Source organism: Clostridium pacaense, assembly GCF_020709765.2.
GTDB lineage: Bacteria > Bacillota > Clostridia > Lachnospirales > Lachnospiraceae > Enterocloster > Enterocloster hominis.
In genome coordinates this window covers 1-57,671 of sequence record NZ_JAJFEB020000013.1, presented here as the reverse complement: position 1 = coordinate 57,671, position 57,671 = coordinate 1, and the positions used below count along the sequence as shown (strand labels likewise).

The window sequence follows — 57,671 nt, the reverse complement described above, 5'->3', positions numbered from 1 at the left end:
ATCCGTAATGATATTATCGGTTCTGGCCTTCCTGCATTTCTCCACGGAATACTGGTCATTAACCGTCCAGGCAATGACTTCCTTACCCAGTTCATGAATACGGTTCACGGTATCCGGCTCAATCAGCTCAATGCTGAGGACAAAATTATCCGCACTCGTATAAATCTCCGGCTGCGCAATGGGTTTGGAGCTGATAAGACCAGTCTTGATTTCTGGCTCAAATATTTTTACCATCTGCAGACAGCCATAATTAAAGGAGGTTATCATGCATTGGTCCATCATTTCCCGTTGACGTATTAAATCCACCAGGCGGGGAATGAATGCCAGGTCCTGGCCCTTCCTGTATTTTATCTCAATATTCAGCAGTATCCTGCCTTTGCAGTAATCCAGCACTTCCTCCAATGAGGGTATCCCTATACCGCTAAAGCTGGGTCCAAAGCGGCTGCCTACATCCAGACGGCGCACCTCCTCAAAAGTCAGTTCCCCTATTTTTCTGGAATCGCCTGCAACCCGCTTTAAATCCTCATCATGGAGTACCACCAGGACGCCATCCTTTGTAACGCCCACATCCAGTTCAATCCAGTCGGCCCCGCTTTCAATGGCCGCCTTAAATGCTGGTATTGTGTTCTCCGGTGCCTCTGATGAATCTCCTCTGTGGGCTGTGATTTCCACATTTTCATCCCAGCTTTCCATATTCCCATTCTGGATTTGCGCATCTTCGCTCCGAATTTGCGCATTTGTATTCCTTCCGTCTGAACTTATGTTACAGTTTTCCACATTCCCGTTCCAGGGTTCCGCTGCGCATGCGGCTATGGAAGTCTCACCCGCAATCATCAGTCCGCACACCACGGCAGCTGTTATCTGTCTGATATTCATCTTCATATAATGTCTTTCCAATCTATCTCTTTTTTATCACGGACTTCATAACCCGGGGCGTTATCTTCTCGTCCCCGCGAAGGCTGCCAATCAAAAAGGGCGAATCAGGATCATGCTGTCTCCTGTTCTCCTCCACCTGACGCGGGCTCAGGTTCGCATAGCAGTACCTGCAAAAATGTGCGCAGGTATGGTACGTTCCGATATCCACGCTCTTCACACAACCGCATGAAGCCCTTTGTGTATCATCCTTTTTTACATCCAGCTGATGCCCCGTAATCGATGTGATAAGGCGGTCATCAATGCACTTTCCGTTTTCTATTCCATATTCTTCCAGATTCATTTCCTCTGAACAGGTGCTGATTTTAATACCGTACCTGGCTGCAATCGGTCCTAAAACAGATGCCAGAAGGCGGATATCCTCCTGTCCCAGAAGTAAAACCCCCAAATATTCCATATTCTTTTTTATCCTGGAATACATGTCGAGAAAGCTGATTACGCAGGAGCCGGTATATCCACAGAGAGCCCTGCACATTTTCTCAAACCACTCCATATGGTACTGGATTGTATAGTTTCCGCCAAGCAAAACAGGGTCATAACGCCACACAACACGTTCCTGCCCTATACGCCGGGACAGCCGACGGAACACCTTTATCATCTCATCCTTATCCGGGACCCCCGGTTCCAAATCCGTTCCGTAAGCAGTAAGTGTAAACTGGAAATAATATGGATACCCCATATCATCCAGCATGGCTAGCCGGTCCATCATAGGCCCCGGATTCTTGGTCCAGAACACAAAACAGTCCACTGAATCCCGGTCCAGCCGCAGTTCGCTGACCTGCCTGGGATTCATGGGATTCCTCACATAAACAAACTTTTCCTCCAGACGCCGGAAAAACCAATCCGGGTAAAATGCCGGTATATCGGTTCTGCGGCTCACGCTGACAATCATTTTCCCCTCTCCTTGTGCATGGACAGCAGCCTGTCCAGGTAAATGGACTTAAACTGCTTACTTGCCATGGCCTGCTTAATAGGAGGCAGGTCCAGGATGGCTCCGAACACAGCCGCCATGGCCCTGTGGTTGGCAAATGCCTGGTTATCAAAAATCAGGTTCTGCAGGGTTCCCTTTTCGATTGCCTGGAGCACGAACCGGTGCGTACTGTTTACCGGGGTTATAATCTGTTCCGGCCGTTTTTTAAGTTCAATCGCCTTGACACTGCAATTCCTGGCACACACGCCGCAGCCCAGGCAGATGTCCCGGTCCAAAGCAGGAATCCTTTTCCCATTTCCATCCTCTTTCATGGAAATGGCCAGTACCGGGCAGACCCTGGCGCATTTCCCACATCCCACACATGTCCCCTCCGAAATGTCCGGTATATAGTTGGTTGTGGCAACGGGCTGCATGGGGCTGAAATGCCGGGCCGCCTGCAGGGCTTCACAGCAGCAGCCACAGCAGTTACAGATAAACGCCGGATGTTCCCTGACATTTTCCCCAATCTGCACCAGATTGCTGGCATAGGAGCGCTCCAGGGCGTCCAGGGCTTCTTCCTTGGAAATAAGCCGCGCATAATCTCCATGCTCTGCCAGGGAACGGGCCACATTGTCAAACGTCAGGCACACATCCCAGGGCGCGTCAATCTCACAGGGATGGCCTGCATGGGACATCTTATGGCGGCAATAACATAAACCAAGACCAATATACTCCGCCTCCTCCACAATATGGGTGGCCCGCTCATAATCCAGGATGTGATTCATTTTATCATTGGTGAGGACCGGCTCCTGGACAAATACACGCCCCAGCTTTGTCTCCGTGGCGTAAAACAGGTCCTTGATGAAATCCTCCTCCACATTCATGTATTGGTAGTACAACTCACTCAGGTATTTCTGGTCAATGTCTCCCCTGGTCCTCATCAGGGCGAATTCAATGAATCCAGCCATTGGCGGCGGTATCACGAACTGGCGGACCCCATTGTGCCAGGAGTCCACCAGCAGGGCCTTTTCACAGAGATGGTCCAGAAGGCGCTCTGCTTTATACTCAGATGTCTGCCATATCTTTGCAGCCTTTTTCACGGTAAACGGACGCACAGGAAGTAGCGCAACCCACTTGGCCTCCTTCTCCGAATACAGAACCTGTAAAATCTTATATAACGTCTCCGACGCCGGTGCGCCCTGGGTAAACCAGTTGATGCGGTCACTCAGGTTTTTGTAGGCGTCGCGGGTGGTCAGGTGTCCCATATGTTATCCTCCTTTTATTTGATTTCTGTGTAGTATGTTGGTTCGATAGGGCGGTGGTAGAGAAGGCAGGGCTGCCATTGCTATTGGTTTGTTTTTTCATTATGGAATAGGGAAATGTCCATATATTGGACTGTATTCCGGTATTGTTTTGTCTGTGCTTTCCACTAGATTATTGACTGGCTTTTGGTGGATATTCTTTTTGTTGGAAACTGGGTAGGGGTATGGATATGGCCAATCGGATATTGATGTATGTTTCTTTTTACTAGGGAGTGGAGTTTTTTGTGGGTGGAAGTGGATATATGGGAGAGGATTATTATATTAGAGCAGTTTTTTGGTGGTGAGGAGGGGAAAGGCACGGAAAATTTAGGAGACCGTTTCAATGTTTATGTAAACTCAAAAAGCTGAAATAAGATAAGTTGATAGTTACGAAGGGCAAAGCCATCTTTCTAGATTTTTTACTATATGGTTACTCCATATTGTAGATACAATTTCAAGTCTTAATTGCTATACGTTGTTCCTTTGTACTTTTATACTTTTGTATTTTTATGCTCTTGTATTTTTAAGTTCTTGTTCCCTGTCTATTTGTCTCTCCATGCTTTTTCGTCCCTATGTTTTTCGCCTCTATGCTTTTTCGCCTCTATACACACCCCACTCCCCCAAAAAAATCAATATGCTTTTACTCCCTATGCTTTTATCTCCGATTGTTTTTCTCACCCTGCGCATTTGTGTCTCTATGATTTCGTACTACTACATTTTTGTCTACCTATACATTTATCTGCCTATGTCTTTTATCTCTATGACTTTATATCTTTCTGTTCATACGCCTTTATCATCTTACGTCTCGTTTATTATGTATTCCGTTTATTATGTATTCCGTCCATTTGTTCTATATTCTATATTAAAACATCGCTTATATTCTTTTATTACATGCTAACACTGCGGTCATAGGCATACCTATCAATCTATTATATTATAAGTGGCTTATTATGTAATCTTAATTTTGAGCAGGAAATTAGACCGTTTTCTGTAATAATTTTTTAATATTTACATGTTGACTTTGTTTTCATTTACTTTTTATGTTAGATAACCCTATTTTCAGTGTTCCATTATTTCTGGTGATTCATCATTTCTAGTATTTCATTTTAGGTATTTCTTTCTGCAAACATTAGACATTTTCGTGGTTATACGTTACAATAAAAATGATAACTAAACTTTCATTCATTAGTTCAATTCCTATGGAAAGGAGTAATTCTATGTTAAAAAAAGTATTCGCAATTCCCATTTTAGTAGCATGTCTGACCGTTGGCGGTTTCATCAGCGCCTCTGCTCAAGAAAAATCCATTACTTCCGTGTCCCTATCCTTTTCCTGGGATAAGTCCCCCAAGGGCGGCGATATTGTAGGCAACATCTATGCCAATTCCAGCAGCAGCCAGTATAAGGTTGAGGGGACGGTATATCTCAAAGACGATGATACCTGGATTTTCGGCGAGCGCCCTGAGGCTGAGGTGGAATTATCTGCGCAGGACGGCTACCGCTTCTCTGACATTAAGAAAAATAGTTTTACCCTGTCCGGTCTGGGTATACAATATAAAGAATCCCACATTGAATCAGACGGAAGCTCACTAATCCTGCAGGTTTACCTTCCTGAAATATCCGGTAATCTGCCTGTGAGTACAGCTACAAGCTGGAGCGGCGATACTGCTGTGTGGGACGAAGTTGAGGGTTCAGAAAAGTATGAGGTGAAACTGTATAAAAATAACCGCCTGCTGGCCACAGCAACAGAGACAGCCTGTTCTCATGATTTCAGTTCTTATATCAATACAGAAGGCAGTTATACGTTTAATGTACGCGCACTCGGCACCTATACAACAGAATCCAGCGGTTGGTCCGCCGACTCCGATGCCAAGGTCCTGACCCGTGAAGATGCATGGTCCCGTGGAAATGGTACATGGGAAAAAGCTTACTCTGGCTGGAAGTTTAAGTATGGGGATGGAACTTATGCAACAGACTGCTGGAGAATCATTAATGATAAGTGGTATTATTTTAATTATAATGGATATATGGAATCTGACTGCTATGTGAAGTCCAATGCGATTGAGATGTATTATTGGGTTGGAAGCGATGGGGCTTGGATGCCGGAGTGGGATACGGCGGCGCCGGATAGAGGGAGTTATCGGGTTGTACAATAGATGTTAATTAATTGAAGAAGACACTGCTATGAGTTCAAATCCCCAATAGCGGTGTCTTTTACATCGAATTTCTATTCAATACTTATATATGTGCTTCTCGTCCTGCTACTATTCCAATAAAAGCCGGAAGCACAATCCTGAACTTCCAGCTTTACTGTTATCTTACAAAAACATGGTTTATAGAACAACACATCCCATAATATCCTTATCCAGACTTCTTATTACCTCAACCTGGCTCTGGATTTCCTCAAATTTAGCCCTTCCTCTCTCTTCCACCAGAATAATCTGACCGGCTTCCGGAAGAAGGCTTAATGTCTCGGCATAATGTTCCATATCCTGGCCTATCTGAATTTCAATTCCATCTACCCGTTTTTTTAGTTCCTCTGCAATCTCAGACATTTTATCATTGGATGCAGAGCCAAGAATCAATATTTTTTTCCCTGTCTGCATATAGTTCCTTACATTGACAGCCATGATTTCATACACTTCAGCCGGATGACGTAATCTCTTTCCCTCCATCCGGTTAAGCCATCTATCTATGCCTGCAAAGGCCCGTTTTCGGGGAACCTGTGAAAAAACGCCAAGAATCCTGAGTCCAAAACGTTTCTTAAGTTCCTTTTCAGAGTTCAGTCTGTCACTCATTAAAAATGCAACGCATATACAGAATATGGATAAAAAGGCTCCCAGTACGCCACCCAACACTCCGTACTTGATTCCACTCTTAAGGCTGGAGGCAGCTGATAAAGCTGACGGCTGGGATGGCTCCACCAGTTCCTCTAAGGCTTTTTCTTTATCCGCCAGATTCTTCTGCAAGGTTGCAAAAGTATTTGTGTTATTCTGCTGCATTCCAGCCAAACCTTGATCCGCAGTGACACCCACTACCTCATCCATTACAATCAAATCATGCTTTTCTAGTTTTTCCTGTATCTCAGCTTTCTTGCTCTCAAGATTATTCAAAAGAGCATCCAATATTTCCACAGCCCCTGCTTCATCTGAATATGCAACTGAGATAGTCAAAACATTTCCTTCATAGTCAATATTTGTTTCAATCAATTCACGTATATATTGATTATCAATGCTCTTCCCTGATATCCTATCTAATCCGTCCGCTCTCTTTACAATGCCCTCATAGGCCTTAATAATACCGTCCGCCGGGTCCGACTGCAATAAATAAACACCACCTGGATTGTCCGGTACATCGGTCTTTACAAACACTTCCGCAGAAGCAGTATATTTATTATACGGGCTAATCCGCATTAATATTGAATTAGTAAGATATGTTTCCTGGGCTTTAATCTTCTCCTTCAGGTCCTCTATCTCCAATTCATACAGAGCCTGGGTCCTCTCATATATATCCTGGTCCTCAGCATAGGTTACCTCTGTATCCTCAACGTTTTCACCAGACCCCTTATTAATTAAACCGGCCCCCAACTTATACCCGCCCAACAGGATGCCCAATATAACTGCAACTAAAATAATTCCACGCCATTTATGAAAAACAGCAAACATTAAATCTTTCAAGTCAATCTCCTGCTCATAATTATGATTATCCATAGCTTCTCTCCTTTATTGATTCACTGCGTTTTATCATAACATATCCGAAAAAAAGAATCAACCAATCCCCCACCTTAAATTACTTCCAACTGTCTGATACAATCAATATCGAAAGGGGGCTTATGCCATGTTAGAAGAATTTGAAGAGTATCTGAAAAATCACAATCTATCCACCAACACCATCACATCTTATTCCTTTGCCCTAAAGCAATATCTGAAAAATTATAACACTGTAACCCGAAAAAATCTCAAGCAGTATAAACTGTGGTTAATCGAAACGTACAAACCAGAAACTGTTAATCTACGTATAAGGGCCATTAACTGTTATCTGGAGAGCATCAATAAGGTTAATATGAAAATCCCACCAGTGAAAATACAACATAAGAATTTTTTAGAAAATGTCATAAGTGAAGCAGATTATATTTACTTTAAAAATTGTCTAAAAGGTGATGATGAAATGCTCTGGTATTTTGTTGTACGTTTCCTGGCAGCTACCGGGGCCAGAATAAGTGAATTGCTTCAGATTAAAGTTGAACATATTAACATCGGTTATCTGGATTTATATTCCAAAGGCGGGAAGCTACGGAGATTATATATTCCTGACTCCCTGCAACAAGAGGCACAGGAGTGGCTAAAAGGGCTTAATCGAAACAGTGGATTTATCTTTCTTAACCGTCAGGGGAATTTAATCACAACCCGAGGGATTGCAATCCAGTTAAAAAGCTTTGCCATCCGGTATAACATTAATCCTGTGGTTGTTTACCCCCATTCCTTTCGCCATCTGTTCGCCAAAACATTTCTTAACCGTTTTAATGATATCGCATTACTGGCAGACCTTATGGGGCATGAAAATATTGAAACCACAAGGATATATTTGAGGAAAAGCAGTACGGAGCAGAGATTGATTGTTAATAAGGTTGTGGATTGGTAAGGTAAAATTCTCATCGTTATTGTTAAGTGGGTCAGGCCGGAAGGGCCTGACTTTTTGTTGGTATAAGGGACATTATCGGAAGTGAAAAATATGGATACGAATGAGAGGAATCGCAACCTTGCAATTTCAAAGGGACCAAAAGTGAAGAGATATGAACGGTTTAAGGGCTTAATAAAGTTTATTTTTTCTTTCAATGCAGTCTTTTTTGTAGCTATGGTTTACTGGATTGTTTGGAATAATTATTACAATAAAATAATTCAAATGCCTTTTTGGAGAAAAGGAAACTGGTTGATGGTTGCTTTATATACCACTCTATTAATTTTTTTTAACAGAACATATGGTGGTTTTAAAATTTCATACTTAAAAAAAGGAAATCTTATTTGGTCTCAGATTCTATCAATTATTGCAACAAATTTGATTACATACATTCAAATTTCCCTTCTGGATAAAAGATTTCACTCAGTTTGCCCAATGTTTCTTATGAGCTTTGTTGAATTTGGGGTAGTTGCGATATGGGTAATCCTATTTCAATGGCTGTATCAAAAGCTATTTCCAGCAAGAAGGCTGTTGCTTGTCTATGGCAATTATCCGGTTTTTCATTTAGAAGAGAAAATCCATTTAAGAGAGGACAAGTATATTCTGGCTAACGCTGTATCTGTTGGGCTGGGGCAAAATCAAATTATGAATGAGGCAAAAAAGTATGATGCGGTAATTATCGGAGACATTCCATCAAATCAAAGGAATAGGTTGCTGAAGCAATGTTTCGAACAATCTATCAGAACCTATATAGTACCTAAAATATCAGATGTTTTATTGCGTTCTTCTGTAGAACTGGATGTGTTTGATTCCCCTCTGCTCCTGTCAAGAAATGAGGAACTGTCATTAGAACAGAGATTTCTCAAAAGATTATTCGATATCATAATCTCTACCGTGGGATTAGTACTGGCGCTTCCTTGTTTTGCCGTGATTGCGCTTTTGATAAAAATTACCGACAATGGTCCTGTCTTTTACTGCCAAGACCGATTAACCAAGAATGGAAAGATATTCCGGATTTATAAGTTCCGCACCATGGTGCAGAATGCTGAATGCCGGACAGGAGCTATGCGGGCATCGCAAAACGATGGCAGGATATTGCCTATTGGGGTCTTTCTGCGCCGTATGCGGCTGGACGAGTTACCACAATTTCTTAATATTTTAAAAGGAGAAATGTCCTTAGTCGGTCCCAGACCAGAACGACCGGAGCTTGCCAAGGAGATAGAAAAGGAAATTCCGGAATTTACTTATCGGTTGAAGTTTAAGGCGGGTCTTACTGGTTATGCACAGGTATATGGCAAATACAATACCACTTTTTATGACAAATTAAAGTTAGATTTAATGTATATCCGGAATTATTCGCTTTTTCTGGATTTGAAGCTGCTATTACTTACTCCTAAAATCCTATTTATGAAGGAAAGTACAGAAGGTGTGCGACAGGAGAATTCCCAAAGAGAAGAAGCAATGTGGCAGAAGGAAAAAAAAGAACGGGAAAATGAATCATGAAGAAAAAAGCGCTTTTAGTAACAACAGTAAGTGGCTTTGTACCTCAATTTGAGATGAATAATGTACATATCTTAGAAAGCATGGGGTATGAAATCCATTATGCGGCCAATTTTCATATGCCATCCTATGGAGTTGACAACAAAAGGCTGGAAGGGACTGGAATAGAGTGTCATCAGATTGACTTTTGCCGGAATCCATTCAATAAAAAAAATATCAAAGCTTATATTCAACTTACTAACCTGATGGAACAGGAGAATTTTTCCTTAATCCACTGCCACACCCCTATGGGAGGCGCATTGGGAAGACTGGCTGCCCGAAAGGCCGCAGTCAAGACTGTTATATATACAGCCCACGGATTTCACTTTTACAAAGGAGCTCCGTTAATCAATTGGCTGATATATTATCCGGCGGAAAGAATGCTGGCCAGGTACACCCATCAATTAATATGCATCAACCAGGAAGATTATTTAAGAGCAAGAAAATTTTCATGCCGCTCTGTTAACTATGTTTCCGGTGTGGGGATTGATATAGAACATATAAAGCGCTCAAAGCTTTCCAAAGATTATTTGACCCAAAAGCGAAGAAACCTTGGTATACCGGATGAAAAAACGATTCTTCTGTCGGTGGGTGAATTAATACCAAGAAAAAATCATGCCACAGTGATACAGGCGTTAAAACTGCTCGATAGCAGAAAATTATGCTATGTGATTTGCGGTCATGGAATCCTGGAGGATGAGTTAAAGGCTTTAGCAAAACGGTTGGATGTTATGGAACAGGTATATTTTCTAGGATATCGAAACGATATATTGGAACTATATCAGCTTGCAGATTTATTTCTTCTGCCATCCTTTCAAGAGGGACTTTCTGTTGCATTAATGGAGGCAATGGCTAGCGGAATACCCGTAATAGGTTCTGATATACGGGGAAACAGAGATCTATTGGGTGGTAGCAAAGAGGGGCTTGTCAAAAAAAATACTCCCTCCGAATATGCTGCCAAAATACATTATCTTCTAAATAACGGCGCGGCGCGGGAGGCATTGGTAAGACGTGGGCTGGAAGCAATTAAAAAGTACGATATCCAACAGGTAGAAGAAGAAATGCGGGATATATATAGCAAATTTAATTAATAGAGAAAAGGGAAACAAGGATGAAGAAGAACAAGTCTTATTTAAAGAATTATATACTCTTTCTGCTGGTTTTCATAGCGGTGACGGTACTTTTTCATTTTGCGGCAGGTCAACAGCTTTATTATAGACAGACGGCCGCAGGCATGGAAGAGGTTTGGACCGGAAAACATTATAACAGATTAGTAGTTGCCGCCTGGATGATGTTTACCTTGCTCTATGTTTATTCTGCCTGGCGCTTTGAGAATGGAAAATGGGATTTGATTTTTACTACCGCAGCCGCATTTAAAAAATATGGTTTTTTAATCAGCCAACTTGTGGAACGGGACTTTAAGGTTAGATACAAACGTTCTTTTTTAGGTGTATTATGGAGCCTTCTGAATCCGCTTCTAATGATGACGGTACAGTATATTGTGTTTTCGCAGTTGTTTCGGTCAGATATTGACAATTTCCCTATTTATATGCTGACTGGATTGGTGGTATTTAACTTTTTCACAGAGGCTGTAGGATTGTCTTTAGGCTCTATTGTTTGGAATGCCAGCCTCATTACAAAGGTTTATGTACCAAAGTATATGTATCCGGTCACAAAGGTCCTGTCCTCCACAATTAATTTTGTACTGTCAATGATTCTTATATTCGTCGGTATGGTTCTGACGGGAGAATCCTTTACGAAAGCGCTTATCCTGCTGCCATATTTATTTGTATGTGTCATTGGGTTCACAATGGGATTAAGCATGCTATTATCTGCCCTGATGGTATTTTTTAGGGACATCCAGTTTTTATGGGGCATTGTCAGCATGTTGTGGATGTATTTAACGGCCCTATTCTACCCTATAAGCATTATCCCGGAAAATTTCCGTTGGGTGTTTGAGTGGAATCCAATGTATTGTTATGTCGCATTCGCCCGGAAAATTTTTATGGACGGAATTGCCCCGGAACCGAGGACCTTTGCAGCAGCCGCAATGTACGCAGCCGGCTCACTGCTGCTTGGAGGCGTTGTATTCAAAAGGTTACAGGACCATTTTGTATTGAATTTATAGAAAGGCTGGTTATTGGAAGTGGAAAAAGAAATCGTAAAAGCACAACGGGTATCTATGGATTTCCGTCTGGAAAGTAACCGGCCCAAATCACTTAAGGAGTTTGCCGTTACTGCATTAACACGTAAATCAAAGCCAGTCTGTTTCCAGGCATTACAGGATGTTAGCTTTACAGTAGGCAAGGGAGAAGTAATAGGAATCATTGGGAGAAATGGTTCTGGAAAAAGTACGCTTTTAAAAATAATTGCAGGCATTATGAAACCAACAAAGGGAATAATTACATGCCGCGGAAATATTGTTCCTATGTTGGAACTGGGATCGGGGTTTGATACCGAATTGACCGGTCGGGAAAACTTGTTTTTAAATGGAGCGATTCTTGGCTATTCTAAAAAATATTTAATTGATCGTGAACACGACATCATTGCATTTTCAGAACTTGGTCAATTTATCGATGAACCGCTACGGACATACTCCTCCGGTATGATGATGCGTCTGGCTTTTTCGATTGCAACTATAGTAAATCCTGAAATCCTGATAGTAGATGAAATACTTGCAGTGGGTGATGCACCGTTTCAGGAAAAAAGCCGCGCTAGAATGCTGGAACTTATGAGTGGGGGGACGACTGTATTTTTTGTATCACATAGTCTGGAACAAATCCGGGAAATGTGTACCCGCGTAATTTGGCTGGAGCATGGGCGGATCCGTATGATTGGTCAGACAACGACCGTGTGTAATCAATATGAAAGGGAAGGCTGAAATCTAATATGTTGGATGTAAAAATTTTTATTTCCTGTCATAAAGAAAGCTTTGTGCCGGATTGTCCGATACTGATTCCGGTGCAGGCAGGTGCGGCTCTTTCAGGCCATAGATTTTGCGGAATGAGATACGATGATGAAGGTGAAAATATTTCGGCAAAGAATAAAACTTATTGCGAATTAACAGTCCAATATTGGGTCTGGAAAAACGTGGACGCCGAGTACTATGGCTTTTTTCACTATCGGCGATACCTTTCTTTTCAGAAAGAATATCCGGTAGATAAGGCAGGGAGGATTGAAGCCGGTTATCAACGGCCTTATCATGAATTCGCAGATATCATAAATTGGGCGTCTGGTCAAGACGATATGTCGGAAAATATTTCTGCTGTAGTAAAAAAGTATGATGTTGTATCACTGATACGTGAACAGTCGAATTTTACAGCTTATGAACAATACTGTCAATACCATTTCCAAAAAGATTTGGATTTGATGATTCAGATATTAAAAGAATTGCGTCCGGATTATAAAGAAGCAGCAGATTCTTATATGTACTCAAAAGAACTCTACTTTATGAATATGTACATCATGAAAAGAGATTACTTCAGGGCATATATGGAATGGCTATTCCCACTGCTTGAGGAATATGAACATCGGGTAGATTTTAATGAATATAGTGAGTCGGAGCAAAGGGCTACTGCTTATCTGGCTGAACGGCTTTTTGGGATATATTATACGGAGTTAAAAAGATGCGGAAATGGGAACTTTTGTGAACTTCCATATATTATCTTCGGAACTACGTCCCCCAAGAATGTATTAAAACCAGTATTTCATGAAAATCAGATTCCGGTAGTAATGGCAGCAGACAGGAAGTTCATTCCATATTTATCGGTTATGATACGTTCTTTGATTGACACTTTTTCGTTTGAAAACAATCTGGATATCATTATCCTGCACCGTAATGTGGATGGCGAGTTACAGAACATAGTAAAACAAATGAGTGGCAAAAAACGTAATATTTCAATCCGTTTTTGTGACTGTTCTAACCAGGTACATCAAATACCATTTCGTGTCCATCATCATTTTTCCGTTGAAACATTTTACCGGTATTTCATTCTGGATTTATTGGAAGGATATGATAAAGTCCTTTATTTGGACGCAGACATGGTGGTTTGTCATGATGTGGCGGAACTCTATAAAGAAAATGTGGATGAATATTATTTGGCTGCTGTAAAAGATATGGATGTAATAGGAACTTATAAGACAGATAGGGGGCAGAAAAAATATCTGGATTCTATATTAAAGCTAGAACATCCACTGGAGTATTTCCAGGCAGGTGTCCTGCTATTAAATTTGAAAAAAATGAAAAATGAGTTAAGCAGCTTGGAAATGGTGAAACTCACCTTGGCCCGTGACTGGCGGATGGTAGATCAGGATGTCCTTAATATTCTGTGTCAGGGAAAAGTGAAGTTCCTGCCACAAAAATGGAACGTATTGGTGAACTGGAAGCATTGCGGACACAGTCGGATGGAACAGATGAGAAACACGCCCTATGTATTGTGGCAGGAATATGGTACAGCACGGATGGCGCCAGCTATCATACATTATGCAGGAGGATGGAAACCCTGGAATACACCGCTTTGTGATTTCGGAGCAGAATTCTGGGAATATGCCAGGAGAACACCATTTTATGAAATGATTTTGTGTGATAATGCATCAAATCTGGCATACAGAAATGTTGTTCAGGCAGTGACTGGAAAGAGGATATTCCGTCTTAAACCAACCAGAATTGAAATTGCAGTGGATATGAAAAAAATAAATGCCATACTACCAGCCGGTTCACGCCGGCGGATAGCTGTAAGAACTATTTTCAAAAAATGGTTATAGGCATGAAGTAGGGTAACTATATATCAGGAGGAGACAAATATGATTTTAGTAATTGGTGGCGCTGGATATATCGGAAGTCACACTAATAAAGAAATGAGCCGCAGAGGGATCCCCACGGTGATATACGATAATCTGGTCTATGGGCACCGTGAAAGTGTAAAATGGGGAATATTTGAGGAAGGAGATGTAGCAGATGGGAACCGGTTGGATGAGATATTTGACAAGTATCCTATCGAGTCAGTTGTTCATTTTGCCGCATATGCCTATGTTGGTGAGTCCGTGAATAAGCCGTCAAAATACTATAATAACAATGTATGTAATACAATCAAACTTCTAGATAAGATGCGGAATCATGGGGTACACAACATCGTTTTTTCATCTACCTGCGCAACTTACGGAAAACCAAAACAAATGCCAATTACGGAGGATATGCCACAGAATCCGATTAATCCTTACGGGGCTTCTAAGCTTATGGTGGAACACATTATGGAGGATTACCATAAAGCTTATGGCCTGAATTACTGTTGTCTCCGTTACTTTAATGCAGCCGGAGCCGACCCGGAAGGGGAAATTGGTGAAAGCCACAGTCCGGAAACGCATCTGATTCCCTTAATCTTGGATGCAGCCAGCGGTTGCAGGGAATCTATCAGTATATTTGGAACGGATTATCCTACGGCAGATGGGACCTGTATTCGGGATTATATTCATGTTACTGATTTGGCGGATGCCCATATCAGGGCCCTGAAGTATCTGCAAAATGGAGGTGAAAGTGGCTGCTTTAACCTGGGTAACGGAAAAGGGGAATCAGTACGACATGTAATTGATGTGGTCAAAGAGGTAACAGGAAAAGATTTTATAGTAAAGGAAGAAAAACGAAGGGCGGGGGACCCTCCAATATTAATCGGAAGTGCAAAAAAAGCAAAAGCGGTATTGGGATGGAGCCCTGTATACGGAGATATAAAGACAATTGTGGAACATGCCTGGAAGTGGCATGAGGATAAAAAATACTAATATGAGGAATCGGAATGATGATTAAAGAAAATGTTAATGAGGATGAACCGAAAATAAAGATTTATGTATCATGTCATAAGGAATGTTATATACCTAAAATGGATTTTTTATATCCAATCCAAGTAGGAACTGCTTTAGCCAAGGAAGAGATACCAGGAATATTGCATGACAATACGGGGGAAAATATTTCAGCGAGTAATAAGCGTTATTGTGAATTGACCGCACAATATTGGGCATGGAAAAATGATTATGATTCTGACTATTATGGATTTATGCATTATAGAAGATATTTCTCCTTTAATTCGATTCATTTAGAAGAAGATTGCTATGGAAATATAGTAATGGATGGTATATCTCAGGTTAATTTAGAACGTCTTTGTTATAACAAGCAAGTGATAACAGATTTAGTAAAGCAGAATGACATAATCACGGTTACACCGACCAATTTAAAAGATATTGGAAAAACAGTATATGGACATTATAAAAATTTTTCGCATGATCATCGAATAGAAGATTATGAATTAGCTGTAAAAATCATAAACAGGGATTATCCCGAATTAAAAGATGCTGTTACTGAGTATTCTAATTCTTCGTGGGCATATTTCTGTAATATGTACATCATAAAACGGAATTTGTTCAATCAATATAATCAATGGTTATTTGAAGTTTTACGTAAACATGGCGAAGAAAGAAGCTATGATGATTATTCATATGAGGAAAATAGAATTAGTGCGTTTTTAGCAGAAAGACTATGGGGCATATATTATACCTATTTAAAGAAAAATCCGGCTATAAAGACGGTAGAATTGCAAAGGACTTTATTTGCTGATACCGAAGTAAATCATACGCTATCTCCAGCTTTTTCTATAGCTAATGTACCAGTGGTTTTTTCGGCGAATCAAGATTATTTACCCTATGTATCTGTCACTATATGCTCTCTCATAGTCAATTCTTCAAAAGATTATAACTATGATGTTGTAATCTTACATTCAAAAATAGAACAGATGGCTATTGATGCATTTATAGAACAGTTTGCTAACTATAAAAATTTAAAAATTCGTTTTTTTGATGTTACTAAAATAATTAAAGATATTGACTTTAAAGTAAATAGTCATTTTTCTAAGGAAAATTATTTCCGTTTGTTAATCCAATTTATAATGAAAGAGTATAAAACCGTTATATATTTGGACTCGGACTTGATTGTACTCCATGATTTATCTGAGTTATTTAATATAGAGATGGGGGAAAAACTTGTTTGCGCGGTAAAAGACGTTGATTGGATTGCTGCATATAATTCCTACGATCCAAATCGTCAAAAATATGCAAAAGATATCTTAAATTTAACATCTCCTTATGAATATTTTAATTCTGGAGTGCTTGTTTATAATGTTGAGCAATTTAAAAAAGAAATTTCATTTCACAAGCTCACTAATATGTTTAATGCAAATAATTGGATGTTCGTTGATCAGGATATTTTAAATATAATATGTGAAGGAAAAGTACAATTTCTGGATATGAAGTGGAATGTTTTAACTGATTATAGAGAAAAAGGATATTCAAGAATGCAGGCGGCTAAAGTAATTCCTTATAAATTATATGATGAGTATTTATTGGCGTATAAAAATCCCTTCATTATTCATTTTGCAGGATGTAAAAAACCTTGGGATTTTCCAGAAAGTGATAAGGCTAATTTGTTTTGGATTTATGCCAGACAGAATGAATACTACGAACAAATTTTAAAACGTTTATGTAAAAAAGTAGTTAATACTGAAACACTACACATCCACTTAAATAGTAATCCAGAGGCTTCACATACAGAGCAGATGGCTTATCATGATGTAAAAATCGAAACTTTAAATGAACCTATTTATACAGATGGAGTGATGGTTAAAGCTATAAACAAATTTAATAAAAAATATCCTATTGGATCAAAAAGGCGAGATTGGCTTCGACGGGTTATTAAAATTTTTTGTTAAAAATATATAAAGGGAAGCTAAGGAATGAAAAAATTGATAAAAGGAATTACACGCTATGAGTTAAAAGGTATTGAGTCTGTTATTTACATTGGAAACATTCCAATAAAATTTAAGAGAAAAAACGTAATTCTTCACGCACTTGATTCTTTGAAAATGAAATCCATTCATCTAGAAAAAGAAAACGAAATAAATCGAAAATTATTAGAAGAGAAAGAAAATCACAGCAAGATGCAAGAAGAAAAAGTACAAATACAGGAGAAGAAGATTGAGCATTTACAAAGAATTACTCTTTTACAGGAAAAGGAATTAAACAACAATAAAATAGAACTCGAACAATATCATACTGAGAGATTGCGTTATGAAGAAGCTCTTTGGTGTACCGGATGGATTGAACATTGGAAAAAGTATTTTATAGAGAACTATAGGAATATTGAAGAAAAAACCAAAGCCATAAAGGTTGGAATTGATGAGGAGAGCATTAAAATAATAGACTTATTTTTAGAAAGAAATTTTTATATGATGCCGATTCAGAAATATGCTGATTATTTTCTCTATGACAGAAATAAAATTTTTTATGATTGGGAATTATATGGAATGGCAGAAGGGATGGATGAAATAAACATTCGGCAGAAATATAGACTGGATTCAGAAATCTATTTGGAGACGCCGGTTTTTAAATTTCATTGTGGTGTTCTATTGCTTCCACCAGAGGTACAAAATCATATTAAAGACAAGGACATAATTGATGGCGGAGCTTTTTGGGGAGACAGCGCTTTGGTTTTACAGGAATACTCTCCCAAAAGTATCCATGCATTCGAACCAATGCCAACTAATTTTAAGCAGTTGTGTGAATTGAAAACTAGAAATGGATTAGACATATTGCATCCGGTACCGGCTGGTTTAGGAGACAGATGCAATGAAAAGCCCATTTATTATCATGAGATGTTAAGCGGGGCAAGTATAGTTAATTATAAGGCCATTATGAATGAGAGGCCTGAAACCTATTCGGATAATATAGATATAGTAACCATTGATTCTTATACATCGTCACATGATTTAAACGTAGGATTGATTAAGCTGGATATTGAAGGCAGTGAGCTTGAAGCCATAAAAGGTGCAATAGAAACAATATGCAAATATAAACCGATACTTTTAATATCTGTTTATCATCTTCCAAAAGATTTTTTTGAAATAAAACCACTGTTAGAAAGCCTAAATCTTGGATATCAGTTTATGTTTCGAAAACTTGTCTACCATGATCCAATGACGGAAGTTTCTTTAATTGCATACGTACCATAGTAAAGGTGAAAATGAAAGCAGGAGGTAATATGAAACAGGCACTCATCATCGGAGCTGGCATCAGCGGCGCCGTATCCGGCAGAATCCTGGCGGAAAGTGGATTTCACGTAACAATACTTGAAAAAAGGAACCACATTGGAGGAAACATTTACGATTATTATGAGGAGGATATTTTAGTACATAAATACGGCCCCCATCTGTTTCACACTAATCTTTCAGAGGTGGCTGACTTCCTTAAACGTTTCTCCGGCTTTTTTCCTTACCAACACCGGGTTCTTGGGGAAATCAATGAACGATTGGTTCCAATTCCTTTCAATTTTAGAAGTATTGATTTACTGTACCCTGATTCAGCAGCAGAACATCTGAAAGCGGTGTTGGAAAAAGCATATCCAGACGGCCAAAGTGTGCCTGTCATGGAACTTCGCCTCCACCCGGATTCGGAGGTACGGAATCTAGCAGAATTTGTTTTTCAGAATGTGTTTTACGGTTATACGAAAAAGCAGTGGGGAAAGCCCCCGGAGGAAATGTCTTCATCTGTTATGGGACGTGTTCCAGTAAGGATGTCCTATGATGACCGTTACTTTACAGATGAAATTCAGATGATGCCGGACAAAGGATATACAGTCATGATTCAGGAGATGCTTTCACATCGTGAAATTGCACTTCGCTTGAACTGTGACGCCTTGGAGCATATCCGCGTGAAAGCTGATGGGGTTTATTTGGATGGTGAGCAATACCCAGGAGAGGTAATTTATACAGGTTGTATAGATGAATTAATGAATCATAAATATGGAAGGCTTCCCTACCGCTCCCTTAAATTTTCGCTGGAAAAGCATAACCTTACACAATGTCAGCCGGTTGTTCAGGTTAACTATCCCAACCGCTTCTCCTATACACGAACCAGCGAATTTAAGCTAATCCAAGCTAATCCTGTATCGGATAAAACGATTCTTGCCTATGAATATCCGATTCCATGCGGGGAAGGGGATATACCATATTATCCGATTGATTCTGAAGAAAATGAAATGTTGTATCAGAAATATAAAAAGGAGCTCTCTGCCATCCCCAGGCTTCATTTATTAGGACGTCTGGCAGAATACCGCTATTATAACATGGACATTACGATTTCGCAGGCATTGAAACTGGCAGATAGAATACGAATGGAAGCAAAAAGACAAAATTAATTATAATTTACATAAAGCAGGAGGTTAAGATGAAAATAGCAATTGTAGGAACTGGATACGTAGGACTTGTTTCGGGCGCGTGTTTCTCAGATATGGGAAATGACGTAATCTGTGTGGATGTGGATAACACAAAAGTAAAACATCTTCAGGAAGGGAAAATACCAATTTATGAACCAGGACTGGATGAAATTGTCCTGCGTAACACAGAGGCAAAGCGGCTTCAATTTACAACCAGTATTGAAGATGCATTAAAAATCTCCGACATCTGCTTCATTGCAGTAGGGACGCCCATGGGTGAGGATGGCAGCGCGGACCTTCATTACGTACTTGGTGTGGCAATGGATATAGGCCGATATATGAATCATCATATGTATATCATAGACAAATCCACTGTACCAGTTGGCACAGCGGGGAAGGTAAGGGAAGCAATTCAGCGGGAACTGGACGCCCGGGGAAGCTCGCTTGAATTTGATGTGATATCAAATCCCGAATTTTTAAAAGAAGGTACTGCTGTACATGACTGCATGATGCCTGACCGGATAGTGGTCGGAACAGATACAAAACGGGCGGAAAAGAAAATGCGTGAACTTTATACCCCCTTTGTCAGGACAACAGAAGCCCTTATTTTTATGGATATTGCCTCAGCAGAAATGACAAAATACACAGCTAATTCCATGCTTGCAACTAAAATCAGTTTTATGAATGAGATTTCTAATATATGTGAGCTGGTGGGGGCTGATGTTAATAAGGTGCGTATCGGCATTGGCTCTGACCACCGCATTGGATATCAATTCATCTATCCCGGATGCGGATATGGCGGAAGCTGTTTCCCTAAGGATGTTCAGGCATTAATCAAGACCAGCGTCAACAATGGATACATACCTAAAATCCTGCAGGCGGTAGAGGATGTAAACCAGACACAGAAGTCAGTGATTCCAGCTAAAGTGGCCAGACGATATGGAGAGGATTTAAGCGGGCTTACCTTTGCAGCATGGGGACTGGCCTTTAAACCTGATACAGACGATATGCGTCAGAGTGCGGCTATTGTTATTATTGAAGAACTGACCAAAAGAGGCGCCAGAATCAATGCCTATGATCCCAAAGCAATCAATGAGGCCAAACACTGTTACCTTAAGGGCAATCAAAATGTAACCTACTTTGATGGAAAGTATGATGCCTTAACCGGATGCGATGCTATGATATTAATTACCGAATGGAAAGAATTCAGAAGTCCTAATTTTGAGCTGATGAAGGAATTAATGAAAGCTCCTGTGATTTTTGATGGAAGAAACCAATATGACGCCGATGAAATGCTTGAGAACGGATTTGAGTATTATCAGATTGGTGTTGGTCAAAATAGCGTGGAATGGCCAAGATAAGTAATAATAACTGAATGGAGAAAATAAATGAAGAAAATACTTGTGACAGGAGGAGCCGGCTTTCTCGGCTCCAACCTGTGTAAGAAACTGCTGGATGAAGGAAATGAAGTTATCGCGCTTGACAACTTGTATACAGGGCGTATGGAAAATATACAGCCATTTCTGAAAAATCCTGCATTTCAGTTCATAGAGCATGATATCATAAATCCTTTAAAAATTGATGTTCCAATAGATGAAATTTATAATGCAGCATGTCCGGCAAGCCCGCCTCATTATCAAAAGTCCCCGACATTTACAACAAAAACGTGTGTGCTGGGGATGCTGAATATGTTGGAACTCGCCACAAAGCTTCAGGCAAAAATACTTCAGTTTTCTACCAGTGAGGTATATGGTGACCCACAGATACACCCACAGCCCGAGTCCTATAGAGGAAGTGTTAACCCGATAGGAATCCGTTCCTGTTATGATGAAGGGAAGAGGTGCGCTGAAGCACTTTGCTTTGATTACAATCGGGAATTCGGGACCCGTATAAAGGTAATCCGTATATTTAATACATATGGACCTAATATGGATCCAGCGGATGGGCGGGTAGTATCTAATATGATAATACAAGCACTGCAAAATAAAGATATAACAATTTATGGAGATGGAACCCAGACACGTAGTTTCTGCTATGTAGATGATTTAATCAGTGGAATTATGCGGATGATGCAAAGCCGAGAGGATTTTAAAGGGCCGGTAAACTTGGGGAATCCCAATGAATTTACAATTTTAGAACTTGCTGAAAAAATCATTAAGCTTACGGGTTCCCATTCCAAATTACAATTTAATCCTCTTCCCTCGGATGACCCAATGCAGCGAAAGCCTGTCATTGAAACAGCGTCAAAGGAACTAGGATGGAAACCGGAAATTCTTTTGGACGAAGGCTTAATTCCAACAATACGATATTTTGACCAACAATTAGAAAAATGATATCACAAGTCCTATTTTTTTTCTTTCTTTTATTAAAACAGTTTTACTTTTTTCCCTCCGGATCAGTTGGTTTTGCTGATATCTGCCTGACTTTGTGCTTTTTAACTTTAATATATGAAGCACTGAAACATAAAGGCTGGCAGACAACACCAACTGTGTTTTCCGGTAAAGATAAGATTATTTATCAGGACGGTAATCTATACCTTTTTCTTTTTTGTGTTGTGATAATAAACGCTGCCTATACCCTGACTCAGAAAAATAATGATTTTATTAAATATTCTTTGTTCTGGCTGTATAATGGGATGGCAGTCTGGTGCTTTGCAAAATTGGGACAGAAAAAAGGATTTGAACAATGTCTAAGTAGAGGATGCAGACTTAACATACTTATCCAAACAGTTATTTTGATTTCCGGACGGGGAAGGTTATTCTATGAATCCTGGGGCGGAATCCGTTATATGGGAACCTTTAACGATCCAAACCAATTAGCATTTTATATATTTCTAATGATTTTATTATTATATCTTTGTAGAGAAACAAAGAGTAATGCAGACTGGATTTTTTACATATTAGCCTTTATTATAATCAGCGTTTCCAAATCAACAGGTGTCTTTCTGGGAACCATTATATTTATAGCAGGAATTGGAATAGAAACAACCTGCCAATTATACTCTGGCTGTAAATCACGAAAAATGCTGTATGGGTTATGCTGGTTTGGCCTTGCATTCATTTGTGCCGCTGCCTGCCTGATAGTGATGCCAAAAAATGGTTTCTCAGTACAGGCAGGGCAATTCACATTGCTGCAGAGAGTACAGGAAAAATTGTGGAAAATAAAGGAAAACGGAGCCATAGAACTGGTTTATGACAGGGGATGGGAAAAACTATTCCTCTATCCCAGATATGTGTTATATGGCGCGGGAGAAGGTGGATTTGAGCGTTTTGCCATGGCGAGGTACATTAATGAAATACATTCAAGCTTGCTGAGTGTATTATTCTGTTATGGTATTATTCCCACAGTTCTACTCCTCCTATGGGTAAAACGACAGATATTACAGACTGAACGCTGGATGCTGGCGGCGATACTGGCGCTTTTTGCAGAAAGCCTTTTCCTGGTCAATTATCGTCAGCCTTTGTTTTGGCTGGTGATAATGTTTGGGCGGATTTGTAGGGAGAAAGCGATATTTGCGGGGACAAAAACTAACTCCTTTTTCCCATAAAATCCCAGTAAAACCAGGTTCTACGCTGGGGAATTATGTATTTGTTACTCAGTACCTGTACATTAAGATAATCAATCCGTTTTTCCAGCTCCCACAATTGAATATCTCGCCCCTGTAATCCACCGCATTTTCCGTTCTTTGTAAGTACAAGTATAGCACAAAAGGATTTTTACAGCATTACCAATTCCAAAAGATACTGAAAGTTTGACGTTTCCAGACTGAAAATTTCGGTCCATCGGTCTGTTGGTTTCGCCTTGCTGGTCTAAACATGTATTTTGTGCTAAAATCTTTCTTGTACTGGAAATACAAGAAAGGAACATTTTATCATGCAAAACTGAACTACAATTCTTGGCATTATCGATATGCGCCAGCGGAGCATTTCGTATAATGACTGTTGCAATCGGTATCATGTCGGCCACAGCACGGTGAAACTTATTATCTCCCGCTTTAGTGAGATTGGAAAGAATCTTACCGCATTACGCCAAATAGCCCCTGAAGATGTGGAAACATCCTTCTATCCGCCAGAAAACATCCGTAGAAAAGAAGACTTCCGCCATATCGGACTATGTGGCTATTCACGATTTGTATTATGCGGGAGGGAAGTAAATCTAACCTATATTTCGTATAGCTGAAATACAAGCAGGAGCATCCATTCGGTTATCAGTTCACACAGTCTTGTTATTATTGCAACGTATATATTAATCACAGCTTTGATAAACTACGGATGGCTGTTGATGGGATTCACGGAGAAAAGGTCTATATCGACTGGGCAGGTAACCAACCAGAGCTTCTTATTGACAGCATTACAGGTGAAATCAAATAGGTCCACTTTTTTGTTACAGCGGTTAGTGTTAGTAACCTGGTCTATGCAGAGGCTTTTGCGGATGAAAAACCACTCCGTTTCTGTGAGGGCACTACTTTTTTGGTTCTGCTTCTGTTCTTTAGTAGAGGCTTCTCTTATTTCCAGCAAGTATTTAAATTCTGATATGATTGTACTTAATTATTCTTTCTCATACTACGCAACCATTTAATTATATATTCTAAAATAATAGCATAGAAAATAGTAAATACGATATATAATGCAAATTTATAACGATATTGACTCATATAATATCTAACCATATAACCAACAGTGTAATGGCAAATATACAGGGCATTAATCACCCCCCCCCCCCCCAAGCTCACAACATACAGCTCCAATCCTGCAAACAATCCCCACCAACAAATCCATCCCCGCGGTCCAACCACCTATAAGACCCTTACCAGAAATTTTTCTTAAAGTTTTACTCCCCAAATAAATCTCTTTTAAATTATTATCATTTTTTTGTTTTACTAAATGGGAGATTTGAAAATCACCTATTACAATAAATAAAAAACTTATAAATAGTATGCCAATAAGAATAAAATCCCAATAAGATGAAGCTTTGTAGCAGGTGACAATAGCACCTGCCAATACACCACATGTCCCTAAACAAAAAAATTTAGAGGAGTGTTTTATAACGAAATTTAAATGCTTCATTCTTTCACTTATTTTATAAACAAGTATACCTAATAGAATTCCTGCAACTGCCCGATAAATTCCTATGTTGCCATAAAGAGTCCAATTTCCCCATTCGTTCATATTACCACATGTGTTCAAAAAGTATCCATATATAAAAATTGGTAGATACCATATTACAAAATTAAACATAACATCTTTATATTTTAAAAAGAAATAAATTATAACTGGCAAAACAAAAAGAATTGCTGATACATACCAAAGCGGGGTTATGTGAAGGTATTCGTTTATACTAAGTCCACCCATTCTCAAAAGTAACATTTCAAAAGGCATAAAAACATACTCCTTTAAACTGCTTTGTTGAGATAAAATTAGCCATGTATCATGAACAAATACACAGATAATGATATAGGGCATTAGACGTCCTATTTTTTTAAATGTATAGTTTACTGCTGTGGAGGCTTCATGTCCTTGATAGTAGCCGACTTGTTCAAAATGTCTTATAGTGAAATAGCCAGTTATCATAAAAAACATTTCAACAAAGATATACCCACCAAAAAACAGATATCTTCCACTTGTACCCAGTAACCCTTGATGATAAATAATAATTATAAGTGTGCATAAAAATTTCAATATATCTATCTTATACAAATGTTTTTTTAGCATTACTGCTTACCTTTAATATTATACATTGATGGTGTTAAGAAATTGATTTTTACGCCTTGAGCCTTAATTGTACTTGCCATAACAAAGTTAAAATTATCATCGCGTTTTTTGTGGTTGCGCATTGCTACATCGTAGTAATTATCTTCTTCTGCTTTGTAACCATCCGCACCAGCTATATATGCTTCTTTTATGCCCATTCTATTAAGAAGTCTTAAAACTAAAATCAGATTATTACTCCCCTGTTCAAATGCACCTGCAATACAATTATAATCAATCCTATAATCTGCGGGTCCGCCGATAAGATTTGAGGTAACAATTAATCTACAATCATAGGTAACCAATTTATCATATCGCTTATTATTGGTAAAAAAAGCATAATCTGCATTAATCATTTTACTACTGGGTATAAAATTAAGGGCTATTGTCAAAGGATGATTTTGATTAATGAATTCAGCAATTTTATCTTCATAACTGTTAAGTGTACTACCTGGAGCAAGAATCAGGACATTTCTTCCTTTAAATATATTCTTTAGCTGATTGATATCATTAGTATCATCTATATGGCAATTTAGATAGTCTTTATATAATTCATCTGCATAGCTCGAATCAAAAGCAGTTTTTTTATCAGGCAGAATACGGCTTAATAGATGGTTGATATCTTTGTGGGTTAGATTTCCTTTTTCTAGAAAATACTCCGCATAATTGCGATGCAGATTATATTTAGCACTTAAAAAATAGGCCGGCGTATATCCCCATCCACACTTGTTTTTAATCATCATTATATGATCTTCAATTGCATCCAGCATATAGTCTATATCATAATTTTTATTGTAATACATATTCAAATGATGAGCCATCAATTCTATAGATAAATTTCCAGGAACTCTCCCCATTCCCATAAGACTTCCATCTATTATAATTTCTCTGTTGATATGCTTGGTTAAAAAGCTTTGTGCCATTGAGAAACTTTGTGCCATATTTTCATGCAAGTGAAGGCCTATCCGAATCTCTTTATTCAAATTGTGATTAACAATGCCTATGATTCGCTCTAAATCTTCAAAATTCATACTTCCAAATGTATCTACAATTGAGAAAGCCCATGGCTGTATTAGATTAACCTGTTCAATAATATTTAAAAGTTGAACGTCCGAATATCCCATAATATTAATCGGATTACAGCTAACTTTGTATCCTTTATTTTTAACTTTCTGGCAAAATAACATTCCTTCTTGAATATCGTAATCATGAAATGTTACCCGGATAATATCAATATTATTACCATCATAATCCTTTAGATTATCTAAATTATAAAAATTATGTAAGGCCATGGCTGAAAATAAAGTTTTGTTAGATTTTGCAGGAAGAACTTTTTTTAACTCTTCTACCGTTGACCATCTGGTAACATCTTTATCATAATCTACATTTCTAAGAAAACCTACTTCAACAATATCTACATTGGCTCGGACTAAACTGGAAATAATCTCCTTTATATTATTAAAACCAAATCTCCAGTCATTAATATATCCGCCATCTCTTAATGTGCAGTCTAACAATTTTATATTACAGTTTTCCATAACAACTCCTCCTTGTCGCTTATAATTGTCCGGACTTTTTCCAAATCCTTATACGTATCAACTGAAACCGTTTTATATGGAGATGAAATCATACGCACAGGTATACTATTTTCAATAAAACGTAACAAATCATTTTCCTCTGCCTTTTCTAAAACAGAACGTTCTGTATCATTATAAAACTTCAGAGCTTTTTTTGAAAAGATCTGTACACCTGTTACTTTTTCATAGTGATAATCTAAAAACCCCTTAGGATAGGGAATTGGGCTTCTTGATATCATTAATGCATTTCCCTCTGAATTACAAACTATTTTTTGATTACTAAAATCAATAACTTCGGTTGCTTCAGTAAGTTCATTGGTTAATGCCGCTACATAGTAATCTGGTGTTTTTGATTGGGGGAGTATGAGTGATAAACATTTTTCATTAAAAAGAGGTTCATCACCCATAATAAGTAAATATAGGTCAGCATCAATTAACGTGGATACTTCATAAAGTCTTGAAGTGGGCGTATCATGGTTTACCGAGGTCATAATAACCGATAAATTCAGTTTATTGCATACTTCTTCTATTCTCCGATCATCAGTAGCTATGATTATCTTATTTAAAAGTGTACTCTTTTTTGCGCTTTGATAAACCCACCAAATCATAGGTTTTCCACAAATATCTGCAAGTGGTTTTCCTGGCATTCTTCCTGAACCATAGCGGGCAGGAATAACGCCAATTATTTTCTGATTACTTTCTGATGAATTACTCATCTTTATGCCCCCCTTGCACGCATGTTGTTAATAGAATCCTATTCAGTTCTGACACGGTATGGCATAAACCAGCACACTCAATTCCGTCTAAATCATTAGCGCTTTTAAAACCAAAGCCATACAAAACTGCGATAAAATCGATTCCTGTGGCCCTAGCACCCACATAATCATACATACTATCCCCAATCAAAACCGTACCGCTTTTCTTCGCTCCGCAGGCGTTCATACATGACCTGACAATATCCTCTTTTTTAAATTTTCCCTGTAAATCGGCCCCCATTACATAATCAACTAAATTTGTAATACCAAAGTAGTGTAGTATTGAGACTGCATTCTCATGACTCTTATTTGTTGCTACGCATAGGTTAATATTTCTATTTTTAAGTTCTGTAAGTAATTCATAAATACCATCATACAGCTTAGCCTCAAAAAGACTATATCGTTTATAAAAATCCCGAAAAATATTGGTATTCTCAAGAGCTTCCTTATCGCTCATTTTGTAATACCTTTTTAAAGAGTCCTGCATGGGCGGCCCCACAAATTCCTTAAGAGTATCCATTGGCAATTCCTGCAAGTTCATTTGCTCTATCATTCTTTTGACCGCATTTATTACACCTTGAGTCGTGTCAAGCAGCGTGCCATCCAAATCAAATATAATAGTTGAGTACATATTTTTTTATTCCTCCTTAATCCCTAAAATAGAGATCCCTTGTATATACTTTTTCTTTTACTGGAAGAAGTTCATTGGACATTCTATTTGCCAAGATAATATCTGATTTCTTAGTAAATTCCTTAAAGTCCCTGATAATCTCCCCATTTAAAAACATTTGTTTTTTATAGAAAGGTTCATATATAAGGATTTTCCGTTGCGCCTGCTCTAACTTCTTTATAATATCCTGGATTGCAGATTGCCGGAAATTATCAGATGCGGCTTTCATGGTCAGTCGATATATACCAATTGTTTTTGCCCCTGATTTTAATACTTTAGATGCAATAAAAGTTTTTCGTGTGTCATTTGCCTCTACAATTGCCTTAATTAAAGTATTTGGTATATCTCCAAAATCCGCTAATAATTGTTTTGTATCTTTTGGCAGGCAATAACCACCATATCCAAATGAAGGGTTATTATAATAATCGCCAATTCTACTGTCGAGACAGATTCCCTTAATAATCTGTTGTGTATTAAGGCTTCGTTCTTCTGCATATATGTCTAACTCATTAAAAAAGGCAACTCTCATTGCTAGATATGTATTAGCGAACAGTTTAATAGTTTCTGCCTCAGTGGAACCAGTGTAGACAATATCAACTTCTTTTCTAATAGCTCCCTCAATTAACAATTCTACAAACTTCTGAGCCTTTTGAGAATTCGATCCGATAACAATTCTTGATGGATATAGGTTATCATATAGTGCTCTACCTTCCCTTAGGAACTCAGGTGCAAAAATTAGGTCTTCGATTCCTAATCTACTCTTCATTTTTTCGGTATATCCTATGGGCAATGTAGACTTTAAAATAATTACAGTATTTGTATTAATATGGATTATGTCCTTTACTACATTATCTACGGCCTGAGTATCAAAAAAATTGGTCCTTTCATCATAATTTGTAGGCGCTGCAACAACAATATATTCAGCTTCTTCATATGCCTCCTTTTTATCCAACGTCGCCTTTAGGTTAATATTTTTATTCAAATATTCTTTAATCTCACAATCATCAATTGGAGAAATTCCATTATTTATTTTGTATACTTTTTCCTTATCTACATCTAATAAAGTGACAATATTGTTCTGAGCTAATAAAATAGCATTGGCCAAACCTACGTAACCAATTCCTACAACAGTGATTTTCATTTTTCCCTCTATTCTCTTCAGATAATTTGTTTAAAATATTCTATTGTTTTTTCAAGTCCCGTTTGTAAATCAATACTAGGTTCCCAACCTAATTCTATTTTGGCTTTTGAAATATCTGGTCTTCTTTGGATTGGGTCATCCACTGGGAGTGGCTTATATACAATTTTAGATTTACTTCCTGTCATATCAAGAATTATTTCAGCTAGTTCTTTGATTGTAAATTCTCCTGGATTTCCAATATTTATGGGACCTGTAATGTGAGGTGATGAGTCCATTAAAGCCATCATCCCTTTAATTAAGTCATCCACGTAACAGAAACTCCGTGTCTGCAGCCCATCTCCATAAATAGTTATATCGTTTCCTTTCAATGCTTGCACGATAAAGTTAGAAACGACTCTTCCGTCATTAACATTCATTTTAGGTCCATATGTATTAAAAATACGCATAACTTTTATTTGAATTTTGTGCTGCCTGTAGTAGTCAAATAGGAGAGTCTCTGCGGCTCGTTTTCCCTCATCATAACAAGAACGTATTCCTATACAATTAACATTCCCATGATACGTTTCCACCTGTGGGTTTATCAGAGGATTACCATAAACCTCGCTTGTACTTGCTTGTAATATCTCCGCATGATTCTCTCTACAGAGTTCAAGCATATTCATTGTTCCGATAACGTTGGTTTTTAAGGTTTTTATTGGATCTGTCTGATAATGTACTGGACTTGCAGGACAAGCTAAGTTGTATATCTGATTTACCTCTAACTGAAGTGGCTCCACAATATCATGCTCTAATATAGTAAAATTAGAAAACCCTATTAAATGTTTAATATTACATTTACTACCCGTCAAAAAATTATCCAAGCATATCACGTGTCTGCCTTTCTTCAACAATGCCTCACATAAGTGTGCACCCAAAAAGCCGGCTCCCCCTGTTACCAAAACTTTATTGTCCATACGTGTTCTCCTTATCTAGCCAAGTCTTTTTTCTTGGAAATTAAAAATTTTTAGTTACATTTTTTAATGAATGAGCCACAGTTATAGTTATTTCTCTATATAAAGAATAAAATTTCTATATGGGTCCTAATTCCATTTGCTTCACCTACCGACAACCACGATATGTCAAATCAACTCTCTATCGTATTATTTTACAATATGACAACATTAGTCCGATTAAAGGTTTTATCGTAAACTTTTCCTTTAAAATATCTTTATAGCAATTAGCTGCTTCCTCAAAATTACCTGCAAAGTGATAATTACGTGCAATCATATAATTATTTATTCTTTTCTGGTTGTTAATTAATTGATTCACTTGTGCTTCTGTATATCGTTGTGGATCTAAACGTTTAAAATACTCAAGGTGCATATTACAGGTGGCCTTTGTATACTCTATAGTCCGAAGCGTCAAGCTCTGAGCCGTTCTTCTATACTCTCCTAAAAACATGTTCAAATGATAAAACACACATCCTTGCTCTGCCAATTTTATCCAGCACTCGATATCTTCACCCGCTCTTTTTCCATCTTTAAAGGTATTAGCTTTCACAAGCCTTTCTCTTTTTACAACAACGGTAGAGGTTGATAATGAATTGCCATTTATGACCAAATCATCCAAGTATGGCGATTTAAGTGTTCGATAAATGTTTTTAGTTTTCTTTCCCTTTAAATCAACTTCAATTTCATCGTGGTACACCACATCAATATTTCCATTAGTTTCAAAAACAGCGTTAACTTTTTCAAGTTTATCTGGATACCAGATATCGTCTGCATCCAAAAAGGCGATATAACTTCCGTTTGACTTTTCAATGCCTGTATTTCTGGCACTGGCTGCACCACCATTTTCCTGTATAGTATATATAAGAGGAAAATGTGGAAATTCTTTTTGAAAGGACGCAATACTTGAAGAAGTATTATCTGTTGAACCGTCATCAATAACAATCACTTCAAAATCTTGAAAGGTTTGTTTGCGTACGCTATCTAAACACTTTTCAATAAATGCTTCTGCATTATAAGCAGGAATAATAATGCTATACTTCATTTGAACTCCACCTTATTATTAAAATTTAACATCCGAGATATTGAATCTGGATTTATTGGTTCAAAATAATTTTGTATCCATTTTTTATCTCTTGAGACTTGAAACTGAGATATTTTTTTTTGTAATTCGATAGCAATATCTTCTTGTGAGTATACAATTTTATAAAAGTCCTTCGGTACTGAATTTGGTATGGCATGGTTTATTAAATCACCTTTCGGAATGTAAATCAAAAGATTAATACCTTGTATAATTAATTCCATCCCACTTGTTGTTGTAGAAATTATTGTTATATCAGAATCTAATGACCTATCTGTCAAATTCCCATTGACAAACTTGTAACTTAATCCTGTAACAACGTTATAATCAGATAGAACCTTATTCTGATTGACCGGATGATTTTTTATCCATACTTCAAAATTTTCCTTTCCTGATTTTTCAATTGCCAGGAACGTATTTCTTAACATCTGGTAAGAAACTTCTTTATAATAGGATAAGACAATTAAAATCCTTGTTTTCCCAGAATTATATTTTTGTTTATATTGTTTATTACAGCAATTATTATATCGCAAAGCTGGACAGACAATGACTTTTAAATCATTACAATAGATTTTGATTATATCTATATATGCGTTTCCAATAACTCCAAATATATCAGGCACTTTTTGCTTTATATATTGGAGGGTGGATGGGTAATAACCTAAATCATTTTCCAAAATAGGAAGTCCAATGTATCCTAAAATACTTTTTTCGTGATACCACTTTCGTACGCCTAATGTAAACCCGATAGAACTGGGTTGACCTTCATACCATAATATAAATTTATTAACGTTTACTTTTTTACTTTTAAGTCTTTTGATAAAATGATAAGCAATTAAACCATCAATACTATTTTGATACATAATCCCCGAAGAAATATCGCTTCTCATTAACATTGAAATATCTAAACCATTAAAATAGTATTTTTTTAAAACAAGCGGCAGACATAAAATCGGCCAAATAAGCATAGATAGGTAATCTTTGAATTTAAGAAATTGCTCTTTAACTAAAAATGGATATTCCTTTTCTGCTTTTAGTTTTTTTAAAAAGCTACTAAACGGGAGATTACAATTATTTACCAATATAGAAGAAAAATATAAATTAAATCTTATTTCTGCGTTCGGTAATAGATTATTAAAATATCGGTCCATATATCCATTTTCAGTAAAACAAGTATGTAACACAAACGTATCTATGATACAAATAGGAACATCAGACTCTAAAGTCGGCTGAGATAATAATTTTTTTATTTGAATAAACTCCGCCAATCTGAGACACCATAAATAAATATAGATACAGCTATTCCATAACCATCCTTTTTGCCTTTTAGATTTCGAGTATACTTTTATTTCTTTATTATATTTTTTAATATATCGCTTTGTAATAATTTGTATATTTTTATCATCCACTATTATTTTTGTAATATAATTTTCCTTCTCTATCACTTCAAGGATGAATTGTATCTTATACAGGCAGGTATACACATACATCGAGTTTCTGGTTGATGTTTTAGTAATCCACCATGCAAATTTATTATGTATATTCACAGAGTCAATAAATTTAACATATGCATCCCTTTGTTCTATCGCAATCTCATTAAGCCTTTTTGTATGTTCTACACTTAAATTATTTAAATCCAAGATTTCCATGCGTTAGTCCTTTAAATAATCTAATAAAATATTTCCTATTAGTTTTCCTTCAACTTTTCCATTGTAATCTTTACAAATATATTGAGTCATAAAATCAGTGTATTTATCATTGTCTATTGACAGAAACACTTCAATCATTTTTTTATTATACAAATTAGAAACATTTAATACTGGTTTTCCTAACGTTTTAGCCATGCGTCTAATAGTTAAAGCACCTTCAATAAACTTCATCTCAATTTCATTATTGGTTGAAAATATGATAGGTTTTCTAAACGCTACAATGGAACTTATACTATTACTTTTATGATAAATAACAAACTTAGCATCTCTGATTAACAAACAGGTTTTTCCTTTTATAATTCTGAAACCCTGAAAGTATTCTTTTTTTTCTATATAGGTAGATCTCGGGTGAGCTGCAATGATGACCTGTAGATTAAATTCGTTTTCTATAAATCTAAAAAAACGCTCCATATCAGTATAATACAACTGAGGATTAAGCTCTATGCCATTGCCGAGCAAGTCCGGATGAAATGGGAAACATTCATCTATGAATACGCAGTAGTCCTCAGCAATAAGCCTGGGTTCGTTTTGGATTCGTATGCATTCATCATAATCATTGGTATGCGCATACATTAGTTTGGTATTTCGGTTACACATCTGTGTTTTCCAAAAAAGCTTTTTATATGCTTCATCAAATCCACCCCCCATTACAAACTCCGCCGAACGATATCTGAAGATACCCTTTGGTATTCTCAAATTAAGGGAATACAAAATACGTTTTAAGGATAAGTCATGTAAATAAGCCTTACCTCTATCCGCAAATGAACGTTTTGCATCCACATTAATCATCATATAAAAAAATGCCAAATGATTTTTGGTTATTGCTTTATAAATAAACCTACTCTCAGGGCGATAGTTAACCACATTTAGAATCAATGTACTTTTGGGCATATGGTTAAAATAATATGAAATCTCATCTTTTGAAAATGCGAGCTTTATATTTTTTTTAGAGTAGTCAATATCAGGCTTGGTTTTTTCATAAGCTACTGGTGCCAAAATCGGTGAGCAATCTAATCCTGTTATCCGAATACCGTTTTCTTCTAAAATATCCAAACCAAAACGACGATACAATCTAGCCAGAATCGGTGTTTCCATTATTAAGCAAATTTCCTCATATCTCATATGTTTTTCCTCATAAAGTTCAACCTGAAAGCTTTATTTTTGATTTCATAAAATAAACTAAGTATAATAATTAGAAATAGTGCAGAATAGCGATAAATTGGATAATCATATAAAGTCACCATTAAGCCAGATAAAATAAAAACATTACACCCTCCCAATATAATCTTTTTAAATGGGAATACGTCAATATACATTTTTTTGTAGATAAAAAAGTAATCCATAATAATAAAAATGATATTACAAACAATTGTGACATATGCTGCAGCAATATAGCCGAACCAAAGGATACCATAATAATTGAATATCATATTAAAAGAAGTCCCTAATATCGTTATAATTGGTATATATTTCAATTTTTTATAAAAAGTTGCCAAGGTAATAATCAGCATATTAAAAAAAGAAAAATAAAACCCTACTACAATTGGCATCAGCACATATACTCCGTCATAATATTTATTACTAGCCATAATTTGCATTATTAAAGGAGCGGTTGCTGAAATGGAAACTGTAACCAATCCCACAAATAAAAATAAAATACTTGTAATCTTTTTAATATCTTGGATATTATTTGTTGATAGCTTAGTAAACATCCATGGTTGAAATCCTTGTCCTACACAGTTCCATAACGTCTGCATAATTGAACCAATTGCAAAAGGAACACTATATAAGCCAGCAAAATAATCACCACATAAAAAAGATATCATTAATTTATCGGACTGAGATAATATTTTAAAGCCAACTAGTTGAATCATCATCGGTAAACCAAAAGATAATGCATATTTCCAGTAGGAAGTTTGAACCAAATTTTTATGGCTGCTTTTTAAATAAAAAATCACCACTCCAATTCCTACCACAATTGTTCCGACATTGCTGCCAATAATTTTTGCTTCTGCCATAAAATCAGGAAAATTCATAACGCCGACTAATCCCATTGTTATGTTTAATGATATATATATAAGTGTACATATAACTGATTTTTTATAGTGAAATTCCAATTTTTGGTGAGCAAAATAATATGACATTGCTAAATTAAAAAAAGTTCTAATATAAAGTAAAATTTCTAATTCAAGAGGGTAATTTACTTTTAAAAATGTAAAAAAGAAATGTACCAAAATCGATCCGGCAATGGTACTTAAACCTAATAAAACCAGCATAGAAGATATATATCGGTATATATCTTGTTTAAAATCGAAAAAAGCTTTATTTATACTTGTTACTAGAGAGAGAGAGATTACAATCCCAATAATATCTTGCCAAGCATTATATGCACTAACAATTCCATAGCTGTCTGGTGGCATAAGTCTTGTGAAAATTGGAGTTGTTAAAAAGCTGAAAGTACTGGTTATAAATGTACATACAAACATCCAAAATGCTGCTCTGACCGCATTTATATTTAATTCATAGTTATTACTCATATAATTTTAATTAAATCCCTTCTAAATCCCGATTCTTCAACATTATCAAAAGACTTAAAGCAAACATATTATTAATTGACATCCAAGTTCCATATGACACATCGTGGACATACATTGAAATAAAGGATAATGCGGCTGCAATCTTTATAGGATTTTTTGATTTTATACAAGGAATACAATACTTTATACCAACAAAACAAAAAAATAAAATGACAGGAACAATTCCCAAATATCCAGACGAATATAGCCACATTCCCGGCGCGCTTGGCAAAATAAATTCTTGCCGTTTAGTTAAAGTCCACCCTAATCCATAACCTAAAGGATTTTTATTGAGAGCTTCAATCACTCGTCCATAATTGGAAGTAGTTCTAATTAATGAAACAGTATCTTTAGTATTAACATTATTTCCCCTATCAAAAATAGAAGAAATTCTACTGTTAGGATTTTTTAATGAGTAATAGTCTAGGGCATATAAAAGTAATACAGCCGATACCATAAACACGCAAATTGCCAGTATAATCTTTAGAATATCTTGCTTACTGGTAAATGGTTTTTCCGTTTTACTTCTCAAAAATAGGTATATAAAAATAGCCGCAGCCAATGCTACATATCCTGCTCGAGAGAACGTCAAAATAAAACATAATAGAGCTGCACTCCCACCCCAAAAGTACTTATACCTTTTAGTCTTTTTAAATTTTCCAAACATAAAAAACATAGGAATATACATAAAATGAGCCAGTTTAGCAGGTTCAGGAAAATAACTTGCAGCTCTTAAAATATTTCCACTAGCAGAGTGATGAATCGAATTTGCATAGCCTAAAAAAAAATCAGCGCTTCTATAATAAATTTCTGCCCTAGAATTATAAACCTGTTTCATACCAATAGGTAAATTAAAGAAAACTAATAAAAACAAAATGATACATTGAACAGCAATAATGACCCCTATGCTATCAATTATGCCAACGATATAAGACGGCACAAGGGAATCCTTTCTATAAAATTCAATAACAAAAAATAAAAATGCTAGATTTATCAAATATTTTACCGCCTGAATAACCCCCTCCCCATCCAAACGGAGTGTACTTGCTACAATAGATAAAATAATCAATAATCCAATAAAAATATACACATTGTTATTAGAAAATCTTCCCGATCTTTTTATCAAATAAAAAATGCCCATTAAACAGATACAAGATAACTGTATAAGATTATCAATTGTATTATTAGATACTATCAGAGTTACTGTTTCTAACATATAAATGGCACTTATAAAAGCAAAGATATGATTAGGTCCCAATTTAAATCTGATTTTATCCAAAGCCAATCCTCTTTTCTATTACTTTTTCTAAATTATTTGTTCCGGTTTAACAAGCATTTATATTAAATTAAGCATTCTCCAATAAGCCGATATCTAGTACCATTTACTCCACACTTAAAAGCAGCTATGGTTTCCGTATGAATCTCATCGATACCTCCCAAATCCAGAAAAGAATAGCCCAGGTTTTTAATTACTAACATGGCCTGATATAAAAGAAGATTATTAGCATTTAAACGCCTTCCTTTGTTACTATTCCAGCCTATAAGGTAGGTTGCCGTAATACCATGTAAATAAAAAATATCATAAGCTACTAATTCGCCCTGAGTATTGGTCGCACGCAATACAATTAATTTATTTTTATTATTGCGGAAAAGTCCCTCTAATATAGCATTCGGAGTACCAGAATAGCCTTTTATTTTTTTATCTTCTTCATACAGCCTTAACATTAATTTCCAGTCTTCTGAGCCATCCTCTATGCGAACCCCTGACTTTTCGGCAGTAACCAGTGCATTTCTCCATTTGCTATTTAAGGACATGCGCAATTCATTTTCAGTTTTCCTTAAATCAACAGTACTTGATGAAAATCCCTGTCCATCCCATAATTTGATATGATAATTGGAAATGTATTCTAAATTGTATGGTGTCATTTCAATCCAAGGAGCGCATAGCATCGGTATTAGTGAGCGGAATTGTTTCTTTACCATATCTAAAATAAGTGTTTTATATTCAACATTATCATATTGTTCTATTAACAGAGGCCCTCTATTCACTCTATATAGCAATGGAATTTTAATAAAAGATTTGTAGAGAACTTGTATGACTCCAATTTCTTGATTCTCCTCATAAATAATTCCTCTGCGCAGGCCCCAGCCCTCGATTTCCTTTTTTACATCGCCATAATTCCAGTCCTGAAGTATGTTGCTTATATTGATTTTATTAAATATAATTTCCCATTTTTCTTTAGTTACTTTATCCCATTCTATGCGCAGATGTTCGGCCCAATATTGTTTTTTCTTTCTTGTTCCATATTTTTGAATTAATTCTTGTGGTTTGATAGATTGATGAATTGGTACCGTAAATATATTTTCTGATAGCTTTATAGCTGTAGCATGCAGAGCATCATTTTTTATTTCTGCTGGCAAATCTGGCCATGACTGCAAACAATAACCTTTTTCTAGAAGTTTATTGGCAAGTAATTGTTTATTTTTTAAACCTTCCCAAGTATAGGCCCCCACAAAAGGTACAGATGAACCTGAAACAATAGCGGTATTGCAAGTGCTTAATTCTTTTGATATTAAATAATTCATAACTTCTAAATTGTCATGTCGTATATAAGCGTACTCTTTTAATTGTTTAGGGCTAATTCTCTTCAAATGTCTTTCTGAATATGCGGAAATACGCTCTATATCTATGCCATTTCGCCTAGATATACAGTCTCCATAATGGGGTTCCACGAAATACGTTGGTTTTTTTTGTATTCTGAACATCTTTTGCATAACGCGCTTTAATAGCCATACATAATCATTTTTCCGCCTTTGCAAGGTTTTGATATCATTTAAAATGTTTTCTGCAATAGCTTTATTTTTCGAAGTAATGTTAAATTTTAAAATTGCACCATCTGGTATGGAAAGGCATTTATGAGGGCTAAACAAAATAAAATCACCGCTTTTTCCTATTTTAGAATTAGCAAATAGTGCATGTGTGCAGTCTTCAATTAAAAAGCATCGAATATTTTCGCAAAAAACTTTTGCTTTTTCTACATCTCTTTTTATACCAAAATAATGAACAAACAGAAAAAAGTCTACAGAATATTCTTGTTTTTTCCACTCCTTAATTATGTTCCAATCTGGCTCAAGTTCATTTGTAATAGGATAAAACCGTATTATCATCCAAGGCTCTTTAAATTTTTCTATAGTTTCCATACAAAAGAAGTCAGGTATCCATATTGTTATATACTCCAGTGTTTCCCATGACTTATAACTTGACAGTATTAACCCTATAGACATCCAAGATTCGGCTAATAAAATATCTTCATCAAAACTATTTGTCTGTATTGTTTTGTCTCTGTCGAATAACTGTCTCCATTGTGGCAATATAGAAATCGTAACCATTTCACTAATCCTCGTCTTTTATTTTGAATGCTAATTGGTCTAACCTTTTTCTCGCTTGCATATACTTAATATCTAAACCACCCTCGATAATAAAGCGTAAATAATTCAGATTATATTCTGCCAAAACACCATCCCTTCTAATTGCAATAGGATTTGTATTTTGGCTATTAAAGCCTCTAATTGCAGAAAAAATAATATAATAAAATTCTTGAGACATACTTAGTGATTTTTCATTAATACTCTCTAAATTTCCAAAGGGGTATGCAAAACAACAAATTTTATGTTCCAGAATATTTTCTAATATAATTTTGGAATTATATAATTCATATTTTAGTTTATCATCATCTTTAATTGTTGAAACTCTTGCATGGCTCAAAGTATGGGCACCTATACTATGTCCTTTTCTATGCATTTCTTTCACATTTTCCCATGACATAGGTTTCATTTGGTCCGTTAAGTCTTCTTCCGTTAATAATAAATCATTTATAATAAACTGTTTTTCTTGTTCTCTATTTTCGCAATCTATAAATTCTGTTGGAACAAAAAAAACACCTTTTACATTGTATTTATCCATAATATGTGAAGCTAAATAGGCGGATTTAAACCCATCATCAAAGGTTATTAATATACTAATTCCTTTATAATCATCCTGATATCCATTAATTAATTTTTTAAAAAAATCCAAATTAATAATCCGGTAATTCTTTTCTATTAAAAATTCTATGTGATTTTTAAAATCATCTAAATGCTCTAAATCAATATGGTGATACATTAAAATTCGTATATAATTCTTTTTAAATAATTTATTATATAAGTAAAAAAAAGGATATAAACCTCCCAACCATTCTCTAGGCTTCATTTCTGCATTCTCCTAAATAAATCAATAATATATTATAATATAAGTTCAATTAGTTCACTCCATGTTTTAGCATATGGAAATGGAGAGGTGACCATTTTAGGCAAATCAAATTGTATACATCCTTGTATAATTTGAACCATTGCATCAGCTAACTCAAAAATGTTATCAGATTCAACAAATTTTACGCGTTCATAACACCCGACAGCCTCATATGCATAGGGTAAGTTTGATATAATAATCGGTTTTTCTAGTGCTTTATATTCCATAATGGGCAACCCCCAGGATTCTAACTCAGATGTATAAAGTAAGCAATCAGACTCTTTCATCATTTCATATAAATTCTGGCGAGGTTGACATCCTAGCCAAGCAATATTTTTCAGATGCCCATATCTTGTTTTCAACATCTGTGTATATTTATTTTCGTTTCCATTAATTGTAAAGATTATCTTAAAATCATTAACATTTCTGCATTCCAATACATGGCACGCTTCACAAACAGTTTCATAATTTTTGTAGAATCGTGCAAGTGATGGATAGATAAATGTAAAGTCATGCTTTTTATCCGAATTATGATTCAAATTTGATTTAAATCCCACAGCAGGAATTGATGGATTAGCCACAATAATATTGTTTATATGTAGATTTTTTTTAAGCTTATTTGCCATCCATGTTTGCTGGACTATATAAGCAGATGCCTTGCTTTTGTTAATCAAATAAATATATTTATAAGCCAAAATAAACAGCATATTAGTATATTTAAAATACTTTAATTTTATTTTCATAAAGGGAAATGCAGTTTGACAATATGTATATATTTTATCCGCAACTACGTTAGGCGTAATATCATGCATGGATATCCATATTGCCACCTTATTTTTCTTTGAGTATTTTTTAAAAAATATAAGTTCATAGTATAGTCGTTCAACGTGATTTTTAGGCGATAATTCTATTAAATTAACTTTGTCAGAATATAGACTAAACTGTTTTGTATTATTGACGAATGCGGTAATTCGATATTTTTCATACACTTTTTTTGCTATTAGCTCATCTAGCAAATCATAGTAAATATTAAGTGTACCGCCATCTTTTAAATTAATTCCTGACATAATCAATTCTTGCATTTGTGTACTTTTCATTTACCTCCCAATAAACTCATAAAATTAGATTTTTTATAAATAGGTACTATTTAATCTTTCAAATGCTTTCGAGAATCGTTTTAAATCCTCTGGGGCCTTTAAACCAATTACCAAACGATAGAGAGTGTATTTTGGTCTTACGTAATATTTCGACCCTGCGTCAGCACAAAATGCTACCATTTCATTTGAAGAAAGATTTGGTAATTCAAGTACACAATTATGTGCAGCATCTTTCTTACAGTAATCTTTGTAACTGACACTTATGTATCCATTTTCAGATGCCCAAGTATAACCATCTGTACTCGGGGAGGGAATTAACGGGGAAAACTGGGTGGTATCAGTATTCAATCGAAGTAATAATTTCAGCGCTTTTGCATAGTTTCCTTTGTCCATCCCTTGTTACCAACCATATAGCATACATGTATTAATAGATCGGCTTTGTGGAAATTTCTTACATAATTTTCAATTTGTTTAAGCGTAATACCTTTATTATATTATTCAAAATTTCTTGGTTATCACTTTCTATCCCAGAGATGATTAACCTGCAGCCCTCCCCTTTCATCATTTGCATTGTTTCCAAATCCAAATTCACCTGCGAATTGCATAACCATCTTAGATAATTGTTCAAGTTCTTTTCAATTAGCAAATAGCAAATATCTATGACATTTTTCTTGTTTGTTGTGAAAGTATCATATCCTAATAACAATATCCTTCACATCCGGGAGGTATTCAGCAATATATTCAAACTTTCCCACAACGTTTTTCGGTGTCCTTAAACGGTTCTGGTGCCCGTGCATGGTTTGGGGATATACACAGAAGTTATATCGGTTTGAGCAACCTCAATCAGCAAAATATTGTATGGACGGATAGAGGGATACTGCAAAAAAGTAATCTTTTGATTCCAGAGGTTGACTTGTCAGTAATTATATTTCCCTGTTTATTGCTTTGGACATTTTCATCAAGGTAAATAAAGAAACTCTATTTTTTCTGAGGTCTATCCAGTACAATAGTGGACTTGCTGAACATCATTTTGTTTTCCAAGCTCACTTCCTATCATCTTTCCATATTTACCGATTCCATCCTTTCCACTATTTAAATTATTGCATACAATTATAAAATTCATCTGAGTCCTCACGACTAGCTGAACAGGTATTTTTTTAGCCTCCCAAACGCCTTAAAGCTTCTTCTTAAATCACTGGGATCTGTCAAACCAACTTTAATTCTATGTAAAATATACCATGGCCTTAAGTAATATTTTCTTCTGGCATAGTCACAAAATTCAACCATTTCATCAGAGGATAGTCCCGGCAACTCCAATACGCAGTTATGTGTCCCGTCGGCCCTGCTATAATGCTCATAATCGCTTTTAATGTAGCCGTTCTGCTGGGCCCATTTATAGGCTTCTGTACCGGGATAGGGGATTAACGGAAAGAATTGGGCTGTATCAGTTTTTAACCTCATGGCAAGTTCAAGCGTATTGTGCATTGTTTCTCTTGTTTCACCAGCATTTCCAACCATATAACATGCATGAATTAAAAGCCCAGCTTTTTTTGCATTTTTTACATATTGTTCAATTTGTTTAATCGTTGTCCCTTTTTTTATATTATTCAGAATCTGCTGGTTTCCGCTTTCAATCCCAGGAATAATAAGGCGGCATCCAGCCTTTTTCATGATTTTCATCGTTTCTAAATCTAAATTCACCCGCGCGTTGCACAGCCATTTCAATCGTTTCGGCAGCCCTTTTGCGATTAAAAGCTGGCAGATATCCAAAACACGCTGCTTATTGGCGGTGAAGGTATCATCCTCGATGATTACTTCCTTTACCGAAGGAAAATGTTCAGCGATATATTCAAACTCGCTGACTACATTTTGGGGGGATCTGAGTCTGTATTTATGTCCATGCATGGTCTGAGGATAAACACAGAAGGTACATTTACTTGGACACCCCCGACCGGTAAAAATCTGTATGGCTGGATAGTGCGCGGCAGCAAAGAAATAGTCCATCTCTGACAAGTGTTTCTTTATAAATTGAGATGCAAAAGGAATATCATCTAAATCAGATATGTATTCTGCATCGGCATTGTGGAGGATAGCTCCTTCCTGCCTGAATGTAAGGCCGGGAACAGTATATAATGAAGTACTATCCTGTAAAGCCCTGGCCAGAATGGAGACAGTATAATCATATTCTTTGCGTGCGATGCCATCAATAAGCGTTCCATAATTTAATGTTTCCTCTACCGTGGAGGAAGGATGGGTGCCTACCAACAGGATAAATGCTTCAGGATACTGCTTTTTCAGAGATTCTCCAAAACGAATATCATTAGAAATAGACGGGGTACTAGTATCCAATACAAAAAGGCGGGAATCCGAAGCGTTATCTGAAATCAATTTCAGACTTTGCTCTTCGTTAAATTGTTTAGCAGGCGCATCCAAAAAATATATATCAAATCCCTTTTTTTCAGCATATGCAGCCGCATATATGAGCCACAATGGATAATATAAAGCCCCACTTCTGGTTATTGCAGGACTTCGGGACTCTCTTGAAAATTTCCCCAGGTCTGCTTTGAAAGGCGGATTAATAAAACATATTTTCATTTAAAGTCTCCTTTTGATTTTTTTCTTTTTTGTAAAACATATACAAACCATTTAAGATAAAGAACCATACTATAAAATAAAGAAAAATGTTCAACGGTTCTATACATAACCCACATGCGTTCCAAACGGCTTTTTAGATTATGGGACAGTGAAGAAGGGACCTGGCGGTATGAAGCGAGGACCTGGTTAATTCCATAGGCGCATTCGATGCCCTTTAGCAAATTAACCCATGTAGATGTATCTTCTGCTCCATTAAGCAGGGGCATAGAAGGTTTTTCTATTATGCTTAAATCTAAACAGACAGTACAAGTCCATATAGCGGTTTGGTATAACACCTTTTGATAGGATATCGTCTCAGGGACTGGAACAGTCTGTTGAAGATATGTTCCATCCTCATTGATTAGACGATAGCTGGTGAAACTAAATGGACAGTTATGGAGTTCCATAAAAGACAATTGCACTTCTATTTTATTTGCATCCCATAAGTCATCGCTATCAAGGAACATCAGATACCGACCATTTGCAGCGGCTATGCCAGTATTTCTGGCAGATGCAACACCTTTATTTTCTTTAAAAGTAATTACCCTTATTCGGGAATCCATGTACTCATATTTAGCCAAGGTATTAGAACTTGCATCTGTGGAGCCATCATTAACTGCAATTAATTCCCAGTTTTGATAGGTCTGTGCCACAATACTATCTATTGCTTCAGCCAGATGTCGTTCAGAATTATATACAGGCATGATGATTGAAACAAGTAAGGGACCTTCCATATTAGCGTAATCCTTTCAAAATAATTCTTTACTATATGCAGGAAACTTTTCTGGTGCATTTTATGGATGCCTTTCAACTTTATTACTGTCTACGGCAACAAAAGAATCTTTTGTTGCATTAACAGCAGAATTCATATCAGCAAATCCCTCTGTACTTTCCCTTAAAAAAAGAATTTTTATAGTTTTAAAAATAATTTCCAAATCCAGCAGTAAAGAATAGTTCTGTATATACATCAAATCCAGCTTCAATTTATCATATGCGCTGGTATTATATTTGCCATGTACCTGAGCATATCCTGTCAATCCGCCCTTTACCTTCAATCGATACTCAAATTCCGGTATTTCCTTTGTATATTTTTCAACATGCTCAATCCGTTCCGGACGTGGGCCGACAATACTCATATCCCCTTTGAGAATATTAAACAATTGAGGCAGTTCGTCAATCCGCAACTTACGTATAAAATTTCCAATGGGGGTTATCCTGGAATCATGATTGGTGGCAGGGATAGATTTCCCCTCTTTTTCTGCATCTACCACCATACTCCTGAATTTATATATATTAAATATCCTGCCATCCTTCGTGCACCGAGCCTGATGAAATAGAACCGGACCTCCATCATTAAGTTTTATGAAAAATGCCGTAATTAAAAATACAGGCGACAACACAATAAGCGTCAGCACCGAAAGCACGATATCCATAGCACGTTTTATTATACGCTGTTCAAAACTGAGTCCTGTATTTCTAGACAGCAAAAGTGGCGTATCAAACAGGTGCAGACTTTCCGAACTTTTGATTAGAATGTCAGAAATTTTAGGTGTTATGTAAACTCGAATGGATTTTCCATAGCAGTATTTCAGTATCATATTTCGCAGTTGGGAAGGAACATCACAGATTATTACCCCATCATATAGCTCTATTTTTTCTCTCAAAGTTTCCAACCCCAAGGATATATGGGCTAATTCCCCAATAATAAATCGGTCCATCCGGGTATTTAACTTTCCCATCAGACTTTTAACCGGCCGATCCCCATATATGAGAACTACTCTTCTAGGAGGATAAAGGACCCGGTAAATCCGGTTAAAACTAAAACTCCATAAGAGAATAATAATAAATTCGATTCCAGTTACCGCTACCAATGGCATCAGAAGCTGAAAATGTTTTGTCAATAGCGTAATTTGAAGATATATCATGATATTGGCACAAACACTAGACAGCATCTGGGAATAAATAATATTGGCAGTCTGAAAATAGCCAATTTTGAATCCACCATACACCATATTAAAAACAAAAAGCAAAATTCCATAAACAGCAATCATCAGCCAATTTCCAGTGCGGTTATATGGTGTGTCCATCATTTTATTATAATAATTGAGCCAGATATAGCCATAGAATCCTATTTCTAAAGACAGGAGTACCATACTGTATATGAAGCGTATGAGCCGCTTGTATTGTTCCGGATTTTTCATTAGTAGACATCTCCCATATATTTATCAATACTTTTTATACATACTTGGGGGCATGGCTTCGCCATTCCGCAGAATATAAAAACACTGTAGCTATTATAACAATCTGACCTCCACCAGCCAGAACGTGGCATTGCGACGATTCGAGCGGGACGGATTATTTGGGGATATTACTTCCGATAATGCCTCTTATACCAAGCAAAAAGGCATTTCAAATCAATTACTTCCTATAATGTCCCTTATACCAAGTAAAAAATCCAATTTCTACCTTACTTCACACCAGCCAGCAATACCACCTCAGCCAGCCAACTAATATAATAACACTTGTTCCAAAAAAAGCAATAACAATATGTGGAAGAAAGGGAAGAAAGCAGCACTTTCTCTTCTTTTCCCATATATTCAGCCCTTTTAGCTTCTGTATAGTATAACATCAACCACCGTTTAACGCAACTCTTGTGACACTCTTAAATGCGAAAAAAACATTTAAATCTTTTTTAATAATTCATTATTGAAGCCCCATTTTAAACTTTTTATCGCAATTTACTCTAATAGTCTGATTGTACGGTTCCTATAAGGGACATTGTACGAAGTTTAATCTTAAACCTGAATATTCCACTATGTAAATCCAGCAGGAGTATTTCCAATGAAAAATTATGAACAATACAAAAGAATCCTACGGTTCCTGACATCTATTGCCATCTTAACCGTAGAAATCGGTATTTATTGGTTTGCCTGGAATCAATATTTCTCACAGGCTGCAGGAACGCCTTTCTTTCGTAAAGGTGATTGGCTCATGGCTATGGTATACGGACTGCTTTTACTATTTTTTTCAAAAATGTATGGCGGTCTGAAAGTTGGTTATCTGGAACGCGGAAATGTGCTTTATTCACAAATGCTTTCCATTATCCTGACCAATATGATTACATATCTGCAGATTGCCTTAATAGCCAAGCATTTCCTTAATATAATGCCATTCCTGCTGATGTTCATATTGCAGGCTGTTGCCATATGCATCTGGACATTCCTGGCAAACTTTTTATTCCAGAAATTATTTCCTCCCCGGCAGATGCTTTTAGTTTATGGCAACCGTCCCTCTTTAACCCTTATGGATAAAATGAATTGCCGCAGTGACCGTTATCAGATTAAAAACATTGTCCATATAGATGCAGGCTTGGAACAAATCAAGCAGATGATTCCTTCATATGACGCAGTCGTTATCTGTGATGTTCCATCTTCCATCAGAAACCTAATATTGAAATATTGCTATGGGAAAGGCATACGTGTGTATATGACTCCAAAGATTTCCGACATTCTTGTCCGAAGCGCCGAAGACATGACTTTATTTGATACACCTTTAATTATGGCGCGTAATGGACAGATGTCAATTGAACAGGCTTTTTTCAAACGGATACTTGATATCATCATTGCCGGAACTGCCTGTGTCATTACCTTCCCACTTATGGCAATAACTGCCGCCGCCATCAAACTACAGGACGGAGGGCCTGTTATTTACCGTCAAAGACGTCTGACCCTTAACGGTCATGTGTTTTATGTATACAAATTCCGCAGCATGACAATGGATGCTGAAAAAGATGGCGTTGCCCGGTTAGCATGTATTGATGATAACCGCATTACCCCCATTGGCGCCATTATCCGGAAAATACGTTTTGATGAACTCCCACAGCTTTTCAATATCCTAAATGGCGATATGAGCATAGTTGGTCCGCGCCCAGAACGGCCGGAAATTGCAGAACAGTACGAAAAAGAAATGCCGGAGTTCCATTACCGTTTGCGCGTAAAAGCTGGATTGACCGGATATGCGCAGATTTTTGGAAAATACAATACAACTCCTTATGACAAGCTGAAGCTGGATTTACATTACATACAAAATTACTCATTCATGCTGGATATCAAGCTAATTATCCAGACAGTAAAGATTCTGTTCATGAAAGACAGCACCGAAGGAGTTGCAAAGAATCAGACAACAGCAGCCCGGAGTAATCCCGGAGTAAAAGAAAGGGAGTAATTCATGTATCCTGATTACTCAGTTTTAATGTCAGTATACCAGCAGGATAATCCTTGTTTTTTCAGGATGGCTATCGAGAGCATGCTCAATCAGACGGTTCCAGCCAATGACTTTGTATTGGTATGCGATGGTCCCCTTACTCCTGAATTAAATGCAGTAATCGATGAGATAAGCCTTCAGAGTAAAAGCCTGTTTCAGATTCTCCGTTTGGAAACAAATATGGGGCTTGGCAATGCTTTAAATACCGGTCTTACTGCTTGCAGGAATGACCTGGTGGCAAGAATGGACAGCGATGATATCTCCCTGCCTTACCGATGTGAATTACAGCTAAAAGCATTTCAGGATAACCCTGAGTTAGCTTTATGCAGCGGTATGATTGCTGAATTCGAAACCACGCCCAGTCAGATAAAAAGTGTAAGACATGTTCCTCTTACACACAAAGAAATCATAAAATTCTCAAAAAAGCGGAACCCCATGAACCATATGGCTGTCATGTATCGGAAAAATGCAGTATTGAGCGCTGGAAGTTACATAGAAGTCAGTCTGGCAGAAGATTACTATCTTTGGGTGCGGATGTTCCAGAAAGGATACTATGCCATTAATATAAACCAGACGCTTGTGAACGCCCGTGTCGGAAATGGCATGTATACACGCAGGGGCGGATGGGCATATGCAAAAAAAATATGTAGTTTTCAATATAAAATTTGGAAGCTGGGATTCATCTCTTTTGGCAGGCTTGTGGCAAACTGCGTCATCCGCGGATGCGTCATTATGGCTCCAGGGCCTGTGAGAAGATATATATACGTAAAGCGGCTGCATCAAATATAACAGGCAGAAAGGTATGACATGTTTTTATCCATAATCACTCCCTTTTACAATTGCTTTGGCATAATAAAAAAATGTATCTCGTCTTTGGAGCAGCAGAGCTGCAGGGATTTTGAATTAATCCTTATTGATGACGCCTCAACCGATATATCTACAGAGCAATTAGATCAATTAGTCCAATCTGCAGATATATCCATTCACTTATTGCATAATGACAAAAACCATGGTCCCGGTTATTCCCGTAATCGTGGTATCCATATCGCCCAGGGAGATTATTTGCTTTTTTTAGACAGTGATGATTGGCTGCATGATAATGCCATTCATATACTTAAACAACTTATATCAAAACATGAATATGACTGTATCATATTCGATTATTTTATTGTAAGCAGCGGTCAGACGTTGCGTTCCACAGTAGAAAGACGGAAGCAGGGAGAACTAAAATGGGATGATGCGCTTCTATATTCATCCGGCAGTGTATGCTGCAAACTATATCGGTCATCCATAATCATAGAAAATAATATAACATTCCCTGATATTTACATCAAAGAAGATATGGTATTTAACAAACTGGCCTTATCCTGCTGCAAAAACATCTTTTATCTGGAGGAAGGTCTTTACTACTACAATATACATCCCAACTCCCTCATGCACTCAGAAAAAGCCTATGACGTACGCAATGATATTATTGCATTTCAGGTCCTGGTAGAAAACCTATCTCAGTATCCAGATATCCTGACTGCTCTCATGCTCCGCGAATTATTGTATGCAGGCACCCTCCATATGTTATGCTCCAGGAGTTGTAAAAAAGACGTATCGGCTTTTGTCTCTGAGATAAAGAATAGGTATCCTGGTTGTCTAACCCATCCATATATTACAGAGTTGCCCTTTCGTATGAGGCTCTTCCTATTCGGCATCAAGCATAGGCTTTGGAAATTACTATACATTATGGCATATTTAAAAATAAAATGTCGCCGCTAATACATATACATTACGTTACAAATCATTAAAGGTTAAGGTGATACATGGCTGTACATATTGGTTTATTAATATATATATGCGTATTAGGATATATTTTTTTTAAAAACGGTGTATCAAAATCTGGAAACAGATATTTTGTCATAGTCTCGTTTATTGCCATATTCCTCATCCAATCAATGCGGGGGCTGGATGTAGGAGCTGATACACCAGCCTACATACGTGGTTATCTTAATATCAACTCCCTGACATCCAGCTGGGAATCGCAAAATTGGGAAAAGGGATATGTTCTCTTAAACAAGATAATCGGAACAATAACAGGTAATAATCCATACTGGCTGCTCACTATCATTAGTGCTGTGATTTTGATAGGAATAGGCTATTTTATTATAGAAAACACCGCTCCCAACCAATCAGCCTTCTGGCCTGTTTTCTTCTTTGTCACACTTAACCACTATTTAACCTCAATGGTAAGTTTACGGCAATACTGTGCCCTGGCAATAGGAATTAACATTTATACTGTATTGAATAAAAGCACAGGAATGAAATCCTATGTGAAATCCATCCTGCTATTTGGAGCCGCAATGTCTTTCCATACATCCTCCATTGCATGCCTGGTTATAATATCGTCCTTTGCAATTAAACAGATAAATCAAAGAACTGTATTAATCTGCATTATTGCCTGCCTTATTATTTATTTGAATTTTGATTCATTGCTCTATATTGCTTTTAAGCTATTCCCACGTTACTATGCCTATTCAGAAATGGGACACACAAAGTTTTCAGGCGTTGCTTTCAGTAATACATACACTGTCTTTTTAGCGGCAAAACTAGGCTTTACCATTCTGGTTTTTATGCTAAATCCGATTTTGGACACAAACAAGGAGCTTTACAGACTTCTGCTATTTGCGGTGATTGGGGCAGGTATCAGTGTAATGACCACCAAGGTTGCACTTATATGGCGTTTCGGTTATTACTTTGACATTTTTCTCATCTTACTGATTCCTAAAGTAATCTATCGTATAAAGGCAATGAAAGCAAGCATGTTTTTTATCTGCTTCCTGGCAGGATGGTCTTATTACCTATATTTATTGTTTGTTAACACCGCCTATTGTGTACCATATCACACTTTCTGGAAACAGCTTTAATCAACCAGTCTGGTAAAGGTAAATTATGAAACGAAATAATGTCATAAAAAATACAGCCATGCTTTACGGAATGAATATCGCAAAGCTTGTTTTTCCATTACTCACATTGCCCTACTTGACAAGGGTGTTATCCGTACAATCATATGCCGCAGTAGCCTATACAAAGTCTGTTATGTCCTATATGCAGATTCTGGTCGATTTCGGTTTTCTTCTTTCAGGAACAAAGGATGTTGTCCAGGCATGCCAAAATAACCAATCCTTAGGCAAGGTGACTTTTGAAATATTACTGGCAAGAATCGTGTTATCTATAGCTGCGTTCTGCGCACTGCTGGTCATGATTTTTTTCATACCTATTTTGAATACTAATAAGCTTTTCAGCATTTTATCATTCATCCCGGTTTTCCTCTCTGTCTTTTTATTTGATTATTTATTCCGTGGCATAGAAAAAATGCATGTAATTGCTGTCCGATTTATGGTTATGCGGGGTATTTCCACACTTTTTACTTTTATTTCCATCAAAGATGACAGCGATATATTAATCATTCCATTGCTGGATATAGCCGGTTCTCTGGCCGCTATTATATTTATATTGAGGGAACTAAAGCTGCTGGGACTTACAGTTCAGGACATAAAGCTTATATCTGCTTTCAAAAAGCTTAAAACGTCAGCCGTTTATTTTATTTCAAATATGGCAACAACAGCTTTTGGCGCCCTAAATACAATTCTAATAGGAATTCTCCTGCAAGGTGAAAAGATTGCATATTGGAGCGTAAGCATGCAATTAATTGGAGCAGTCCAGGCCCTATATACACCTATAGCGGATGGTGTATATCCAGAAATGATTAAAAGCAAGAGTGCTCGGTTAATAAAAAAAATCCTATTATTTTTTATGCCCATTGTGTTAGCCGGAAGTGTATTTTCATTTTTGTTTGCGGATCCTATCCTCGCTTTGGCAGCAGGTAAACAATATGTGGCTGCCTCAACTGTATTCCGTTACCTGATTCCGGTCCTTATATTCAGTTTTCCTGCCATGCTGTTAGGATGGCCAACCCTGGGGGCTATCAATAAGGAACAGCAGGTTACTAAAACTACTGTCTGGACCGCTGTTTTTCAAATAGCCGGGTTAGCTATATTAGCCGTAACCGGACATTTCAACCTGATTTCAATTGCTGTCCTACGCTGTCTGACGGAACTTCTGCTATTAGGAACACGGGCTTTTAACTGCTTGAAATTTAAAGCCCAATTTAATCGCTGAACTGAGAGAGAGGTAAAATGATTCATAATGACTGAAAATGAACTCCAGAAATTACATACATTAACTTTAAAAATCGCAAAAGAAATTAAACGCATTTGTGAGAACGAACATATTACTTATAGCCTTAGCGGGGGTACACTTTTAGGGGCTGTCCGCCACAAGGGCTTTATCCCTTGGGATGATGATATGGATATTGATATGACACGTGAAAATTATGATAAATTCATTGCTGCCTGCAAAACAGGTTTAAATCCCGAATTCCGTTTACAAACCTGGATTACGGATTCAAATTATCATAATGGATTTGCAAAAATTCTTTTAAAAGGAACATGTGCTATAGAAAAAAGAGGCAAAACAACGCTTTGTGATAAAGGGATATTTGTGGACATTTTCCCTTGGGACAATATCCCTGATAACCCCCTGCTTAGAAAGAAGCATGACTTAGCAATCATGATTTACAAAAATCTTCTAATTGCTAAGCATGATGCAAAGATTCCCGAAAACAGCACTATTTTTAAAAAAGGACTCTTCGTCATGCTTCGATTCATAACCAGATTCATGACACATGCATTTTTAGTTTCAAATTGCGAAAAGGAACTCAGGAAATATCCTCCTGGAAATATGGTTACATGTGCTGTAGGCGTATTAGGATATAAAAAAAACTCGGTCCTAAGAAGCTGGCATACCCATTATACCACCCTGCGCTTTGAAGATACGGAATTTTCCGTAATAGAAAATTATCACAGCTTACTAAAAAAGTCCTATGGTGACTATATGACACTTCCCCCTGTCAGCCAGAGGAAAACACATGAATATATAAAATTAGATTTTGGAGATTATTAATAACAATATTTTTCCTAAGAAAGGTAAAAAACGATATGACTAAAACCGAATTTGATATTTTAACAAAAATCAAAGAAAACAAACAATATGAAGCAGATTACATGGCCCGCATTCTTTACAAGCCGTTAGAGGCCATTGAAAGTGCCTATTCAGAGTTAACAAGACAGGGATATATATTGAATGGCTCATTAACTCAAGCAGGCGAATCCCTGCTTAATACACATCGCATCGATAATGCTGTCATCCTATCAGCCGGAATGTCCACCCGCTTTGTTCCTTTAAATTTTGAAAAGCCTAAAGGACTGCTTACGGTAAAAGGAGAACCTCTAATCGAACGCCAGATTTGCCAGCTGCGTGAAAAGGGCATTGAAGAAATAGTAATCGTGGTTGGATATATGAAAGAGCAATTTGAATATCTTGTTGGGAAATATGGTGTAATATTAGTTGAAACAGACGAATATGAGACAAAAAATAATCATGCAAGCATCTGGGCGGCAAGGCAATATTTAAAAAATACAATCATCACATCATCTGACTTATATTTTGATGAAAATATATTCGAAACATACGCTTATGATTCCTTCTATTGCACAGTATATGTTTCAGGCAAAACAGCGGAAAGAGGCGTTGAAACAGATAATGAAGACAGAATCCTCACAACAATGTATGGCGATAAATGCTATGACACATGGGTGACTTTAGGATATGCATTCTTTTCTTCTGGTTTTTCTTCCAATATGATTAATATATTGGATAAAATATATGACCTGCCAGAGACTGCTAATAAATTCTGGGCAGATATACAGGATGATTATTTAAATGAACTTTATATGTATGCAAAAAGATGTGATGCAGAAATAATACATGAATTTGATTCTCTTGAAGAACTACGGGCATTTGATGAAAAGTATCTGCATAATACAGGCTCACAAATCATGCACACACTTTGTTATATGCTGGCAGCTAAGGAAAACAACATCATTGGAATTGAATCATTAAAGAAAGTAAAGCCATCCATGTTTAAATTCCGCTGCAAAGGGGATACCTATATATGCGATGTCAAGCCAGATGAGCAGGAAAAATTAACGTATCAGGGCAGGGTATATTATCAATGTCGGGATTCCTCAGAAGGGACGCTTAAATTATTTAAAATGGATAAAAACATACGGATAGGCGGTGTATACTATATGGATACAGAAAACGAACTAAATCAACTATATGAATATTCAAAAGATTTTGAAACTTACCATAAACGTGCGCTCCCCTTGTGCGCAGCTGAAAATATAGTCTCTCCCTTTGCAAATCTTCCTTTGGCTTTAGGATTTCAGGAAAGATACATAATGAACAATACCTATTCCTTTAACATGGATGATAACTTTATTGGATGTGAGAAGCTATTTCCATTTTATCAGAAAATCTCTGATGTCTGCAGCAGGATTTTTGGCGCCAAATATACGGACCCCCGTCCATTTACCGGTATGCATTGTATTGATATGATTACAAAGACAGTTTGTAAACCTGGCAGCAAAATGCTGATATTGAGCAAAGACCATGGCGGTCATGCTTCGGTTAAGCCCGTGGTAGAACGGCTTGGAATAGAGACAATGGACGCACCATACGATATTGAGGAAAATGATCTGGATTACAATACTGTCAACAAAATTATCAATGAGCAGGCGATTGATTATATCCTGCTGGCACCGTCAGATTTGATTAAACCATTGGATGTGGAACGCATTGATACAACAAACTGTGTACTTTTATGGGATTGCAGTCAGGTTATGGGATTAATTGCAGCAGGTCTCTGCCCAAATCCCCTGAAAACAATGAAAAACATCATAATGTTCGGAGGAACCCATAAAACCTTTCCAGGCCCCGCATCTGGTCTGATCATGACCAACGATAAATATCTGCACGATATGATGGAAACGGAAATCAATCCCAAATATCTGCGCCACTCACAAATGCATCAAAAGATATCCTTACTTTTTGCATTGATTGAATTCGAAAAATATGGATCAGGGTATATGAGTCATATGGTTCACTGCGCCAACTATCTTGGCGCCAAGCTTCGGGATAGGGGCTATGACGTAGCCGATGTCCATGGACAGATTTCAGCTACCCATCAGATATTCATCAGATGCAGCAAAGAAGAAATGGAAACAATATACGATAATGCCTATAAATGCGAAGTAACACTAAACAAAAAACATAAACAGTTATTTTATGGATATGGTATCCGGCTTGGTACTCAGGAAATTGCCCGATATGACTGGAATGATGCTGCTCTGGATACTATTACCGAAATACTTGTCCAACTCTCAAACAAAGATATTGATATAGATGCTGTGAGAAAGTTAATAGATTCTCTCCCACCCAAGAAAATCCATTATGCGTTTTCAGAGGATGTTATTAGCCGTTTTAATGAATTAAATATGATTTAAAATAAAGTTCATGATTTAATATAACATTGCCCAGAAGATACTATTTCCATCTCCTGGGCAATACCTAATTTTGTAAATACCTATTCTCAGCAGTATTTAAAGGGCCACGGTTCTGTAGATTTGCCGGCATTGTCAAGCCATCTATGACTTTTTCAAGCTTCTAGCCCTCTGTCAGCTTCTTCCCTCCCGTCACTTGCGCCCGAAACCCCTACCATGAGCAAGGTCATCATAATCGGAGCAACAATTGGTACGCTTATATTAACCGCAGCCTGTGCCCCATAACAAACAAGCGCAAATGCCAGGGCCATCATAACCGGCCTTTTTTTCGATGCACGAATCATTTCCACAATCGAAGTAAAAAGTAAAGTTAAATAGGCCGCAAGCCCAACAATCCCTATTGTGATAAGATACTGAAGGTATTCATTATGTGCGCTGTCAAATTTTTCATTATATCTGCTAATCATCTCTTCATAAAAATTATGGACTGTTATAATGCCAAATGTATCCGGTCCATAACCAAATATCTTATGGATAAAGGGGAATTTGGCATAACTCTCCATTCCAATTCTCCAGATATACCACCTATGTGTTCCCCAGTCATCATTAATAACAAGATATTTCTTTAGGGCTCCGTATTTATCTGCATTCCCCGCTATATTAGCATCATAAAGGATATAACATCCTGCCATAACAATAATAATTAATAGCCCCAGCCAAATCCATCTGCCCAAATTATTATCTCTCTTCATTATACTATCTTTCGAAATACAGGCGTCCAGAACATAAAGAACTATACAGATACCCCATAGCATTACCACAAAATGTGCCAATTTATCATATCCCACTATCACATTAAACAATCCGTTGATTTTCAACACATGTTCTGGATACTTCTGGCTAATCATATCTATAAATTGAAATTCGGTAAAAAGAATGGCAACCAATACCATATATCTTTTCAGCCCCTTTAGATTATTAAAAAGATATAAGGGAAGCAAACCAAACAGTGCAAGCAACGCTAAGTAAGCATTATCACTAATACCAGTAATCAATGCAAATATTGATATAATAACCGTAAATAAATACCAAGCCCTCCTAATTTTATTCTTTTCAATAGCAAAAAGAACAGTGCCCATCCCAGAAATAAGCGCCACATATGAAGTATACGTATTTATATTTCCAATTGTGGATGTGAACGATGGGAAATCACTTGCCGTAAGTCCCTTCTTAAAACCAATCGGATCATATTTAAAAAACTGCATAATACCAATTATGCAGGCAATCATTCCTGCAAACAAAAACACATCCAGAAACCACTGTTTGAATTTAAGGCAATGTCCAATGATAAAAAAGCTCACCCCATACAGTAATATCAGAAACATCCCCATGAATCTCCCTTCATTTCCCCAAAAGGATTCATAGAAATAATCTGATTGAAACGTTGATATGGCAACAGCTATTAAAAAAGCAATCATTGCCCAGTCTGATTTCCTAAAGGATTTAAAGCTAAACTGTCTCCTTAAACTCTTGATGGTTGCCCAGTCATACCTTGATTTATCTAAAAATAAAAAAACAATTGAAGCCACTAACATCACAACTGCCATGGAAATTATAGTTCCATAATAAAAAATATATTTTACTGTTAATATATCAAAATAATAATTCCTGAAAAATAGGGGAAATACAGCAATTATGATTAATGTAAAAACACTGGAAATTATTTGATTTACTTTTTTCCATGGTTCCAGTAATGTTTCCTGTTTTACCACAATCTTCTCTTCTGCTTCTAGCATCATTATTTATCCACTCACCTCTTCTTATTTGCAAAACCTTTTGTACAGTATATCATTTTACCCATTATTTCGCAACTTTATGAATGCATAAACATATTGCATTTTTATGATTTTACCTTTAATATTTAGATTAACCCATATCTCCTTTTTCTAGTTTATCTCTTCTTTCTTACCATTTTTTTCCTTCTTTGATTTCCTCTCTTTATCATCTCACGATAATTTTCCTTATCCGAAGTATAATCAACTCGTAATGCAATTAGGAATTTCAAAAAGTATTTCAAAAAGAAAAAG

Annotated in this window: 46 protein-coding genes (1 of these 46 running past the window's edge); 21 read left to right on the top strand and 25 right to left on the bottom strand. The window is 36.8% G+C overall.

Features of this window, described 5'->3' with window-relative positions:
• The 3 genes in view from LK536_RS48940 to LK536_RS48930 are tightly spaced (at most 16 nt apart) and all read right to left on the bottom strand, a layout consistent with a single transcriptional unit that may run on beyond the window.
• Window positions 1-882 carry the 5' portion of a glycerophosphodiester phosphodiesterase gene (locus tag LK536_RS48940; protein ID WP_227796493.1) on the bottom strand. 27 nt of this gene lie to the left of the window's left edge, so 882 of the gene's 909 nt are visible here — the first part of the coding sequence; it begins with the start codon at window positions 880-882; the stop codon falls past the left edge of the window.
• Between the two features lie 16 nt (window positions 883-898).
• Window positions 899-1,825 (bottom strand): DUF1848 domain-containing protein, encoded by a 927-nt coding sequence (locus LK536_RS48935; RefSeq protein WP_227796492.1) that lies wholly within the window; start codon window positions 1,823-1,825, stop codon window positions 899-901.
• On the bottom strand, window positions 1,822-3,108 hold the full coding sequence (locus tag LK536_RS48930) for a 4Fe-4S dicluster domain-containing protein (RefSeq protein WP_227796491.1): 1,287 nt from the start codon (window positions 3,106-3,108) through the stop codon (window positions 1,822-1,824). The genes LK536_RS48935 and LK536_RS48930 overlap by 4 nt, the downstream gene beginning before the upstream one ends.
• Window positions 3,109-4,361: 1,253 nt before the next feature.
• Here LK536_RS48930 and LK536_RS48925 point away from each other — a divergent pair.
• Complete coding sequence (locus tag LK536_RS48925) at window positions 4,362-5,297, top strand: hypothetical protein (RefSeq protein WP_227796490.1); 936 nt, start codon at window positions 4,362-4,364, stop codon at window positions 5,295-5,297.
• 177 nt (window positions 5,298-5,474) lie between these two features.
• Here LK536_RS48925 and LK536_RS48920 read toward each other — a convergent pair whose 3' ends face one another.
• Entirely contained in the window at window positions 5,475-6,851 is a 1,377-nt protein-coding gene (locus LK536_RS48920; protein WP_227796489.1) for a YveK family protein, read from the bottom strand.
• 127 nt (window positions 6,852-6,978) lie between these two features.
• Here LK536_RS48920 and LK536_RS48915 point away from each other — a divergent pair, with 127 nt between their 5' ends.
• From LK536_RS48915 to LK536_RS48855, 13 genes are all read left to right on the top strand, one after another.
• Window positions 6,979-7,782 carry a tyrosine-type recombinase/integrase gene (locus tag LK536_RS48915; RefSeq protein WP_227796488.1) on the top strand — a complete coding sequence of 268 codons (804 nt, stop codon included), beginning with the start codon at window positions 6,979-6,981 and terminating at the stop codon, window positions 7,780-7,782.
• Window positions 7,783-7,872: 90 nt separating this feature from the next.
• Window positions 7,873-9,321 (top strand): exopolysaccharide biosynthesis polyprenyl glycosylphosphotransferase, encoded by a 1,449-nt coding sequence (locus LK536_RS48910; protein WP_227796487.1) that lies wholly within the window; start codon window positions 7,873-7,875, stop codon window positions 9,319-9,321.
• A complete protein-coding gene (locus LK536_RS48905; protein WP_227796486.1) occupies window positions 9,318-10,448 on the top strand; it encodes a glycosyltransferase family 4 protein in 1,131 nt (376 codons plus the stop codon). The genes LK536_RS48910 and LK536_RS48905 overlap by 4 nt, the downstream gene beginning before the upstream one ends.
• Window positions 10,449-10,468: 20 nt before the next feature.
• Window positions 10,469-11,485, top strand: a complete 1,017-nt coding sequence (locus LK536_RS48900) for an ABC transporter permease (RefSeq protein ID WP_227796485.1) — start codon at window positions 10,469-10,471, stop codon at window positions 11,483-11,485.
• Window positions 11,486-11,503: 18 nt separating this feature from the next.
• On the top strand, window positions 11,504-12,238 hold the full coding sequence (locus LK536_RS48895) for an ABC transporter ATP-binding protein (RefSeq protein ID WP_227796531.1): 735 nt from the start codon (window positions 11,504-11,506) through the stop codon (window positions 12,236-12,238).
• Between the two features lie 8 nt (window positions 12,239-12,246).
• Window positions 12,247-14,121 carry a DUF4422 domain-containing protein gene (locus tag LK536_RS48890; protein ID WP_227796484.1) on the top strand — a complete coding sequence of 625 codons (1,875 nt, stop codon included), beginning with the start codon at window positions 12,247-12,249 and terminating at the stop codon, window positions 14,119-14,121.
• Between the two features lie 39 nt (window positions 14,122-14,160).
• Window positions 14,161-15,132: a UDP-glucose 4-epimerase GalE gene (galE, locus tag LK536_RS48885; protein WP_227796483.1), complete on the top strand. Its 972-nt coding sequence runs from the start codon at window positions 14,161-14,163 to the stop codon at window positions 15,130-15,132.
• Between the two features lie 14 nt (window positions 15,133-15,146).
• Window positions 15,147-17,108 carry a DUF4422 domain-containing protein gene (locus LK536_RS48880; RefSeq protein ID WP_227796482.1) on the top strand — a complete coding sequence of 654 codons (1,962 nt, stop codon included), beginning with the start codon at window positions 15,147-15,149 and terminating at the stop codon, window positions 17,106-17,108.
• Between the two features lie 24 nt (window positions 17,109-17,132).
• On the top strand, window positions 17,133-18,407 hold the full coding sequence (locus tag LK536_RS48875; RefSeq protein WP_227796481.1) for an FkbM family methyltransferase: 1,275 nt from the start codon (window positions 17,133-17,135) through the stop codon (window positions 18,405-18,407).
• 29 nt (window positions 18,408-18,436) lie between these two features.
• Window positions 18,437-19,591, top strand: coding sequence for a UDP-galactopyranose mutase (gene glf / locus LK536_RS48870; protein WP_227796480.1), 1,155 nt, complete (start codon window positions 18,437-18,439; stop codon window positions 19,589-19,591).
• A gap of 29 nt (window positions 19,592-19,620) precedes the next feature.
• Window positions 19,621-20,970, top strand: a complete 1,350-nt coding sequence (locus tag LK536_RS48865; RefSeq protein ID WP_227796479.1) for a UDP-glucose dehydrogenase family protein — start codon at window positions 19,621-19,623, stop codon at window positions 20,968-20,970.
• Window positions 20,971-20,997: 27 nt separating this feature from the next.
• The gene (locus tag LK536_RS48860; protein WP_227796478.1) at window positions 20,998-21,942 is read left to right on the top strand and encodes a UDP-glucuronic acid decarboxylase family protein; all 945 of its coding nucleotides are present in this window, start codon (window positions 20,998-21,000) and stop codon (window positions 21,940-21,942) included.
• The gene (locus LK536_RS48855) at window positions 21,939-23,156 is read left to right on the top strand and encodes a hypothetical protein (protein ID WP_227796477.1); all 1,218 of its coding nucleotides are present in this window, start codon (window positions 21,939-21,941) and stop codon (window positions 23,154-23,156) included. The genes LK536_RS48860 and LK536_RS48855 overlap by 4 nt, the downstream gene beginning before the upstream one ends.
• 71 nt (window positions 23,157-23,227) lie before the next feature.
• Here LK536_RS48855 and LK536_RS48850 read toward each other — a convergent pair whose 3' ends face one another.
• From LK536_RS48850 to LK536_RS48755, 20 genes are all read right to left on the bottom strand, one after another.
• A complete protein-coding gene (locus tag LK536_RS48850) occupies window positions 23,228-23,566 on the bottom strand; it encodes a hypothetical protein (protein ID WP_506092196.1) in 339 nt (112 codons plus the stop codon).
• Between the two features lie 746 nt (window positions 23,567-24,312).
• Window positions 24,313-25,320, bottom strand: coding sequence for an acyltransferase family protein (locus tag LK536_RS48845; RefSeq protein WP_506092195.1), 1,008 nt, complete (start codon window positions 25,318-25,320; stop codon window positions 24,313-24,315).
• Window positions 25,320-26,894 (bottom strand): aldolase catalytic domain-containing protein, encoded by a 1,575-nt coding sequence (locus LK536_RS48840; RefSeq protein WP_120058027.1) that lies wholly within the window; start codon window positions 26,892-26,894, stop codon window positions 25,320-25,322. Before LK536_RS48840 ends, LK536_RS48845 begins: the two co-directional genes overlap by 1 nt.
• On the bottom strand, window positions 26,876-27,649 hold the full coding sequence (locus LK536_RS48835; protein WP_120058028.1) for a 3-deoxy-manno-octulosonate cytidylyltransferase: 774 nt from the start codon (window positions 27,647-27,649) through the stop codon (window positions 26,876-26,878). Before LK536_RS48835 ends, LK536_RS48840 begins: the two co-directional genes overlap by 19 nt.
• Window positions 27,642-28,319 carry an HAD hydrolase-like protein gene (locus LK536_RS48830; RefSeq protein WP_120058029.1) on the bottom strand — a complete coding sequence of 226 codons (678 nt, stop codon included), beginning with the start codon at window positions 28,317-28,319 and terminating at the stop codon, window positions 27,642-27,644. The genes LK536_RS48835 and LK536_RS48830 overlap by 8 nt, the downstream gene beginning before the upstream one ends.
• A 16-nt stretch (window positions 28,320-28,335) precedes the next feature.
• Complete coding sequence (locus tag LK536_RS48825) at window positions 28,336-29,499, bottom strand: nucleotide sugar dehydrogenase (RefSeq protein WP_120058030.1); 1,164 nt, start codon at window positions 29,497-29,499, stop codon at window positions 28,336-28,338.
• 17 nt (window positions 29,500-29,516) lie between these two features.
• On the bottom strand, window positions 29,517-30,452 hold the full coding sequence (locus tag LK536_RS48820; RefSeq protein WP_120058031.1) for a UDP-glucuronic acid decarboxylase family protein: 936 nt from the start codon (window positions 30,450-30,452) through the stop codon (window positions 29,517-29,519).
• A 178-nt stretch (window positions 30,453-30,630) separates the two neighbouring features.
• Complete coding sequence (locus tag LK536_RS48815; RefSeq protein ID WP_120058032.1) at window positions 30,631-31,530, bottom strand: glycosyltransferase family 2 protein; 900 nt, start codon at window positions 31,528-31,530, stop codon at window positions 30,631-30,633.
• A complete protein-coding gene (locus LK536_RS48810) occupies window positions 31,527-33,215 on the bottom strand; it encodes a hypothetical protein (protein ID WP_120058033.1) in 1,689 nt (562 codons plus the stop codon). The genes LK536_RS48815 and LK536_RS48810 overlap by 4 nt, the downstream gene beginning before the upstream one ends.
• 3 nt (window positions 33,216-33,218) lie before the next feature.
• Window positions 33,219-34,397 (bottom strand): hypothetical protein, encoded by a 1,179-nt coding sequence (locus LK536_RS48805; RefSeq protein ID WP_120058034.1) that lies wholly within the window; start codon window positions 34,395-34,397, stop codon window positions 33,219-33,221.
• Complete coding sequence (locus LK536_RS48800; protein WP_120058035.1) at window positions 34,394-35,812, bottom strand: oligosaccharide flippase family protein; 1,419 nt, start codon at window positions 35,810-35,812, stop codon at window positions 34,394-34,396. Before LK536_RS48800 ends, LK536_RS48805 begins: the two co-directional genes overlap by 4 nt.
• 10 nt (window positions 35,813-35,822) lie before the next feature.
• The gene (locus LK536_RS48795) at window positions 35,823-37,130 is read right to left on the bottom strand and encodes an O-antigen ligase family protein (protein ID WP_227796475.1); all 1,308 of its coding nucleotides are present in this window, start codon (window positions 37,128-37,130) and stop codon (window positions 35,823-35,825) included.
• 62 nt (window positions 37,131-37,192) lie between these two features.
• Complete coding sequence (locus tag LK536_RS48790) at window positions 37,193-39,052, bottom strand: GNAT family N-acetyltransferase (RefSeq protein WP_506092194.1); 1,860 nt, start codon at window positions 39,050-39,052, stop codon at window positions 37,193-37,195.
• 193 nt (window positions 39,053-39,245) lie between these two features.
• Window positions 39,246-40,100, bottom strand: a complete 855-nt coding sequence (locus tag LK536_RS48785) for a polysaccharide deacetylase family protein (protein WP_120058038.1) — start codon at window positions 40,098-40,100, stop codon at window positions 39,246-39,248.
• Between the two features lie 32 nt (window positions 40,101-40,132).
• Entirely contained in the window at window positions 40,133-41,236 is a 1,104-nt protein-coding gene (locus LK536_RS48780) for a glycosyltransferase (protein WP_227796474.1), read from the bottom strand.
• Window positions 41,237-41,269: 33 nt separating this feature from the next.
• Window positions 41,270-41,629 carry a hypothetical protein gene (locus LK536_RS48775; RefSeq protein ID WP_150825047.1) on the bottom strand — a complete coding sequence of 120 codons (360 nt, stop codon included), beginning with the start codon at window positions 41,627-41,629 and terminating at the stop codon, window positions 41,270-41,272.
• A 601-nt stretch (window positions 41,630-42,230) separates the two neighbouring features.
• Window positions 42,231-42,359 (bottom strand): hypothetical protein, encoded by a 129-nt coding sequence (locus LK536_RS48770; protein ID WP_268886868.1) that lies wholly within the window; start codon window positions 42,357-42,359, stop codon window positions 42,231-42,233.
• A gap of 14 nt (window positions 42,360-42,373) precedes the next feature.
• Entirely contained in the window at window positions 42,374-43,831 is a 1,458-nt protein-coding gene (locus tag LK536_RS48765; RefSeq protein ID WP_120058041.1) for a B12-binding domain-containing radical SAM protein, read from the bottom strand.
• Window positions 43,828-44,604 (bottom strand): glycosyltransferase family 2 protein, encoded by a 777-nt coding sequence (locus LK536_RS48760; RefSeq protein WP_120058042.1) that lies wholly within the window; start codon window positions 44,602-44,604, stop codon window positions 43,828-43,830. Before LK536_RS48760 ends, LK536_RS48765 begins: the two co-directional genes overlap by 4 nt.
• 60 nt (window positions 44,605-44,664) lie before the next feature.
• Window positions 44,665-46,071, bottom strand: coding sequence for a sugar transferase (locus LK536_RS48755; protein ID WP_120058043.1), 1,407 nt, complete (start codon window positions 46,069-46,071; stop codon window positions 44,665-44,667).
• Window positions 46,072-46,711: 640 nt separating this feature from the next.
• Between LK536_RS48755 and LK536_RS48750 the strand changes: the two genes are divergently transcribed.
• The 7 genes from LK536_RS48750 to LK536_RS48720 are packed head-to-tail and all read left to right on the top strand — an operon-like array spanning window position 46,712 to window position 55,587.
• Entirely contained in the window at window positions 46,712-48,094 is a 1,383-nt protein-coding gene (locus LK536_RS48750; protein ID WP_227796473.1) for a sugar transferase, read from the top strand.
• A 3-nt stretch (window positions 48,095-48,097) separates the two neighbouring features.
• The gene (locus LK536_RS48745; RefSeq protein WP_227796472.1) at window positions 48,098-48,922 is read left to right on the top strand and encodes a glycosyltransferase; all 825 of its coding nucleotides are present in this window, start codon (window positions 48,098-48,100) and stop codon (window positions 48,920-48,922) included.
• 18 nt (window positions 48,923-48,940) lie between these two features.
• Window positions 48,941-49,900, top strand: coding sequence for a glycosyltransferase family 2 protein (locus tag LK536_RS48740; RefSeq protein WP_227796471.1), 960 nt, complete (start codon window positions 48,941-48,943; stop codon window positions 49,898-49,900).
• 44 nt (window positions 49,901-49,944) lie between these two features.
• Entirely contained in the window at window positions 49,945-51,045 is a 1,101-nt protein-coding gene (locus LK536_RS48735) for an EpsG family protein (RefSeq protein ID WP_227796470.1), read from the top strand.
• Window positions 51,046-51,070: 25 nt separating this feature from the next.
• Window positions 51,071-52,300, top strand: coding sequence for an oligosaccharide flippase family protein (locus LK536_RS48730; RefSeq protein ID WP_227796469.1), 1,230 nt, complete (start codon window positions 51,071-51,073; stop codon window positions 52,298-52,300).
• 27 nt (window positions 52,301-52,327) lie between these two features.
• Complete coding sequence (locus LK536_RS48725; RefSeq protein WP_227796468.1) at window positions 52,328-53,143, top strand: LicD family protein; 816 nt, start codon at window positions 52,328-52,330, stop codon at window positions 53,141-53,143.
• Window positions 53,144-53,178: 35 nt separating this feature from the next.
• Entirely contained in the window at window positions 53,179-55,587 is a 2,409-nt protein-coding gene (locus tag LK536_RS48720; RefSeq protein ID WP_227796467.1) for an NTP transferase domain-containing protein, read from the top strand.
• Window positions 55,588-55,739: 152 nt separating this feature from the next.
• Here LK536_RS48720 and LK536_RS48715 read toward each other — a convergent pair whose 3' ends face one another.
• The gene (locus tag LK536_RS48715) at window positions 55,740-57,383 is read right to left on the bottom strand and encodes an O-antigen ligase family protein (RefSeq protein ID WP_227796466.1); all 1,644 of its coding nucleotides are present in this window, start codon (window positions 57,381-57,383) and stop codon (window positions 55,740-55,742) included.
• Window positions 57,384-57,671: the final 288 nt, after the last annotated feature.

Bases quoted from the DNA above. Each gene is read 5' to 3' on its own strand.
- LK536_RS48935 (WP_227796492.1), bottom strand. From the start codon at position 1,825: ATGATTGTCAGCGTGAGCCGCAGAACCGATATACCGGCATTTTACCCG.
- LK536_RS48930 (WP_227796491.1), bottom strand. From the start codon at position 3,108: ATGGGACACCTGACCACCCGCGACGCCTACAAAAACCTGAGTGACCGC.
- LK536_RS48925 (WP_227796490.1), top strand. From the start codon at position 4,362: ATGTTAAAAAAAGTATTCGCAATTCCCATTTTAGTAGCATGTCTGACC.
- LK536_RS48920 (WP_227796489.1), bottom strand. From the start codon at position 6,851: ATGGATAATCATAATTATGAGCAGGAGATTGACTTGAAAGATTTAATG.
- LK536_RS48915 (WP_227796488.1), top strand. From the start codon at position 6,979: ATGTTAGAAGAATTTGAAGAGTATCTGAAAAATCACAATCTATCCACC.
- LK536_RS48910 (WP_227796487.1), top strand. From the start codon at position 7,873: ATGGATACGAATGAGAGGAATCGCAACCTTGCAATTTCAAAGGGACCA.
- LK536_RS48905 (WP_227796486.1), top strand. From the start codon at position 9,318: ATGAAGAAAAAAGCGCTTTTAGTAACAACAGTAAGTGGCTTTGTACCT.
- LK536_RS48900 (WP_227796485.1), top strand. From the start codon at position 10,469: ATGAAGAAGAACAAGTCTTATTTAAAGAATTATATACTCTTTCTGCTG.
- LK536_RS48890 (WP_227796484.1), top strand. From the start codon at position 12,247: ATGTTGGATGTAAAAATTTTTATTTCCTGTCATAAAGAAAGCTTTGTG.
- galE (WP_227796483.1), top strand. From the start codon at position 14,161: ATGATTTTAGTAATTGGTGGCGCTGGATATATCGGAAGTCACACTAAT.
- LK536_RS48880 (WP_227796482.1), top strand. From the start codon at position 15,147: ATGATGATTAAAGAAAATGTTAATGAGGATGAACCGAAAATAAAGATT.
- LK536_RS48875 (WP_227796481.1), top strand. From the start codon at position 17,133: ATGAAAAAATTGATAAAAGGAATTACACGCTATGAGTTAAAAGGTATT.
- glf (WP_227796480.1), top strand. From the start codon at position 18,437: ATGAAACAGGCACTCATCATCGGAGCTGGCATCAGCGGCGCCGTATCC.
- LK536_RS48865 (WP_227796479.1), top strand. From the start codon at position 19,621: ATGAAAATAGCAATTGTAGGAACTGGATACGTAGGACTTGTTTCGGGC.
- LK536_RS48860 (WP_227796478.1), top strand. From the start codon at position 20,998: ATGAAGAAAATACTTGTGACAGGAGGAGCCGGCTTTCTCGGCTCCAAC.
- LK536_RS48855 (WP_227796477.1), top strand. From the start codon at position 21,939: ATGATATCACAAGTCCTATTTTTTTTCTTTCTTTTATTAAAACAGTTT.
- LK536_RS48850 (WP_506092196.1), bottom strand. From the start codon at position 23,566: ATGATACCGATTGCAACAGTCATTATACGAAATGCTCCGCTGGCGCAT.
- LK536_RS48845 (WP_506092195.1), bottom strand. From the start codon at position 25,320: ATGCTAAAAAAACATTTGTATAAGATAGATATATTGAAATTTTTATGC.
- LK536_RS48840 (WP_120058027.1), bottom strand. From the start codon at position 26,894: ATGGAAAACTGTAATATAAAATTGTTAGACTGCACATTAAGAGATGGC.
- LK536_RS48835 (WP_120058028.1), bottom strand. From the start codon at position 27,649: ATGAGTAATTCATCAGAAAGTAATCAGAAAATAATTGGCGTTATTCCT.
- LK536_RS48830 (WP_120058029.1), bottom strand. From the start codon at position 28,319: ATGTACTCAACTATTATATTTGATTTGGATGGCACGCTGCTTGACACG.
- LK536_RS48825 (WP_120058030.1), bottom strand. From the start codon at position 29,499: ATGAAAATCACTGTTGTAGGAATTGGTTACGTAGGTTTGGCCAATGCT.
- LK536_RS48820 (WP_120058031.1), bottom strand. From the start codon at position 30,452: ATGGACAATAAAGTTTTGGTAACAGGGGGAGCCGGCTTTTTGGGTGCA.
- LK536_RS48815 (WP_120058032.1), bottom strand. From the start codon at position 31,530: ATGAAGTATAGCATTATTATTCCTGCTTATAATGCAGAAGCATTTATT.
- LK536_RS48810 (WP_120058033.1), bottom strand. From the start codon at position 33,215: ATGGAAATCTTGGATTTAAATAATTTAAGTGTAGAACATACAAAAAGG.
- LK536_RS48805 (WP_120058034.1), bottom strand. From the start codon at position 34,397: ATGAGATATGAGGAAATTTGCTTAATAATGGAAACACCGATTCTGGCT.
- LK536_RS48800 (WP_120058035.1), bottom strand. From the start codon at position 35,812: ATGAGTAATAACTATGAATTAAATATAAATGCGGTCAGAGCAGCATTT.
- LK536_RS48790 (WP_506092194.1), bottom strand. From the start codon at position 39,052: ATGGAAACTATAGAAAAATTTAAAGAGCCTTGGATGATAATACGGTTT.
- LK536_RS48785 (WP_120058038.1), bottom strand. From the start codon at position 40,100: ATGAAGCCTAGAGAATGGTTGGGAGGTTTATATCCTTTTTTTTACTTA.
- LK536_RS48780 (WP_227796474.1), bottom strand. From the start codon at position 41,236: ATGAAAAGTACACAAATGCAAGAATTGATTATGTCAGGAATTAATTTA.
- LK536_RS48775 (WP_150825047.1), bottom strand. From the start codon at position 41,629: ATGGACAAAGGAAACTATGCAAAAGCGCTGAAATTATTACTTCGATTG.
- LK536_RS48770 (WP_268886868.1), bottom strand. From the start codon at position 42,359: ATGAATTTTATAATTGTATGCAATAATTTAAATAGTGGAAAGGATGGA.
- LK536_RS48765 (WP_120058041.1), bottom strand. From the start codon at position 43,831: ATGAAAATATGTTTTATTAATCCGCCTTTCAAAGCAGACCTGGGGAAA.
- LK536_RS48760 (WP_120058042.1), bottom strand. From the start codon at position 44,604: ATGGAAGGTCCCTTACTTGTTTCAATCATCATGCCTGTATATAATTCT.
- LK536_RS48755 (WP_120058043.1), bottom strand. From the start codon at position 46,071: ATGAAAAATCCGGAACAATACAAGCGGCTCATACGCTTCATATACAGT.
- LK536_RS48750 (WP_227796473.1), top strand. From the start codon at position 46,712: ATGAAAAATTATGAACAATACAAAAGAATCCTACGGTTCCTGACATCT.
- LK536_RS48745 (WP_227796472.1), top strand. From the start codon at position 48,098: ATGTATCCTGATTACTCAGTTTTAATGTCAGTATACCAGCAGGATAAT.
- LK536_RS48740 (WP_227796471.1), top strand. From the start codon at position 48,941: ATGTTTTTATCCATAATCACTCCCTTTTACAATTGCTTTGGCATAATA.
- LK536_RS48735 (WP_227796470.1), top strand. From the start codon at position 49,945: ATGGCTGTACATATTGGTTTATTAATATATATATGCGTATTAGGATAT.
- LK536_RS48730 (WP_227796469.1), top strand. From the start codon at position 51,071: ATGAAACGAAATAATGTCATAAAAAATACAGCCATGCTTTACGGAATG.
- LK536_RS48725 (WP_227796468.1), top strand. From the start codon at position 52,328: ATGACTGAAAATGAACTCCAGAAATTACATACATTAACTTTAAAAATC.
- LK536_RS48720 (WP_227796467.1), top strand. From the start codon at position 53,179: ATGACTAAAACCGAATTTGATATTTTAACAAAAATCAAAGAAAACAAA.
- LK536_RS48715 (WP_227796466.1), bottom strand. From the start codon at position 57,383: ATGATGCTAGAAGCAGAAGAGAAGATTGTGGTAAAACAGGAAACATTA.